Here is a 54,981-nt window from a genome sequence, read left to right on the forward strand (position 1 = left end):
TGCACGGCGTGGAACGACCACAAGAAGCGGTGTTCGAACCGGTGTTCCCAATAATTACAAAAGTCCCAGAGCAGGATAAGCGTCGCCAGCAGCAACCAGTCGGGCATCCACCGCAGGTCGATCAGGATCGGGCATTCGATGAAGCGCCAGAAGGCGTGAAAGGGCGGCACGATGAACGCGGCCGACACCGGCAGCGCCAGGACGAAGAGAGCGCCTGGCAGCCGCTCGCGCAAGCTGAGTTCCTCGCTCGGGAACAGCATCTCCACCAGCACGCACAGGCACAATGCGAGCAGGAATGGCACGGCCATCCACAGGCTCGCTGCAAGAATGAGTCCCAGGTCAATCCATGACAACGCCATGGTTCCGCCCTATCCGCCAGACATGTAGATGGCGTTAACCCGCCCGGAGCCCCGCGAAGCTGACTTTGCAGGGTCGATAGCCGGTTACCTGGAATTCGCGCGGTTTACCACGCCGCCCTCATGCCGCGCTTCCATGAACCACGTCCATGCCGCGCCGCCGGCGACGCGCGGGGCGGGTCAGGGGCAGCACTTCGGACGGGTCCTTTTCCAGCCGCTCGACCGCATTGTCGACCAGCATCTGCAAGCCCTCGTCGCTCAACAACCCGCCGCGGATCAAGCAGCGATCCTCGAGCACACGGCGGAACGCGGAATAGAGCGTCATGTCGGGCTGGCGCGGCGCACCCCAGAAACTGTCCAGGCTGGTGTGATGCACGATGCCAGGCACCTTGTAGACCGCGTGGCCCAGCACCACGACCGGCTTGGCGCTGTTAAGCGCCAGCGTGCCCACCGTGCTGTTCACCGTCACGACGCCCAGCGATGTCTGCACGACCTCGGCAATGTCCCAGTCAGAGAGATAATGAACCCGATCGCCGACGCCATAATGGGCCGCCAGCTTGCGCGTCAGCCGTTCCCAGCCGACCAGTCCCGGATCGAGCGGATGGCGCTTGACCAGCAACGCGACGCCCTGGGGCGCATGTTCGGCAAAGCTCTTGATGACGAAGCGCAGCGCCGCGCGCATGTCGCCGAAGGGCGAATGGACGCGAATCTGATAATCGGAATTGAGCTGCAGCGGCAGGGTGAAATAGGGCTGGCCCTTGACCGCCTCCCATGTCGCGGCCGACCGTTCCGCCTCGCGCTGCCCCATCAGCAGCTTCCAGCACCAGGCGACCGATTCCAGGATGAAACTATGCGGCCTGTGCGTGCGATAATAGGGAAAATAGGGCCGCATCAGCGCCGACGACAGGCCATTGCGCATCGTGTTGCGCGCCCGCGCCTGGAATGTCGAGGGCACCGGCGGCAACGGCTCGGTCCCTTCGGGCAGGCCAGCCGCCTGATCGATATACCATTGCGGATCGAGCGGCAGCGTCGAATTGCCGTTCACCCCGTCATCCTGCAATGTGAGGAAGTCGGGCCGGATATAGCCTTCCTCCATGCAATGGACACGCAATCCGCGCAGCCGCGCCATGCCATGGGCCGATGTATGATAGGGTCGGCAATCGCCGTAGAGGATAAGGTCGGTAACGCCGTGGTTGACGATAAAATCGTCGAAGAAGAGCGGCCAGTTGCGAAAGGTCCCGCGATAATCCGTCGCTTCGCCCGGCCAGTCGACCTTGTCGCCGCCATTGATGTTGATGCGCAGGGCGCGATGCCCCCGTGCCCGCAAGGCGTCGGCCAGCATCGCGAAATAGGGTCCGTGCGGTCCCTGCAGGAAGAGAAAGGTCTTAACCTGCGGATCAGCCATGAAAAAACTCTGCGGCCAAAGTCATAAATCTGCGCAACTTCCCCTGCATGGCCCGCACCCTGATAAGCCAAGTCACAGGCGGCGTCGACCCATTGGCTAAACGCTCCACCATCACTTCAGGCCCACAAGGCAATCGGGTCACCGGATCGAGATAGCGGGGATAGAGAATGAGTGCTGCAGCAACAAGCGCATCAATGGTGCGTTGTCGCCCACGACGGGGGCTCGGCGGCGCCACATCGTGCGTCAGGCCCCAACCGGCATAGAAGGGCATGCCGTGCACCGTCACGGCGCAGCCCCGGATCAGCGCCTCGAACCCGGTGAGCGAGGAGAGCACATGCACCGCGTCCACTGCCTGCACCAGCTCCATCAGCGATCCGCCGCTGTCGATCGCATCCGCATGGGCCAGGGCCGCCGCATCGGTCAGGTGGCCCTTGCGATGCCCGGCCTGCACGTCGGGATGGGGGCGATAGAGGATGAAGGCATCGGGTTCGGCGCGTCGCACGCGCTGGAGAAAATCGAGATTGCCGACCACCCCTGCGCCGCCCAGCCGCACCGACAGGTCGTCGTCCACCTGGCCCACCGCCAGCACGGTACGCCGCCCCTTCGGCAAGGCAGGCAGCCCGACGCCCTGCGCCCCATATTTGGTGACGCCCGACGCACAGATGCGCGCGCGCAGCCGCGCCGCCCGCTCGACCAGCGCGGGCGAAAAATCCTGCGTCGCGAGCAGCTTTTCCAGGTCATTGGGGCCGAGCGCATTATAATAAATGCCGCTGCGGTCGACCACGATGGAGCCAGGTGGATGGAGAGCCGCGCCCAAGCCACGCGAACGCAGGAAGCCATCCTCCACCCGCGCGACGGGAATGCCCTCCGCCTCTGCCTGTGCGACGATGGCGGCGGGCACGCGCGAAGGCCAGACCGCCAGCGCCCCGCCCTCGCGCTGCGCCTTGCGCAGGCCGCGCCGCGCCGACACAAAGGGCGGCGATCGCTCGCCGTCCCATAAAAAGGCCCGGATCGCCTCGCGCTTCCAGAAGGCCATGCCGCTTGCCGCCGACAAGCCGCGATTGCCGTCCAGATGCCGCCGCCAGTCGGCCAATTGCGCGATCGCCTGCGATACATTGATCGGCGCGCCAGAAAACGGGTCGCGATATTGCGCCGCGGTCAATCGGGCGCGCAGCAAAGCGTGCAATCGCGCTGGCTCCACCGCCACGCCATCCGCTCCGATCACCGGCACGCCCATCAGCCCGGCGATCAGCGACCAGTCATCCTCGGCACCGGCATGGATGGCCTGCGCGCCTTCGATCATGTGCCACGGGTCGCAGTCAGCGGGGAGCATGCGTCCCCCCACATGGGCCGCGCCCTGGCCGGGCAACAGGCCGATCTGATCCGAGTCCATTTCGACAAAAACGCGCGCGTCCAGCGGCGTTCCCACCCGCACCAGCCGCCGCACCGGATCAGGCCGCGCGCCCCAGAAGCAACCGCCCACGCGCGCGACGCGAAGCTGGTCCAGCGCCGCGTCGGTGACGCCATGCGCAGCGCGTCCGTCGACAGGCAGGGAGACGGCGGCGACAGCCGGGTCGACATTGGGAAAAGGCGGGGATCGCAGAAACGGGGTCATGCGCCATGACGGACCGGGATCGCGCATCCGTCCCGTTCCAGTCCCAAAGCGCGCCGCATCGTCATGCCTCACCCTTGGAGCAGGGGCGGTGCAAAGGTCAAGGAACAGAGGCCGTTACTTCCTCGATCAGGTCGGTCACTATGTCGAAATAGTCACGCCAGGTCGGCGCGCGCCACGCGCTGATGCGCGCCTGCTGCGCCGCGCGCTCGGGCGAATCTGCCTGCGCATAGGCGCAGATCGCCCGCATCCATCCCAGCCCGTCCAGCGGATCCAGATAGTCCGGCGCATCGCCACCCACTTCGCGATGGGCGATGATGTCGCTGCAAATCACCGGCACGCCCGCCGCCAGAGCCTCGACCACCGGCATGCCGAATCCTTCGGCAAAGGACGGCATCAGCATCGCGCGGGCATTGGCGACCAGCGCCTGCATCCGGTTGTCAGACACTTCGCCCGCCTCGATCACATGGCCGCGCAAAATGTCCGCACGCTCCAATATGTCGATGACATTCTCATTTTCCCAGCCGCGCCGTCCGATCAGCACCAGCACCGGGGCCGCATCGCCCATGTCCTCCACCAGCCGCCGCCAGATGGTGAGCAGCAGCAGATGGTTCTTTCGCGGCTCGATCGTCGAAATATAGACGAAATAGGGCCGCTTGGGCAGCGACTCGTCGCGCGCGCCGAATATGTCGGGGGCGTCGGCACCGAAATGCGCGACCCGCACAACCCGACCGTCCAGTCCGGCGCCCAGATGCGGCGCCAGCGCATCGATCGTCGCCTGGCTGTTGCCGATAATGCCGGTTGCATAGCGGTCAATCGTGCGCACGCGGCGGCGATGCTCGTCCGCACCCTGCGGCCGGGCATATTCGGGATGGCTCAACGGGATGACGTCATGCACCAGCGTCACCAACTTGGCGCCCTCCGCGCGCAGGATCGCGCCCACCTGGCCCGCGTCGTCCAGATGGTGCGGCGACACCTGCAAATAGATGCGCGGCCCCTTCGCCTTGGGCACCGGGCGCGGCCGGGTCGCGAACATATGGCGGATGACCGCCGCCTTGCCCTCGCCGCCCGCGTCGCTGCGCGTATTGCGCCACTTGGCTGCGGTAAAGGCCAGGAACTGGCGCACCGCCGCATTGCTCAACCGCCCATAATAGCCGCCAGCGGGATGCACCGCCGCGAAGGACAGGCGATGGGGCATTCGCTCCAGCAATTCGCGGGCATAGACATATTCGACCCGGTCGATCCCGGTCGGCGCGGGGTGGAAAGCGCGCGACAGCAGTCGCGACACGTCCAGCACCACTTCACTGTCGCCACGCGCGCCATCGAAGCGGGGACTGGCCCGCTTGGTGCGCAGCGCCAGCCGCGCGCCAGGGGCGTTGAAGGGACGCAGGGCCATCGGCTCAGCGTCCGCCGCTCAGATGTGACAGGCAGGCGGACTGCATCAGAACTGCGCGCGTATCTCTTGCGCCAGCGCTTCTAGCGCGTCGGGATCGGCCTTGCCGCCCGCGCCATGGGCGGCAAAGCCCTTGGGGTCGCCCTCCCATCTCGGCAGGATATGGACGTGCAGGTGGAAAATGGTCTGCCCGGCCGGCGCACCGTTGAACTGCGCGATCTGGATGCCGTCGGGGTTCAGCGCCTTGCGAATGGCGGTGGCGACCTTTTTCGTCGTCGCCATCACCTGGGCCAGCGCCTTGTCCTCCATTTCCAGCAGGTTACGCGCCTTCGACCATTTGGAAATCACCAGCGCATGGCCGCGCGTCTGCGGCATGATGTCCAGGAAGGACAGCGTGTCCGCATCCTCATACAGCGTGGTCGACGGTATCTTGCCCTGCAGGATCAGGGCAAAGATATTCGCGTCGTCATAGGTGCCGTCGAGGCTCATGGAGTGCCCTTAGCTGATATAATGGGCGCTCGTCTTAGCAGCGACTTCCTCCGCCGTCACGCCCGGCGCCAGTTCAATGAGCTTGAACGGGCTGTCATGGTCGGGCCGCTGGAACACCGCCAAGTCGGTGACGATCATGTCAACGACATTGGTGCCGGTCAGCGGCAGGGTGCAGGCCGGGATGAACTTGGGGTCGCCATTCTTGGACGTGTGCTCCATCACAACGATGATCTTCTTGACGCCCGCGACCAGATCCATCGCGCCGCCCATGCCCTTGATCATCTTGCCGGGGATCATCCAGTTGGCGATGTCGCCATTTTCCGCGACTTCCATCGCGCCCAGCACAGTGAGGTCGATATGCCCGCCCCGGATCATCGCAAAACTGTCGGCGCTGGAAAAATAGACCGACTGCGGCAGCTCGCTGATCGTCTGCTTGCCCGCGTTGATCAGGTCGGCGTCCTCCTCGCCCTCGAACGGAAACGGTCCGATGCCCAGCATCCCGTTTTCCGACTGGAGCGTCACTTCGACGCCATCGGGTATATGGTTCGCCACCAGCGTCGGGATGCCGATGCCCAGGTTTACATAGAAACCGTCCTTGAGTTCCTTCGCCGCGCGCGCGGCCATCTCGTCACGAGTCCAGGGCATCAGTTCAGCTTTCCTTCCTGAATGGTCGTTATGCTCGCAAACTGCTCACGCAGTTCTTCAACAACCCCGTCACTTATTGCCTGAAGCATGGTTACTTCGTCAGCATCGTAGGTGGTTGCATAGGCGCGGGCGGCGTGACGCATTGTATCTGCGATCAAATAACCGAATGCGACAGGATCGGCCAAAACATGTGCGTCGATCCATACGCTACTGCCCGCATTATTGGTGACCCATATTCGGGCGACTTCCGCTGATTGTGGCGTAAGATTATCGCCCTTATCCAGAGAAATAGCACCGGGATGCTCCGCCTTCTTTCGAAAGCCAATCACGGCCGACGTCCTTCGGGCGCCCACCTCTTGTCCATCGGAAATATGTCGTCGAACCCGCCCTTGAGGCCGCTGCCATAGACGGGGTTGGGCATCACGAACCAGCCATTGCCCCACATGCCGGCAATCGGCAGGGTCATGGTCGCGGCGCGGCGCGCGGGCACGGCTTGCCCCGCATTGAACAGGTCGGAGAAATCACCCAGCTGGTCGCCGCCCATGGCGATGACGCAATATTTGGAGGAAATCGTCGCACGGCGGCCATCCTTGCGTGAACCCATGGCGTCGTCGCCGCTGAGGTACAGCGTCTGGCCATGCACCGCCTCCCCCAGGCCCGCCGCCCGGATCGCGCGCGCGGTCGCGTCGGCATTGGCGGCCGACCGGTTGGTGTTGAAGATAACGGTCACGCCCATCTTGCGCAGCGCAGCCAGCACATGGTCCGCGCCCGGCACCGGCGCGACCGCGCCCTCGCCCGTCTTTTCCCAGGCATCCCAATCGGCCGCATTATACCCCTTGGCGCTGGTCGCATCATGATATTCATAACCGGTGTTGAGCATCACCGTTTCGTCGACGTCGAACACCGCCGCCAGTGGCTTGTCGCCGCAGGGCACGAATTTGGGCGCGTCCAGGCTCGCTCCTTGCGCCAGCACCACGCTATCGGCCGGGCGCACCTTCACCTTGGCCGCGACATAGCCCAGCAGCCCGTGCCAGGCCTGAACCGACAGCGCCGCGCCTTCACCCGACCCGTAGAGATATTGCATCCCCGCGGGCGGATTGGCGGGAGCAGCGGCAACGGGCGCGGGCGGCGCGCTCGTCACGCTCGCGCAGGCCGCCAGAGGCAAAGCGAGGAACGCCGCGCCAAGCCGCATCCTTGCGGGCATCACGCCGCCTCCCGCTCCCTCACAGTGCGGAACTCGATCTTCTTGTCATAGGGCGCGCCTACGATCATTCGCTTGACATAGATGCCGGGCAGATGGATCGCATCAGGGTCCAGGCTGCCGGTCGGCACCACTTCCTCGACCTCGGCGATGCAGACCTTCGCCGCCGTCGCCATCGGCTGATTGAAGTTGCGCGCGGTCTTGCGGAAGATGAGGTTGCCGCTCTCATCGGCCTTCCACCCCTTGATGATGGCGATGTCGGCGAAGATGCCGCGCTCCAATATATAATCCTGCCCGTCGAAGCTCTTGACTTCCTTGCCCTCGGCCACCTGCGTGCCCACGCCGGTCTTGGTGTAGAAGCCGGGAATCCCCGCCCCGCCCGCACGGCACCGCTCCGCCAGCGTCCCCTGCGGGCAGAACTCCACCTCCAGTTCGCCGGCCAGAAACTGCCGTTCGAATTCCTTGTTTTCCCCGACATAGGAGGAGATCATCTTCTTCACCTGCCGCGTGCGCAACAGCTTGCCCAGCCCCTCGCCGTCGATCCCGGCATTGTTGGACGCGATGGTCATATCCTTGACCCCGGCATCGCGGATGGCGTCGATCAGCCGCTCTGGAATGCCGCACAGGCCAAAGCCGCCCGCGCAAATCTGCATCCCGTCGAACAGCAGCCCGTCCAGCGCAGCCGCAGCATCGGGGTAGAGCTTCTTCACCATGGGCGCTTCTCCTTGAATATGAACATGGGTCTAGGCGGTCGAAAGGATCAATACCAATGATTTGTTTTTTCGGATAAGCCAAAATAATGGCTATCAATCGTATCGCCTTCTATCACCTCGAAACGCTGCTGTGGATCGCGCGGCTGGGCACATTCGCCGCGGCGGCGGCGCGCCTCAACACGACGCAACCCGCCATTTCCGCGCGTGTGCGCGAATTGGAAAGCCATCTTGGCACCGCCCTTTTCCGCCGCGAAGGGCGCGCCATGGCGTTGACCCCCGCGGGCCGCGAACTGGTGCGCGAAAGCGAACCCCTCTGGGCGCGTTTCCAGACAGTGCTGACCGGATGCAGCGACATTGGCGGCGCGCGCGGGGTCGTGCGCGTGGGATCGGGGGAGATTGCGGCGGCGATCTGTCTGCCCGACTTCGTCACCGCGCTGGGCCGCGACCTGCCCAATGTCACGCTGGCAATCGACATCGCACTGACCGTGGACCTGATCCAGCAGCTGGCGTCGGGGCAGGCCGACATGATCTTCGGCGCAGGGCCGGTTGCGCACCCGATGCTGCGCTCGACACCGATCGGCGGCGTCGATCTTCTCTGGCTTGCCAGCCCCGCCATCGCCAGCGCGCCGCCGCCGCGCCCGCCGGTCTGGTCGCTGTCCAGCGCCTCGCCGCTCTATCACCTCGTCAAGGACGCGCTGGCCGACTCCCCGCTGGCCACCAGCCCCGTCAACCTGTGCAACAATGTGCGCACGATGATCGATATCGTCACGCGCGGCGGCGGCGTCGGGGCCTTTCCCGGAGCGATGGTGCGCCACCATCTGGAAAGCGGCCAACTCGTCAGACTGCCCGACATGCCGCCCTTGCCGCAGATCGCCTTTCACGTCGCCGTGCGCGCGGCCGAAAGTGATCCGCTGGTCCTCGCCATTTTCGGCCGGGCCAGCGGATTGCGGCTCTAGATCAGACCGGCGAGCGGGCTCGACGGGTCGGCATATAGGCGCTTGCCCATGCGCCCGGCGCGATAGGCCATGCGGCCCGCCTCGACGCCCGCCTTCATCGCGGCGGCCATCAGCACCGGGTCCTTCGCTTCGGCGATGGCGGTGTTCATGAGGACGCCGGTGCAGCCCAGTTCCATCGCCTGCGCGGCTTCGGACGCGGTGCCCACGCCCGCATCGACCAGCACGGGCAGCGTCGTGCCCTCCACGATCAAACGGATCGTCACCCGGTTCTGGATGCCAAGGCCGCTGCCGATCGGCGCGCCCAGCGGCATGATCGCGACGGCGCCTGCATCCTCCAGCCGCTTGGCCGCGATCGGATCGTCGACGCAATAGACCATCGGCTTGAAGCCTTCTTTGGCCAGCACTTCGGTCGCGCGCAGCGTCTCGACCATGTCGGGATAAAGGGTGCGCGCCTCGCCCAGCACCTCCAGCTTGACCAGATCCCATCCCCCCGCCTCGCGCGCCAGGCGCAGCGTGCGGATCGCCTCCTCGCCTGTGAAGCATCCCGCCGTATTGGGCAGGTAGGTGATTTTTTTGGGGTCGATATAGTCGGTCAGCATCGGCGCCTTGGGGTCGCTCACATTCACCCGCCGCACCGCCACCGTGACGATTTCCGCGCCCGACGCCGCGACTGCGGCCGCATTCTGTTCGAAGCTCTTATATTTGCCCGTCCCCACGATCAGGCGCGACGTGAACGCCTTGCCCGCGACCGACCAGCCATCATCGCCCGCGCCATCGCCGCCGCCGACGAAATGGACGATCTCCAGCTCATCACCGTCCTCGACCCGGACATCCGCCAGCGTCGATCGCGGCACCACCTCCAGATTGCGCTCCACCGCGACCTTTTCGGGCGTGAAGCCCAGTTCGCTCGCCAGTTCAGCGAGGGTCAGCCCCTCGCGAACGCGGCGATGTTCGCCGTTGATGCGGATGGAAATGGTGCCGTCTATGCTCACTATGCTGTCCCGATTGGCAAAGTGTCTCGACGCGGCGAGACAGGAAAGGCTATGGATTGCCTCGCATATAGGGGCGGCCCTGCCTCCGCCGCAACATCTGAAAAAGGGGACCGGACGTGGCCGACGCGCGCAAAATCTATGTGCTCAATGGGCCCAATCTTAACATGCTCGGCACGCGCGAGCCGGAGATTTACGGCTATGACACGCTCGACGACATCGCCCAGCGCATGGAGGACGCGGCCAATCGCGCCCATGTGGAAATCGACTTCCGCCAGTCCAATCACGAAGGCCATCTGGTCGACTGGTTGCAGGAAGCCCATGCGGAAGGCGCGCATGCCGTCATCATCAATCCCGGTGCCTACACCCACACGTCCATCGCGCTGCATGACGCGATAAAAGGCATCAGCGTGCCGGTAATCGAAATTCACCTGTCCAACCCGCATGCGCGTGAGCCTTTCCGCCACACAAGCTATGTCGGCATGGCGGCGAAGGGCACGATCGCGGGCTTTGGCCCCATGTCCTACATGCTGGCGCTGGAAGCCGCGCTGGAATTATGATCCGACGCACGAAAGTTGCGCTTTGGCGTAAATACGCATAGGCGCTGGCGCCAGAAACAATATTCACCGGCCAGGGACTTCACATGACCGATAATCAGGAAAAGGGCGCAATGCAGGTCGATGTTCAGCTCGTGCGGGACCTTGCCGCCCTGCTCGACGACACCAACCTCACCGAGATCGAGGTGGAGGATGGCGACCGCAAGATTCGCGTCGCGCGCAAGGCCGGCGGCGCGGCTGCCGCTGTCTATGCGCCCGCGCCTGCCGCCCCGGCGGCCGCTGCGCCTGCCCCCGCCGCCGCGCCGGCTGCGCCCGCCGTTGCGCCCGAAGGCGCGCTGCCGCCCGGCACCCTGGTCAAATCGCCGATCGTGGGCACCGCCTATCTGTCCGCCGAACCGGGCGCCGCGCCCTTCGCACGCGTGGGATCGCAAGTGCAGGCCGGCGACACCGTCCTGATCGTCGAAGCGATGAAGGTCATGAACGCCATCGCCGCGCCGGTGTCCGGCACGGTCAAGACGGTGCTGGTCGATAATGGCCAGCCGGTCGAATATGACCAGCCGCTGATCGTGATCGAATAAGGCGCGCGACGATCATGGGCATTGAAAAGCTGCTGATCGCCAATCGCGGCGAGATCGCGCTCCGCATCCACCGCGCCTGCCATGAAATGGGCATCAAGACGGTCGCAGTTCATTCGACCGCCGACGCCGACGCCATGCATGTGCGCCTTGCCGACGAAGCCATCTGCATCGGCCCGCCGGCGGCCAAGGACAGCTATCTGAACGTCGCGGCGATCATTTCGGCGGCGGAAATCTCTGGCGCGGACGCGATCCATCCGGGCTATGGCTTCCTGTCCGAAAACGCCAAGTTCGCCGAGATCGTCGAAGCGCATGGGCTGGCCTTCGTCGGGCCGAAGCCTGAACATATCCGCACCATGGGCGACAAGATCGAAGCCAAGCGCACCGCCGGCGCGCTGGGCCTGCCGCTTGTCCCCGGTTCCGACGGCGCGGTCAGCGATGTCGAGGAAGCGCGCGCCATTGCCGAGGCGGCGGGCTATCCCGTCATCATCAAGGCGGCTTCGGGCGGCGGCGGCCGCGGCATGAAGGTGTGCACCTCGCCCGACAGCCTCGAAACGCTGATGCAGCAGGCGGGCAGCGAGGCGAAGGCCGCGTTCGGCGACGCCACCGTCTATATCGAAAAATATCTCGGCAATCCGCGCCATATCGAAATCCAGGTGTTCGGCGACGGCAATGGCAACGCCATCCATCTGGGCGAGCGCGATTGTTCGCTCCAGCGTCGCCACCAGAAGGTTCTGGAGGAAGCGCCCTCCCCCGTGCTGAGCCAGGCCGAGCGCGAACGCATCGGCAGTGTGTGCGCGAAAGCGATGGCCGATATGGGCTATCGTGGCGCGGGGACGATCGAGTTCCTGTGGGAAAATGGCGAATTCTACTTCATCGAGATGAACACCCGGCTTCAGGTCGAACATCCGGTGACGGAGATGATCACCGGCCTTGACCTGGTGCGCGAACAGATCCGCGTCGCGGAGGGCAAGCCGCTGTCGGTGGCCCAGGACGACATACGCTTCACCGGCCATGCCATCGAATGCCGCATCAATGCCGAAGACCCGCGCACCTTCGCGCCCTCGCCCGGCACCGTCACCAGCTATCACGTTCCCGGCGGCATGCATGTCCGCGTCGATAGCGGCCTGTATCAGGGCTATAAGGTCCCGCCTTATTACGACTCCATGATCGGCAAGCTGATCGTCTATGGCCGCACCCGCGAAGGCGCGATCATGCGCCTGCGCCGCGCGCTGGAGGAATATGTGATCGAAGGGATGAAGACCACCATCCCGCTGCATCAGGCGTTGCTGACCGATCCCGATTTCCTCAACGGCGACTATACGATCAAGTGGCTGGAAGAGTGGTTGGCGCGGGAAGACAAGGCATGAAGGCCACCATCTGGCACAATCCCAAATGCGGCACGTCGCGCAAGACGCTCGCCATATTGGAAGAGACGCCGGGGGTCGATGTCGAGGTGATCGAGTATCTCAAGACGCCCTATAGCCGCGACAAAATCGCGCAGCTGATCGCCGACGCCGGCATGACCCCGGCCGACGCGATCCGCACCATGGGCACTGATGCGGAAGAACGCGGTCTCCCCGCGATGGCCCCCGACGCGATCCTGGATGCAATGGCGGCCAATTCTGCCTATGTGAATCGTCCCTTCGTCGAAACCGACAAGGGCGTGCGCTTCTGCCGGCCGCAGGACAAGGTGCGCGAGATACTCTAGGCGGCACGCGGGCAAAGGCACGGCATCATGGCGCAGGACGGTCCGAAAATCGACGATGATGCGCCGGTGCCGGGCGTTGCCCCCTATGACGGACCGGCGGGCGGCTGGGGCGCGCTGCGCGGCGTGGCCGTCGCGATCAAGGACCAGATGGGGGCCAGCGCCGACACCCGCGCCTTGCTCCAGATGAACCAGCCCGACGGTTTCGACTGTCCCGGCTGCGCCTGGCCCGACCCGCGCCACACATCCTCCTTCGAATTTTGCGAAAATGGCGCGAAGGCCGTCACCTGGGAAGCGACACCCAAGCGCGTCGACCCCGACTTTTTCGCCAGCCACAGCGTATCGGACCTGTGGGACTGGAGCGATCACCGGCTGGAAGATGCCGGCCGTCTTACCCAGCCGCTGCGCTATGATCCGGCAACCGATCATTATACGCCGATCGGCTGGGACGAAGCGATGGCGCGGATCGGCGCCGGTCTCAACGCGCTCGACCATGCCGACAGGGCCGAATTCTACTGTTCGGGCCGCGCCTCGAACGAAGCGGCCTTTCTCTACCAGCTGTTCGCCCGCGCCTTTGGCACCAACAATTTCCCCGATTGCTCCAACATGTGTCATGAGGCGACGAGCGTCGGCCTCGCCAAATCGATCGGCCTTGGCAAGGGGTCGGTAACGCTGGAGGATTTCGACCATGCCGATGCGATCTTCTGCATCGGCCATAATCCGGGCACCAACCATCCGCGCATGCTTTCGACACTGGCGGCGGCGGCCAAGCGCGGCGCGCCGATCATCGTCGCCAATCCGATGCGTGAACGGGGCCTGGAACGCTTCAAGTCGCCCCAGCACCCCACCGAAATGCTGGCCCCCGGCGCGACGCGGCTGGCGTCGGCCTATCATCAGGTGAGGGTCGGCGGCGACCTGCCGATGGTGCAGGGAATCATGAAGGCCCTGTTCGCCGCCGATGCCGCCGACCTGGCGGCCGATGGCGCGGGCCTGATCGACCGCACCTTCATCGCCGAGCATACCGTCGGTTATGAAGCCCTGCGCGCCGAGGTGGAGGCGCAGGACTGGGCCGCGCTCGAACAGGGCAGCGGCCTCACCCGCGCGGCGATGGAAAGCATGGCGCAGGTCTATGCCAAGGCCCGCAATGTCATCATCTGCTATGGCATGGGCATCACCCAGCATCGCCACGGCACGCAAAATGTGCAGCAGATCGCCAATCTGTTGCTGCTGCGCGGCAATTTCGGCCGTCCGGGGGCGGGCATCTGCCCCTTGCGCGGTCACAGCAATGTGCAGGGCGACCGCACCGTCGGCATCACCGAAGCACCCGGCGAAGACATGCTGGCCCGGCTGGACGCCCGCTTCGGCATCACCAGCCCGCGCAAACATGGCCATAACGCGGTCGATGCTCTGGCGGCGATGGCATCGGGCGAGGCGCGCGCGCTCATCGCGCTGGGCGGCAATCTCGCCGTCGCCATGCCCGACCCGCAGGCCTGTTTCGCCGCCTTCCGCAAACTCGACTTGGCCGTCCACATCCTCACCAAATTCAACCGCTCCTGCCTGCTCCCTGCGCGCGAAACCATCATCCTGCCCTGCCTTGGCCGCACCGAACTCGACATGCAGGCGGGCGGCCCGCAATGGGTTACGGTGGAAGACAGCATGTCGATGGTCCACGCCTCGCGCGGGCGGCTCAAGCCAGCCTCGGACGATCTGAAATCGGAACCCGCCATCGTCGCCGCCATGGCGAAGGCGACGCTGCCCGCCAGCCCGATCGACTGGGACGGCTTGGTCGCCGATTATGACCGCATCCGCGACGGGATCGCCGCGGTCTATCCCGACTTCCATGATTTCAACCAGCGCGTCCGCGTGCCCGGCGGCTTCCGCCTGACAGTCGGCCCATCCCAGCGCCACTGGCCCACGCCCGATGGCAAGGCGCATTTACTGACCGCTGGGGACGCGCCCGCGCAGGACGACCGGCTGATGCTCGCGACCATCCGCAGCCACGATCAATATAACACAACCATCTATGGCCTGAACGATCGCTATCGCGGCATCACCGGCCGCCGGGACATCCTGTTCATGAACGCCGCCGACATGGATCGGTTGGGCATCGCCCATGGCGACCGCGTCGATGTGGTGGCCGCGCCCGATCGCATCCTGGCGGGCCAGACGGCGATTCGTCATGACATCGCCGCCGGATCCGTCGCGGCCTATTATCCCGAAGCCAATGGCCTGCTGCCGCTCGATGCGCATGACCGGCAAAGCGGCACGCCCGCCTACAAGACGATACCTGTCGATATCCGTCCGGCTGCGTAACGATCATGGCAATTTGCGGCTTGCTTTGACGCACGGAGGCCCTAGCTTCCGCGCCATGGCAAAGGGCAGCACGCAAAAAGCAGCATCGGCGACGGTCGCGGTCTACAGCCTGAAGGGCGGGGTCGGAAAAACGACGGTTTCCGTCAACCTCGCCTGGGCGTCGGCCTCTATTTCCAAACGGCGTACCCTGCTCTGGGATCTCGATCCGCAGGCTGCGTCCAGCTGGCTCCTGTCGACCGACCAGACCAGCCGCGACGCGGCGCAGGCGATCTTCAGCAAGGATGTCGAGGTCAAAAAGCTGATCCAGCCGTCCACTGTTCCGGGGCTGGACCTGATCGCCGCCGACACCTCGCTGCGCGGCCTCGATCACCTGTTCCGCGAAATGGACAAGAAGAAGCGGCTCGCCAAGCTGATCGAAAGCCTGGGTCGCGACTATGACCGCATCATTCTCGATTGCCCGCCCGGCCTTACCGAAACCAGCGAACAGGTGCTGCGCGCCGCCGACCTCATCGTCATTCCGGTCATCCCCTCGCCCCTGTCGCAGCGGGCAATGGGCGAAGTCGCGCGCTATCTCGTCCAGCGCGGCGGCGCCCATGCGCCGATCCTTCCGGTCTATTCGATGGTCGATCGCCGCCGCAGCCTGCATCGCGCCGCGCTGGAAAGCCAGACCGGCTGGCCCGCCATTCCCATGGCCAGCACGATCGAGCAGATGACCGTGCGCCGCAAGCCGCTGGGCGCCTTCGCGCCGGCGTCGCCCTCGGCGCAGGCCTTCGCGTCGCTCTGGACGCAGGTCGAACGGCAACTGAGCGGGCGCTAAGGCGCGACCTGCGCGTCAGGCGGCGATGTCGTAGGGCCGGATTTCACCGGTCAGATACAGGTTGCGCGCCTTCGACCGGCTGAGCTTCCCCGATGACGTGCGCGGCAACGTGCGCGGCGGCACCAGTTCGACCACGCAGTTCATGCCCGTGATCGCCCGCACCCGCTCGCGGATCTGGTCGCGCAGCCGCGATCGTTCCTCATTGTCCGACGTGCGGCAATGAACCAGCACAGCGGGCGCTTCCTCGCCGCCGGGCGTCGTGATCGCGAAGGCGGCGATGTCGCCCTGCTTGAAGCCGGGCAGTTGCTCGACCGCCCATTCGATATCCTGCGGCCAGTGATTCTTGCCGTTGATGATGATCATGTCCTTGGCGCGGCCGACGATATAGAGATAGCCGTCGCTCAGATATCCCATGTCGCCGGTGTCGAGCCAGCCGTCGGCCATGCAGGCGTCGGTTGCCTCCTGATCGCGGAAATAGCCGACCATCAGGCTGGGGCCAGTGGTCCACACCTTGCCGATCTGCCGCTCGTTCATCAGGCCGCCATCCTCGTCGCGGATTTCCACGACCATGTCCTTGGCCGGCTTGCCGCAATTGACGATGGAGCGGAAACGCTGCGGCCGGCCTTCGGGCGCGGCGCCGCCCGACAGGTCGGTTTCCTCGACCAGTTCGACGATGATCCCCTCGCCCGGCGGCATGATGGTGACGGCCAGCGTCGCTTCAGCGAGGCCATAGCTCGGCAGGAACGCCTTGGGGCTGAACCCCGCGTCGGCAAAGGCGTCGACAAAGCTCTGCATCACGTCGGGGCGGATCATGTCCGCGCCATTGCCCGCCAGCCGCCAGCGCGACAGGTCGAACCGGTCGGCCGCCTTGGTCTGGCTCGACATGCGGCGCGCGCAAATGTCGTAGCCAAAGGTCGGCGAATAGCTGATCGAGGTGCCCTCGTTCCGGCTGATGAGGTCGAGCCACGCCAGCGGGCGACGGGCGAAATCCTCGGTCTTCATGTAATCGGTCGACACCTGGTTGGCGACGACTGACAGGAAGCAGCCGACCAAGCCCATGTCATGATACCAGGGCAGCCAGCTGATGCATCGGTCGCTGTCCTGCACCTCCATGCCGTGGCTGTGGGCCGACAGATTGGACAGCAGCGCATGATGCGTCACCGCAACGCCATGCGGGAAACGGGTCGACCCGCTCGAATATTGCAGATAGGCGATCTCTTCGGGCTGCGCCTGCGGCAAGTCGCACGGCACCGCCTCGCGCGCGATGAAATCCTCGAAAGCGATGCTCTCAACCGCCTTTTGCCGGCCCGATTCGCCCGCCATTTCCTCCAGTTCCTTGGGGAACAGGAACAGCATCGGGTCGCAGCTTGTCAGCTGGACATTGAGCTGGTCGATATAGCTTTCCTTGCCGCCAAAGCTGGTCGGCAGAGGCAGCGGCACCGGCCAGGCGCCGGCATAGACGATGCCGAAAAAGAGCATCGCGAAATCCGCCCCGGTTTCCGCCACCAACGCCACCCGGTCCTGCGGCTTGACGCCATGGGCGATCAGCCGGTGGGCGCAGGCGATGGCGTCGGCGCGCAACGCGCTGAACGGATAGGGGCGCGCCAGATTGCCGCGCGCGTCATGGAAATTCAGGCCCCGCTTGCCCTGCGCGGCATAGTCCAGCGCTTCGCCCAGCGTCCCGAAATCGGAGAAGCGGCGCGGCAGATCATCAGTCGTCGGCGTCGGTGCCATCATCTCTTGCGAACCCGTCATATTGGTTTCACCCAATGTCATAAAAATCGTCAAAGGGCCGCCGCTAGCAGCTTTGGCGGCCCCGTGCACCGGATAGTTGCATTCCAGCCTGGCTTTCTAGCCCATAAGGCGCGGTAAAATTCCGGCCCGACTGTGGCATAAACATGGCGCATCGGCCATGCTGGCGCGGTATGACCGGCAAACGCCCCCCTCCGCCGCTCGATGAGGATGCGCTGCGCGAACTGGCGCTACGCCATGTGGCGCGCTTCGCCACCAGCCGGGGCAAGCTGCTCGCCTATCTCAACCGCAAGCTGCGCGAACGCGGCTGGGCGGGCGAGCGCCCCGCCGACCCGCAGGCGCTGGTCGATCGCTTCGCCGACCTCAACTATATCGACGACGCAGCCTATGCCCTGATGAAAAGCGCGTCGCTCGTCCGGCGCGGCTATGGCGCGCGCCGCGTGGGCGAGGCGCTGCGCGCCGCCGGCATAGCGGAGGAAGACCGGGAGCAGGCCGACGCGCAGACCGCCCGAGACGCCTGGGCGGCGGCCGATCGCTTCGCCCGCCGCAAGCGCATCGGCCCCTATGCGACCGCCCCGCTCGATCCCAAACAGCGCGAAAAGGCGATCGCCGCCTTTCTGCGCGCGGGCCACGCCTATGCGCTGGCCCGCCGCTGGGTCGATGCCGCTCCCGGTGAAGTGATGGAAGAGGAAGAATAGGCTTCCTCCCGGCGTTTCGACACAGGGCCGGAAACCCGCCTTGCCTCTCTCGCCACAGCCCCTTTCAATGTAGGATTTTCTCTGATCTACCCTGATCGATGAAGCCCTGCCCGCCTCATATAACCACGCCCGCGCCCACGCAGCCCCGTGTCGCTTCCCTGTCGCGTCGTGGTCGCTTCGCAGGCGCGTTGTGGTCGCTTCAACCCCGAAAAGCCCGACAACCGTGTGAACTTCGCTACGCCCGTCACCATCCGGGCTCAGACGTCGCCCTTGCGCATCTTCGCCCGCCGCGCGAAGATGTTGAGCACCTCGACCAGCGTCGAAAAGGCCATGGCCGCGTAGATATAGCCCTTGGGCACATGCACGCCAAAGCCGTCGGCGATCAGCACCGCGCCGATCATCAGCAGGAAGCCGAGCGCCAACATGACGACGGTCGGGTTGCGCGCGATGAAATTGGCCAGCGGATCGGCCGCGATCAGCATAACCGTCACCGCCACGATCACGGCGATATACATGACTGCCAGATTGTCGGTCATGCCCACCGCCGTCAGGATCGAATCCAGCGAAAAGATCATGTCGAGCAGGATGATCTGCACGATGGCGCTGCCGAAACTCATCGTGACCGCGCTCTTCTTGTCCAGCACATCGTCGCCGCCATGCGGGTCGACATTGTGATGGATTTCCTTGGTCGCCTTCCAGATCAGGAACAGGCCGCCGGCAATCAGGATCATGTCCCGCCAGGAAAATTGCGTCTCGAATGTCGGCGCGCCATGGCTGTCGAGCGGCCCGCGCCAGCCAAGATCGAATACGGGCTGCGTCAGGCCGACAATCCACGCGATCATCGACAGCAACACCAGTCGCATCGCCAGCGCCAGCCCGATGCCGATGCGCCGCGCCTTGGGCCGCTGCGCCTCTGGCAGCTTGTTGGTCAGAATGGAAATGAAGACGAGATTGTCGATCCCCAGCACCACCTCCATCACCACCAGCGCGATCAACGCGGCCAGGGCAGTGGGATCGGTAAAGGCGGTGACGAGACTGTCCATGATGCTCCCCTGATTGTCCGACAACGCCAATGTTTCGGATCGGCAACGTATCGAAACGGCGATGACGCCTTATCGTTCCTCTGTTGCTGCTTGATGCCGGAACGCCGAGTTTATAAGGCTGGTACATCATTATCCGGGGGGATTTTTCCGATGCGTTTCATGTTCACGCTGGCGGGCCTTGGCCTTGCCCTGTCCATATCTGCGCCGGGAAAAGCCGAGGTCTTCGAGATGGACGGCTATTTTCCCGCGCCCTTCCGCGAAGTCAGCCTGGCGCGCAGCATCGGCATCGACCGGATCGGCGGGCGTGACGGCATGGCCCTGTCGCTGGCCCTAGAACGGTTGTTGAGCCGGCGCGGCCCGGACGGCCGCCCCCATTTCGACCTCATTGCCCTGTCGCGCAACGGGCCGGACGCCGAAGTCATCGTCAGCGGCATGGCAGACGCCACTATCCGCAAGAGTGACGTCAAGCGCACGGTCGAGGAATGTGCGGACAAGCAGGCCAGCATCTGCCCGAAGAAGGAAAAGGTCGACATCACCTGCACGCAGGAAGTCGTCAGCTTCTCCTCCACCCTGCGGGTCGCGCGCCCGGACGATGGCCGCATCCTCTATACCCAGACCCGGCCGCAATCCGACACGATCGTTACCTGCCCCAAGGACAAGAGCCCGCGCCATCCCAAGGACAGCATCGACCGGATGGTGCGCACGGCGGCGGATCGTTTCGTGGACGATATCGTACCGCGCCACGAACGCTACCGCATCCGCCTGCGGGAAGGGCGCGACGGCATGGACAAGGCGATGGGCCAGGCGTTCAGGGACAGCATTCGCCTGTCGCAGCGCGATCCGGCCGCCGCCTGCGCGCAATGGGATGGGATGAACCGCGATCGCCCCGGCCATCCCTCGCTGCTCTTCAACCTTGGCCTGTGCGCGGAACGGGACAGCGACTATGCGCAGGCCGAGCGCCTTTATGCTCAGGCGGGCAAGGCACAGGAGGATATCGACCGAGTGCGCGATCTGACCATCGGACGCGAAGACGCGCAGGCGCGCGCGGCCGATCAGTAAGGCGCGTGCTGGACTTGAACGCGGCGCTACCGTAGCGACGGCCTGTCCGCATCGACCTTGCGGACATCGACCGATAGTCTTTCACCCCTTTGCCAGAGGCGGGCCAATGACCAGAACCACCCTCACGCGTTTTCTGATCGAACAACAGCGCAACGCCAATGCCCTGCCCGCCGAATTGCGGCTGCTGATCGAAACGGTCGCCCGCGCCTGCAAGACGATCAGCCACGCCGTCAGCAAAGGCGCGCTGGGCGAAGTGTTGGGCAGCCTGGACAGCGAAAATGTGCAGGGCGAAGTGCAGAAGAAGCTGGACGTCATCGCCAACGAACTGCTGCTCGACGCCAATGAATGGGGCGGGCACTTGGCGGCGATGGCGTCAGAAGAGATGGAAACCATCTATCCTATCCCCAACCGCTATCCCAAGGGCGAATATCTGATGCTGTTCGATCCCATTGACGGGTCCAGCAATATCGATGTCGACCTGTCGGTCGGCACGATCTTCTCGGTCCTCAAGGCCCCCGAAGCCTGCGCCGGGCGCGATGTGACGGAGGAGGATTTTCTCCAGAACGGCCGGCATCAGGTCGCTGCCGGCTACGCCATCTATGGCCCGCAGACGTTGCTGGTGCTCAGCGTCGGCACCGGCGTCTATGAATTCACGCTGGACCGGGAAGTGGGCAGCTGGGTCATGACCGACCCCGACATGAAGATGCCCCAGGGCAAATGCGAATTTGCGATCAACATGTCCAACCGCCGCCAATGGTCGCCGGGCGTCGAACGTTATATCGACGAACGGGTGATGGGCGCCAAGGGACCCTGCGGCAAGGATTACAATATGCGCTGGACCGCCTCCATGGTGGCTGACGTGCACCGCATCCTCAAGCGCGGCGGCATCTTCATGTATCCCTATGATCAGCGCACACCCGGCAAGGCCAAGCTGCGTCTGATGTATGAAGCCAATCCCATGGCCTATCTGATCGAACAGGCCGGCGGCGCGGCGAGCGACGGCTTCATGCCGATCATGGACGTCGCCGCGCGAGGGCTGCACCAGCGCGTGGGCGTGGTGCTGGGCGACACGGCCGAGGTCGAGGCCGTGGTCGCTTATGGTCGTGAAACCGAAGCCTTGGTGAACTGACAGGAAAATGATGGGGGAGAGCGCTGATCGAAAAGCGCTCGATCCCCCAGCCATGCCGCGCCTGCCGGTCTTACCGGCGGCTCCTCTCCAGAAACTGTTTTAGTGACGCGGCATGTGCGGGATTCGCTTACTCCAGCGCGATGACAAAAAAAAGGCTGATCCGAAGATCAGCCGATAAGTTTTTAGGAGAGGATGCCTGAAAGGCACAGTCCTTGTGACCCTGCGGAGGATTCTTCGCAACTGCGAAGAGCGATGGGCCGGTTGCAAAGCATGCAATCATGCGCTGGCGTGAAAGCAATTGGCAGGGCTTTTGAGGATATAGGGACGCCGATGCACGGACCAGTTCCCATAGCGGCGACAGACCATCCCCAGCGCTACCGGCGCGACATCGACGGCCTGCGCGCGCTCGCCATCCTCCCGGTGCTGCTGTTTCACGCCCATGTGCCCGGATTTTCCGGCGGCTATGTGGGCGTGGACATCTTCTTCGTCATATCAGGCTATCTCATCACCGGCATTCTCGCCCGCGACATTGATCGCGGGCAGTTTTCGCTGATCCGCTTCTATGAACGTCGCTTCCGCCGGATCATCCCCGCACTGGCGCTCATGCTAGTCGTGACGCTGGCTGTCTCCGCCTGGCTCTACTTTCCCGGCGATCTGGAGGGGGTGCCCCGGTCCGCGCTCGCCGCAACGTTGTTCGCCTCCAATCTATGGTTCTTCACCGACACCGGCTATTTCGCCGGCGGTGCGGACGCAAAGCCGCTGCTCCACACCTGGTCGCTTGCCGTGGAGGAACAATATTATATCGGCTTCCCGCTGCTGCTGATGCTGCTGGCCCGCTATGCGCCGCGCTGGCGCACCGCCGCGCTGGCGACGTTTGCCGCCCTATCGCTGGCGCTCGCCATCCTGATGCAGCGGGATACGAGCGGTTTTACCTTCTACCTGCTGCCGACCCGCGCCTGGGAATTATTTGCCGGGGTCTTGCTGGCGATCGGCGCGGTCCCATCCATTCGCGGCCGTTTGGTTGCCGAAGCGCTGGTATGGAGCGGTCTGTTGGCGATCGCCCTGCCCGTCACGCTGTATGACCGCACCACCATCTTTCCGGGGCTCACCGCCCTGCCCCCCGTGCTTGGCGCGGCGGTTCTGCTTCATGGCGCGCCCGGCACAAGCGTCGGGCGGCTTCTTTCCCAACCGCCGCTCGTTGGCATCGGCCTTCTCTCCTATTCGCTCTATCTCTGGCACTGGCCGCTGATCGTCTTTGTCGAATATGCGACCGACGCGCCGCTGGCGGGAGGACTGCGATTAGGCGTAATCGCTGCCGCCCTGGCCCTTGCCTACCTATCCTGGCGCTATGTCGAGCGGCCGTTCCGTGATCGCTCGCGCATTTCGGACAAGGGAATATTTCGCTTCACCACAGTCGCCATCCTGCTGCTGTGCCTGGCATCGGGCGGACTGATGGCGATGGGCGGATGGCCGTCGCGCTTCTCCGCGCCGGTGCTGGCACAAATCGCGGGACGCAATGATTTCAGCCCGGCGCGCAAACGGTGCCATGACACCTATATGCGCGGCGCACCGCCTTGCATATCAGGGGCGCGGGTCCACCCCGACGCCATGCTCTGGGGCGACAGTCATGGGGTGGAGCTGGCCTATGCCCTGTCGCTGGCGGCCAGGGCGCAGGGCCGCGCGCTGGTCCAGCGCACCACCTCAAGCTGCCCGCCGGTTCTGGGCTATGATGGCAGAGACCCGCGCTGCGCCGCCGCCAACCGCGCTGCCTTCGCCGCGTTGCGCGCCGATCCGGAAATACGCCGCATCTATCTGATCGCCTTCTGGGCCAATGGCGACTTCGACGCGCCCGACTTCGTAGCCAAGCTTGACCTGACAATCGCCATGATCCGGCGCGAAGGTCGGCAGGTCGTGCTGATCGGCCCAGTGCCGCCCCAGCCCTTCGACGTGCCCCGCCACCTTGCCCATCTCGCGCGCGCCGGGCGGCTGGATGAGGCGCGCGGGGTCAGCCGCGCGTGGGTGGAGGCACGCACACCCCATCTGCGTGCCCTCTTCAGCCGCTGGCAGCAACGTGGCGTGATGCTCATCAGTCCGCTTCAGGCGCTCTGCGCATCAGGCGCCTGCGCCATCGCGGCGGACGGCAAGCCGCTCTATTTCGATTCGCATCATCTGAGCGTCGCCGGCGCGCTGCGCGTGGTCCGCGACGGGGCTATTCCGCCGCCAGCGCATAGCCAGCGCGCGGCAATTCCACCGCCAGCGCCTCGGCCAGGTCGGTGACCAGAGCCTGCATCTGCGCCACGCCTGGCCCAGGGCCGTCCAGCCCCGCATCGAGATAAAGCTGGCGGTCTATCTCCACCTGCAAGCCATGCAGCCCCCGATCAGGACGGCCGTGCCGCTCCAGCAGATAATCGCCGGCATAAGGGTGGTTCTGCGCAACGCCCACGCCATGGCTTTGCGCAATCTCGGCGGCGAGCGCCATCAATTGGCTGGACGCGCTGCGACCAAAGCGGTCCCCCAGCACGATGCCCGGCGGCGTCTGCCCCGCGCCCGGTGGCGGCAGCGGCGGCATGGAATGAAGGTCGATCAGGATGGCATGGCCATACGCATCCCGTGTCGCCGTCATCAGGCGCGCAAGCGCGGCATGGTAGGGCCGATGGACCGTCTCGATCCGCCGCTGCGCCTCCAGCCAGGGCATGGGCCGCAGCCACAATTCGCTGGCGCCGGGCATCCGGCGGGGCAAAAGGCCAAGGCCACCGCGCAGTTTCGCGCTGCTGTGCCAGCCCGCATCGTGTGGGGGATCGGCGATCATCGCGGGGTCCACCTCTCGCTCGTGACGGTTGAGGTCGATCATCGCGCGCGGCGCCCGCGCAACCAGCACGGAAAAGCCCCTCGCGATCAAAGGCCGTGCAAGCAGATCAACCCAGCGATCCTCCAGCCGTCGCAGCATGGCGGGCCGCACGCGGGCGGCGGCCAACAGGGAATCAGGGTAATCACGGCCCGAATGGGGCACAGAAAGGATGACGGGACGGTCTGGCAGGTCCGGACCGAAAAGGTCGAAGGCGGTGTTACGCACAGACGGAACTGGCAGCACGTCTTCGTTCAAGGCGGCTCCTTTCACCCGATCCGCGAAATTGGTTACCTGGCTGGATAATCTTTACACCTTGTCGCATATAAGCGGGCTTCGCGCCACCCTGTCGGCGGCGTGCACGCTGGCAATGCGCCGGACGGACCGATGTTGGGGGCAATGATTCGCATTCTACTGGCTGAAGATGATGAGAGCATGCGCGTCTATCTTGCCCGTGCTCTGGAACGATCGGGATATGAGGTCGTCGCCGTCGCGACCGGCACGCAAGCCGTGCCCTATATCGATTCCGACCGGTTCGATCTGCTGCTGACGGATATCGTCATGCCTGAAATGGACGGCATCGAACTGGCACAGCATGCAGCACAGGTCGCGCCGGACATGCGCATCATGTTCATCACCGGCTTTGCCGCCGTCACGCTCAAGGCCGGCAAGGCGGTGCCGCAGGCCAAGGTATTGTCCAAGCCGTTCCACCTGCGCGACCTGGTGCTGGAGGTCGAGCGCATGTTTGGTAGCGAGAGCCTTTCGGGCCAGAGTTGACCCGCATCAATCGGGCACGACTTCCTGCATGTCGGGCGTTGGGTCGAGCGGGATGCCGGCCATAGCCGCGGTGAAGCGCTCGCGATCCAGCCCCTTTTCCCACACCGACACCACCACCGTCGCCACCGCATTGCCGACGAAGTTGGTAAGGCTGCGGCACTCGCTCATGAACCGGTCGACGCCCAGGATCAGGGTCATGCCCGCGACCGGGACCGACGGCACGATCGACAGCGTTGCCGCCAGCGTGATGAACCCCGCGCCCGTCACCCCGGCCGCCCCCTTGGACGAAATCATCGCGACCAGCAACAGCAGGATCTGCTCTTCCAGACTGATATGCACATTACAGGCCTGGGCGATGAACAGGGCGGCCAGCGTCATGTAGATATTGGTGCCATCCAGATTGAAGCTGTAGCCGGTCGGCACCACCAGTCCGACGACCGACTTGCGGCATCCCGCCCGCTCCATCTTCTCGATCAGGCTGGGCAATGCGGCCTCGGACGAGGATGTGCCGAGCACCAGCAGCAGTTCCGCCTTCAGATAGCGGATCAGGTGCAGGATATTGAACCCCACCGCCCAGCAGACCGCACCCAGCACCACCAGCACGAACAGCAGGGACGTTAGATAGAATGTCGCGACCAGCCCCGCGAGGTTGGCAAGCGTGCCCACGCCATATTCGCCGATGGTGAAAGCCATCGCCCCGAACGCGCCGATCGGCGCGGCCTTCATCAGGAAGCCGACCAGCTTGAAGACCGCGTGGCTCGCCGATTCCAGCACCGTCATCAGCGGCGCGGCCTTGTCGCCGATCATGGTCAGCGCAATGCCGAACAGGATCGCGACGAACAGCACTTGCAATATGTTGCCGTCCGCCACGGCCGACACCATGGTCGCCGGGATGATGCTCATCAGGAAACCGGTCAGCGTGCGCTCGTGCGCCTGGTGCGCGTAATCGGCGACTTTTCCGGCATCGAGCGTCGCGGGGTCGATGTTGAGCCCGGCGCCGGGTTGCACCACATTGGCGACGATCAGCCCGACGATCAGCGCCAGCGTCGAAAAGGTCAGGAAGTAGCCAAATGCCTTGGCCGCCACGCGGCCGATCGCGCCCAGTTCCTTCATGCCGGCAATGCCAGTCACGATCGTGAGGAAAATCACCGGCGCGATGATCATTTTCACCAGCTTGATGAAGGCTTCGCCCAGCGGCTTGAGCTGCACGCCCGCATCGGGCCAGAAATGCCCGATCAGCACGCCCAGCGCGATGGCGACCAAAACCTGGACGTAGAGCTGACGGTAGAATGGCAGACGCGGCGCCGTCTGAATCGGCGAAGATGGCGATGGCATCATGATGAAGTGGCGTCCCCCTGTTTGCGTTGCAGCATATGGGACCCCCCTTCGCTGTCCAGAAGAATGTGCGCCTTGCCTAAATAACCGCTTGCGCGGCCCGACGCCCCCGGCTATTGGCCCCCTCCACGGCGGGCGTGTAGCTCAGTGGTAGAGCACTGTGTTGACATCGCAGGGGTCGCAAGTTCAATCCTTGCCACGCCCACCATGAAAAGCCTCGCGGCCATCGGTCGCGAGGCTTTTTTTATTCAGTCGCGACTGAAGCCGTATTCAGGGCACCTGCTTCTTCATCGCGTCGAGCATGAAGCGCCAGACATTGGCGGCATCCTGCGCATAGGCGCGTTCATCGCTGTCCGGACTGATATAGCGGGTGACGCCCGCCCCTGCTTCCTTCATATAGTCGCTAGGTTCATGGATGGCGTCGAGCACCGCGCGAACCTGCGGCAGGCAAGCCTGCCAATCCGCGTCATCCTGTGTTTGACCCTGCATCTGGCACAAAGCGCGGGCAGCGCGTTCGATCGGCGTCATGTCTGGCTCCTGCTGGCACTGAGGTTCTTTCGCATCTGACGCGGCGGACATGGGGAAGGCAAGCGAAAAGCCGTGCATTGGCGTTTCGCTTGGTCATCCGCCTCGCTTAAGAGCAAGCCTGATAGACGAAGAGGACGAGCATGGTGGAATGCGAGATGATCGCGGGCAGGCGCGTCCTGTTCGTCATGGCGGTGGACGCTGAATATGGCCCCCATCTCAAAGCGCGTTTCACGCCGCTGCTGACCGGCGTCGGCCCGATCGAGGCGGGGATTGCAATGGGGGCGACGCTTCATTCTCTGGAGGCGCGGGAGTCTCTGCCCGACCTTGTCGTATCGCTGGGGTCAGCGGGATCGCGCCGCTGCCCACTGGGAGAGATTTTCCAGATCACCAGCGTCTCCTGGCGCGACATGGATGCCACCCGCCTTGGCTTTCCCAAGGGCGTGACGCCGATGGTCGATCATCCGGTGGATATTCCGCTCGTGACGCCATTGCCGTTGCCGCTGGCGCGCCTGTCCACCGGGGCCAATGTCGTGGGAGGCGAGGATTATGCCGGCATCGACGCCGACATGGTGGACATGGAAAGCTTCGCCATCGCCCGGGCCTGCGCGCGCTATGACGTTCCGCTGATGGGACTGCGCGGCGTGTCGGATGGGCCAGGCGACCTCAATCACATCAACAACTGGATGGAATTGCTCGGCCTGATCGACGAACGGCTGGCACAGGCGGTGGATTTGCTGCCCGGGGTGCTGGCCTGCACGGACGGCTGATTGGGGGGGCGCTGGCTTTCGTGCGCGCTAGTCGCCGTCGAAAGCGATCAGGGCCTGTGTCGCAACGCCGTCATCCTCCAGCAGCGCCTTGCCGCCAAGATCGGGCAGATCGACGGCGAATAGCGCCATGAGGACGGCAGCCCCCTGTTCGCGCAGCAGTTGCGCCGCTGCGAGAGCGGTGCCACCGGTGGCGATAAGGTCATCGACCAGCACGACCCGCGCGCCCGCCGGCACCTGCCCCTCATGCAGTTCCAGCCGGTCGGTGCCATATTCCAGCACATAGTCGATGCCGACCGTCTTGCCGGGCAATTTACCGGCCTTGCGCACGGGTACGAAGCCCTTGCCCAAGGCAGCAGCGAGCGCCGCGCCCAGGATGAAACCCCTAGCCTCGATTCCGACGATCAGATCCGGGTCCAGCGGCCGGGCAACCGCGACCAGCCGCTGCACCAGCTCGCCAAAGCCCGGACCGTCCGCCAGCAACGTGGTGACATCGCGAAACTGGATGCCCGGCTTGGGAAAGTCCGGGATGGTGCGAATGAGGGCGGTCAGGCTGTCGATGCTCATGGGGCCTCCATAGGCAAAGGGCGCGGCTCCCTCAAGGAACCGCGCCCTGCTTTTGTTGGCGCACTGACAATAGAAGTCACGCCGCCGTTTTCTTGCCCGCCCAGATATTCTGATAGGCCATATAGGCAAGGCCTGTGGCGATCAGCAGGAAGACGATCGTCGCAAGTCCGGCGCGACGGCGATTTTCCAGCTTGGGTTCCGCGGTCCAGGTCAGGAACGCCGCAACGTCCTTGGCCATCTGGTCGACCGTCGGCTTGGTGCCGTCCCCATAAGTGACCTGTCCATCAGCGGTCAGGGGCGGCGCCATCGCCAGGTTAAGATTGGCGAAATAAGGGTTGTAGTGCAGCCCCTCCGGCGTCTTGGCGTCCGGGAATTCCCTAAGCAACTCGGCCGGTTGCGGCTGATAGCCGGTGATCAGCGAATAGACATAGGCGCTGCCATGATGGCGGGCTTTGGTCATCAGCGATAAATCCGGCGGGATCGCATTGTTGTTCGCCGCCGCCGCCGCGACATTGTTGGCGAAGGGCTTGGGGAAGTGATCGGCAGGAACCGGATCGCGACCCGTCATTTCGCCCGTCTTGGGATCGACGTCGGGCGTCTTGATCGCCCACTGCTTGGCGATCGCCTTCACTTCCGCCTCATTATAGCCCAGCGCTTCCAGATCGCGGAAGGCCACGAACTTGAGGCTGTGGCAGGCCGAGCAGACTTCTTTGAACACCTGAAAGCCGCGTTGCAGCTGCTGGCGATCATAACGGCCGAAGGGGCCATCGAACGAGAAGGACACATGCTTGGGCGCCTTGTGGAATTCATGCTCCACGGTCGGCTGCGGCGGGTCCGACACATAGGCGGCCGCGCCGAAAAGGAAGGAGATCAGCAGCCAACCCGCGAAGAAGAGGCCGACGAAAAATGCGCCGATGCGAACCATGATATCGTCTCCCCTTAACCGGCGGTCGAAGGCTGCGGATCGGCGCCCATGCCGGGCAGCGCGTCCTCTTCGCCTTTTATATTGTAGCGATTAAGCACCGATTCGGTGATCGAGCCGGGCAGCGGCAGCGGCTTTTCGAAGCGCGCAATCAGCGGCAGCACGATCAGGAAGTGGGCGAAATAATAGGCCGCCGCGACCTGGCTGATCATCACATAGGGCTCTTCCGCCGGCGCACCGCCGCAATAGCCCAGGATCAGCACGTCGGCCACCAGGATCCAGAAGAACTTCTTGAACGTCGGGCGGTAATTGCCCGAGCGCACCGGCGAATTGTCGAGCCAGGGCAGGAAGAAGAGCAGCAGGATCGATGCGAACATCGCCAGCACACCCAGCAGCTTGGCAGGCACGAAGAAGAAGTCGACGGTGAAGGCGCGCAGGATCGCGTAGAAGGGCCAGAAATACCATTCGGGCACGATATGTGCGGGCGTCGAAAGCGGGTTAGCCTCGATATAATTGTCCGGGTGGCCCAGATAATTGGGCGCGTAGAACAGCATGATCGAAAAGAGGATCAGGAACACGCCGGCCCCGAACCCATCCTTCGCCGTATAATAGGGGTGGAAGGGCACGGTATCCTGCGGCCCCTTCACCTCGACGCCGGTCGGATTGCTCGATCCTGGAATATGCAGCGCCCAGATGTGCAGGATGATGACCCCTGCGATCACGAAGGGCAGCAGGAAGTGCAGCGAGAAGAAGCGGTTGAGCGACGCGTTGCCCGGCGCGAAACCGCCCAGCAGCCAGGTCTGGATCGGTTCGCCCACGACCGGGATCGCGCCGAACAGGCCGGTGATGACCTTCGCGCCCCAATAGCTCATTTGCCCCCAAGGCAGCACATAGCCCATGAAGGCGGTCGCCATCATGAGGAGGAAGATGACGAGGCCCAGCAGCCACACCATCTCGCGCGGCGCCTTGTAGGAGCCGTAGAACAGGCCGCGGAAGATATGGAGATAGACGACGATGAAGAAGAAGCTGGCGCCGTTGGCGTGCGCGTAGCGCATCAGCCAGCCCGAATTGACGTCGCGCATCGTCTGTTCGACAGTGGCGAAGGCGACCAGGTCGTTGGCGCCATAATGCATCGCCATGATGACGCCGGTGACGATCTGAATCATCAGCGCCAGGCCGGCCAGGACGCCGAAATTCCAGAAATAGTTGAGGTTGCGCGGCACTGGATAGCCAGCGCCCACCGCATTGTAGACGAGCCGCGGCAACGGCAGTTTCTCGTCCATCCACTGCATCACAGGATGCTTGGGAGTATAATGTTCAGCCCATGGAAAGCTCATGACGGTCCCCCCTCAACCCACAAGAATGGCAGTGTCGGAAGTGAACTTGAATTCAGGCACTTCCAGATTCTTGGGGGCAGGCCCCTTACGGATACGGGCGGCGGTGTCGTAGGATGACCCGTGGCAGGGGCAGAAATAGCCGCCATATTCGCCGCGATTCTCACCCTCGCCCGCGCCCAGCGGCACGCAGCCCAGATGGGTGCAGACGCCCATCGTGATGAGCCACTGCTTCTTGCCATCGACGGTGCGTTCTTCCAGCGTCTGCGGATCGCGCAGCGTGGCGACGTCCACCTTGTCAGCCTCGGCGATTTCCTTGGGCGTCAGATGCCGCACGAACAGCGGCTGCGACCGGAAGGTGGTCTTGATCGCCTGTCCCGGCTGGATCGCCGACAGATCGACCTCGGTCGATGCAAGCGCCAGCACGTCGGCACTGGGGTTCATCTGGTCGATGAGCGGCACGACCACCGCCACGGCGCCCATGCCTGCGAAGCTGACCGCAGCGATATTGATGAAATCGCGGCGGCGCACCTCTTCTCCACCGGATAGAGTTTGTCCGTCAGAATGATCAACGCTCGCCATGCACCTCTACCCTTGCAAGACTTCCCTGTCACACCGCATGCCGTTACCGACGCTGATTATCAAGGGATTTGGGTTGTCAGCCATGGCCGCCCCCACCTTCCCCCCGGTGTGGTTCGCGGGCCTGATAACCGGGAAGCGCGCGCTTTGCCAACCGCTATCTTACTTAGTCTGTTACAAAAGCTTGCGCTGCTCTATGCCGCTGGCCATGCGTATCGCCCTTTACCAACCCGAGATTGCAGGCAATGTCGGCGCGATCCTGCGCCTTGCCGCCTGTCTCGCCGTGCCTGTGGACATCATCATGCCGACCGGATTCGCCTTTTCCGACGCGCGCCTGAAACGGGCCGCGATGGACTATGGCGCGGCGGCTGACGTCACGCGCCACGCCAATTTCGAGACGTTCGACGCCGTTCGCCGCGCGGAGGGGCGACGGCTGCTGCTGATGAGCGCCCATGCCTCCCAGCGTTTGCCGGACGTGCGGTTCAAATCCGATGACGTGCTGCTGATGGGATCGGAAAGCGCGGGCGTCCCCGACGATGTGCGCGATCTGGCCGATATTCGCGTGCGCATCCCCATGGCGCCGGGCTTCCGGTCCTTGAACATCGCCGTGTCGACCGGCATCGCCGTGGCCGAAGCATTACGCCAGACCGAGGGGTTTCCCGCATGACCAATCCCGTTCCCATCGCCCCCCTCGCGCTCGACGATCGCCAGCAGGCGGCGCGCGGCTGGTTCGAATCGCTGCGCGACCGCATCTGCGCCGAATTTGAAGCGATCGAACGCGAAGCCGACAGCGACGCCGCCTTTGCCTTCACGCCTTGGGACCGCGAGGCTGAAGGCCAGGCGGCGGGCGATGGCGGGGGCGGCGTGCGCGGGGTGATGAAGGGAAAGGTGTTCGAAAAGGTGGGCGTCAACGTGTCCACCGTGGGCGGTGAATTCGCCCCCGGCTTTGCCCAGACCATCCATGGCGCGAACGAAAACCCCGCCTTTTTCGCCACCGGCATCAGCCTGGTGGCGCATATGGCCAACCCGCATGTCCCGGCCGTGCACATGAACACGCGCTACCTTGTCACCACGAAAAGCTGGTTCGGCGGCGGCGCGGACCTCAACCCGCCGCTGCCACGCGAAGCGGATACGGCCCATTTCCACGCCGTGCTGAAAGACGCGTGCGACGCGCATGATCCTGACCATTATCCCCGGTTCAAGGCATGGGCGGACGACTATTTCTTCATCCCCCACCGGGGCGTGCATCGCGGCGTGGGCGGTATTTTCTACGATCATCTCGAATGCGTTGACGACGCAGCTTTCGACGCGAATTTCGCCTTCACCCGCGCGGTCGGTGACGCCTTCCTGGCCGCCTTCCCGCCGATCGTGCGGCGGCGGATGGGAGAGCCATGGAGCGATGCGGACTATCGAACCATGCTGGAATGGCGCGGCCGCTATGCCGAATTCAACCTGGTCCACGACCGGGGAACCTTGTTCGGGCTCAAGACCGGCGGCAATATCGACGCGATCCTGATGAGCCTGCCGCCGATGGCAAGTTGGAGCTGAACGGCATGCCGCTGATGCGGGTCGAACCGGGCATGGTGGCGACGATCGTCACCCATCTGGAGATGCGCGCGCGGCCCCGGCCAGCGCCGATCCCGCCCGCGCCGCTGCGGCTCGTCCGCTGGAAGACGCCGAATGCGCAGGCCTATCGCACCCTGTTTCGCCGCGTCGGGGCGCCATGGCTGTGGTTTTCACGGCTGGTGATGGCGGACGCGCAATTGCTGGCGATCATCCATGATTCCGCCGTGGAGATTTATGCGGTGACGGACCCGCTAGGGACGGAGATCGGCCTGCTGGAACTCGATTTCCGGTCGATGCCCGATTGCGAGCTGAGCTTCCTTGGTCTCGTCCCCGAACGGACCGGCAAGGGACTGGGCCGCTGGCTGATAGCGCATGCGACGTCGCTCGCCTGGCGCAAGGGGGTCGAACGTTTCTGGGTCCACAGCTGCACGCTCGACAGTCCGGGAGCGCTAGGCTTCTACGTGCGCTCAGGCTTTACCCCCTTCGCGCGCGAGATCGAGACGTTCGCCGACCCGCGCCTGGCGGGCATTTTGCCACGCGACGCCGCCCCGCATGTGCCGGTGCTGGATCAGGCCGCCGACGCCTGACGATAGATGCGCGCCAGCATCACTAGCAGATAGACCTGCACCACGGCCGACACCGCCGCCGCAGCAATGCCGCCCGCCAGCCGCGCCCCCTCCGGCCCGGCCAGCAGGCTGCCAAGCAAGCCGAAGATCACCTGCGCCGCCGTCCCCACCAGCGTCGAGAGCAGCATCACGATCACCAGGAAGCCGAACAGCCGCCAGAAATGGCCGCGCGTCAGCGCCCAGGCGCGGCGCAGCGATTCGACCACGCCGCCGCGCGTGTCGATGACGACCGCATTGAGCAGCACCAGCCGGATGCTGGCAAAGAAGACGATGATCACCGCCGCCAGCCCGAGCAACAATCCCATCACATGCGCCGCCTGTTGCGAGGCCATGGCGAAAATCACACTGACCAGCGCGATCACGACAATGAAAGCGACAATGGCAACGACCACCAGCACCGCCGTGCCCAGCAGCACCGGCAGGCGCGAAAAGCTGAGCCTCAACGCTTCGCCCACGCTGATGCCGGGGCGAAGCGCCAGCGCGAAAAGGGCAAGCGATCCGAACCAGATGATGACGATGCCCAGCAGCATCGACAGGGCAAAGCCGGGCGGCATCACCGGAATGGCGTCCGCCTTGGGCTGCGCGAACCATTCCTGCAATTGCGGCGGCGTCATTTCCTGCACGATCAGGCCCGGCAGCGCCACGAACAGCAGGGCGACCGGAAACAGCAAGGTCGCTTCGCGCCGGATGAAGGCGACGGCTTCCTCCCAAGCCTTGCCGATGGAGATTGTCGCCATATCTAATCTGCCTGCCTCAAAAGGGGGAAATGCGGGTGGGAGACTTGATCGCTCGCCCGGCCCAAGTCAAGGAAACGCCATGGATCACTCCCTCCCCTTTCCCGACCACATCGAATGGCGCGTCGACGCGGCGCCGGTCGATTATCCAGAGGCGCTGGCCGACATGGAAGCGCGCGCTGCCGCGATCCATGCCGGGAACGCGCGTGAGCGGGTGTGGCTGCTGGAGCATCCGCCGCTCTATACGGCGGGAACCAGCGCCGACCCGGCCGAACTGATCGACCCGCGCTTTCCCGTGCACGATGCCGGCCGCGGCGGGCGCTACACCTATCATGGGCCCGGGCAGCGGATCGGTTATCTCAACATCGACCTGAGCGCGCGGGGCAAGGATGTGCGCAATTTCGTCCATCATCTCGAAGGCTGGATGATCGCGGCGCTCGGCGAGCTTGGCATTGCGGCGCGGCGAGCGGAGGGGCGCATCGGCATCTGGACCGACGACCGCGACGGACGGGAAGCAAAGATCGGCGCGCTCGGCATCCGGGTCCGGCGCTGGGTGACGCTGCATGGCTTTTCCATCAACGTCGATCCTGATCTGTCGCATTTTGCCGGCATCGTGCCCTGCGGCATCAGCGATTATCCCGTGACCAGCGTCGCCGCGCTAGGTGGCAACGCGTCCATGGCTGCTCTCGATGGTGCGCTCAAGAGCCATTTCCCGGCCTTTCTCAGCCGCTTGTCGCGCTGCGGCTCAGGGCTTGAGCAATGCGAGGCCGCCCGCTAGGGTCCTTCGCTTTCACCGGCGGGGATGCCGGGTATCGACGCGATGTTCAAGGAGACCCGGATGCGCGTGAATGCATGGATCGTCTGCACCGCCGCTCTGTTGTCGCTGACCGCCTGCGGCGGCGGAGACAAGGGCGGCAGCAATGTGCAGATGAAGGATATGGAAGTGGTGGACGGCACCGCGACTGACGCGATGACCGATCTGGACGGCGTGCAGAGCGAAGGCACCGCCATCGCTGCCCCCGGCAATGATGGCGCGGCCAATCAGAGCGCTTCCGCGAGCGACACGCCGGCCTCCGCGCCTGCTGAAGATGCCGAAGTGGTCGCGGATCAGTAATTCAGCCGCTGATCCGGGCTATATGCGCGAATGGTTATGAGTGTCAGGATGCGCCGTGCCGCATCCTTCTGGAGAGACAAGACGATGAGCTTCCGTTCCGCCCTGCGCACCAGCCTGTGCAGCCTGTCGATCGCCCTGATGCCGCTGGCGGCACAGCCGGCCGCCGCCCAATTCTACTGGTCGCCGCCCGACATGAGCGCGCCGGCCTTCACCGACAGCAATGCCGCCATCGCGCTTGGCTTGCCGGGCGCCACGGCCGACGAGATCAAAGCCGGGCTGGCGTGGAACCTGCGCGCCGCGCTCAACGTCGCCGCGCTGCAATGCCAGTTCGAACCCACGCTGCTGACGGTCGACAATTACAACGCCATGATCGCCCATCATGACGCGGAACTGGACGCGGCGCAGGCGACGCTGCTCGCCTATTTCCAGCGCACTGCCGGCAAGGGCCGCGCCGGCCAGTCGGCGGCTGACATGTATAATACCCGCATCTATTCGGGCTATTCGACGGTGCAGGCGCAAAAGGGCTTTTGCCAGGAAGCCGGCGTCGTCGGCCGCCAGGCGATCTTCGCCGATCGCGGCGCGCTCGCCGACGTGGCACGCACGGGCCTCGCCTCGATCAAGAAGTCGCTCATTCAGGCGGGCGAACAATATTATGGCATGCCCGGCGACGATTATGCCGTGGCCCTGCCCTCCTTCGACCCCAAATGCTGGAAAAAGGGTGTGCTGGAGCCGGTCTGCCACCAGGCCTATAATGAGAAGGTCGGGGCCACGCCGTAAGAGCAGGCGAGGGGGGCTTGCTGAGATTTGAACCACATCTTGTCATTGTCATCCCGGCCTTAAGCCGGGGTCCCGCTTCGTCCGTCCAAGAAAGCGGGATGCCGGGCAAAGCCCGGCATGACGACGTTTTCTCATCGGTAGCCGGGGCGAAACAGGGTGAGCGTGCAGAACAAGGTCGTATTTCGACCACTTGTTGCCTTACTCGGTTAAAAATCGCGGCATCTGACACCGGACGTAAGTTAATTATCTTATCGACGATTATCTCATAGTCGAAGGCGCTCAAGTGCCCGTAGCTTCCCTTGCGAGCCGTCTGCCGTCCAACAAACTCAACTTCGTAGAGGCCTTCGTCGCTAGCTGAAGAAGTTAAGGCCTTCCCCGACAACCAGATGCGGTCGCCAGCAGTTTGATAGGAGCAGGAACCAGCAGGCGATGGACAAAAGCGGGAATTCTCGAACTCCCTTCTCCATAAGCCTTTCCACTGACGGGCTGGAGTCATTTCGAAGCATTCATCTGTGCTCGACGGCATCGCTTCGATACCACCATATTTAATTTTGTTAAGGCATCCCTCGGTGATGCCCGGCATCCCTTCTCGAAACTCTTGAATAGCGTTATCCGAAAGCCGCTGTGGTTGCTGCTCACACCCTTGCGTCACCAACAGTATCAAAGGAGCGAAGTTCATAAAGCGGCATTGCATGTTGCGATGATGGCTAGATCGACCCCGCTCTGCAACGTCTGACTTGAGTGATGCTGATCCAGTATCAGTCCGTCCGCAAACCACCCATCCCCGTCATTCCCGCAACCGGGAGGGTGCCAGCAGGCCCAAGCAGGAGACCATCTACCGGCCTCACCCCCAACGCAACGCAACGCTGAGAGTTTAGCCCCCGCCTGCATGGCGAAGGCGGATCGCAGTGGTCTACGACCAGCCCCGCATCCTATCGCAGCCCCAGATATTTATGCGCCTGCACCGTCAACCGCCATTGCGGGCGGTCCATGACCAGGGCGATGGCGGCGCGGGCGTTGTCGGGGGCGTGGGCGTCGTCGAGGGGCTGGATCAGATGATGAGCGAACGCCCATCGGGCCATCGCATCGACGTCCGCCAGGCTATGGCCACCGCCCGGCTGTGGCCAGACGAGCTTTAGTTCATGCCCAGATCGCTGCACCACGTCGCTGCCGGCCTTGGGACTGACGCAGATCCAGTCGATGCCGGGATGGGCGGCCAAGGTGCCGTTGCTTTCGATCGCGATGGTGAAGCCCCGATCATGCAGCGCATCGACCAGGGCGTCGTCCACCTGCAACATCGGCTCCCCGCCGGTCAGCACGATATAGCGGCCTTCCGCCCCTTCCCCCCAGAAGCCGAGCGCGGCGTCGGCCAGAGCCTCGGCATCGGCGAACTTGCCGCCGCCAAGGCCATCGGTGCCGACAAAGTCCGTATCGCAAAAGCGGCAGACGGCGCTGGCGCGATCCTGTTCGCGCCCGCTCCACAAATTGCAGCCGGCAAAGCGCAGGAACACCGCACGCCGCCCCGCCTGCACCCCTTCGCCCTGGAGCGTCAGGAACATCTCCTTGACCGCATAGCTCATCGTTTAGGCCTTGGGCGGCTGCACGGCATAGATGGTGGGATCGGGCAGGCCCGCTTCCTGATAGCCCTTGGAGCGCAACCGGCAGCTGTCGCACAGGCCGCAATGCTTGCCATCGGGCGTGGGATCGTAGCAGGACCAGCTGATCCCGGCGTCCAGGCCCAGTCGATCGGCCTCGCGCGCGATATCCGCCTTGGTCATATATTGCAGCGGGGTGTTGATGCGGATCGGATGCCCCTCCACCCCCGCCTTGGTGGCTAGCGTCGCCATCTTCTGGAAAGCGTCGATAAATTCGGGCCGGCAATCGGGATAGCCCGAGTAATCGAGCGCATTGACGCCGATGAAGATGTCGCTCGCCCCCGCGACCTCCGCCAGCCCCAGTGTCAGCGACAGGAAGATCGTGTTGCGCGCTGGCACATAGGTGACGGGGATGTCGCTGCCCACCCCACTCTTGGGCACGGCTATGTCGGCCGTCAGCGCCGATCCGCCAAAGGCGGTGAGGTCGAGCGGCAGGACGATGTGACGGATCGCGTTGAGCGCCTGCGCCACGCGCGCGGCGGCGCGCAATTCGACGCGATGGCGCTGGTTATAGTCGATCGACAGCGCGAAGAGGCGATAGCCCGCTTCGCGCGCCAGCGCGCCCGCCACCATCGAATCGAGACCGCCCGACAGCAGGACGACGGCAAATTTTTCTTGTCTGGCAACCATCGCGCCCCGCTACGCCTCCCGACGCAGCAGCGCAAGCGGTCGCGCCTGCCGAGCCGATGCGCGGGTCAACGCTTGCAGGGGCCAAGGCGACGCGCTTCGGCGTCGAAGGCGAAGGGCGCGCCATCGGCGACCCCCTGCGACCGGATCTGCACCAGGCGATCGGTTTCGACGCGCAGGTCGGTGCGGCCATTGCCCGCCGCAGCGCAATCATAGGTGATCGAAACGGCCTTCGCGCCGTCATCGACCGTGAACGCCGGACAGAGGCGCGGGCCATGCTGCAACTGGAGCAATTGGCGCAGGTCGCTGACGCAGATGCGGCGCGTATGGGCGTCCTCGCCGCGTTCGCGCACTTCCCACTGGCCGGTATCGAGCGCGCGCAAAGCCTGGGCCGACGGTGCGTCCCGCCCGCTTTTCTCCACGCCGTGCGCCGCACTTGCCGCGCCGATCAGCGCGATCGCGACGCCCAATATGCGCGCTGCTGCCATGGTCGATCCGCCTTTTCATTCGTCGCAAGAAGATGATGCTGAACCATTGCCGGACAATTGCGGCAATTTCATAGCGCAAACGGAACGGCTGGCCTCAATTCGCGGCAGAGGCCGATGCCGGCGAATCCGTGTCGAAGCTGTCGAGCGCCAGGGGGAAGATGCGCGAGCAAAAGGCACAATCGACGCCGATCACACCATCATCGCCCGCCATTTCCGCGCGTTCGTCGGCGGGGAAGCGGCCGATCACGTCGCGGATATGCGCAAGATCACACCGGCACCCCTTGGCGAGCGGCGCGCCTTCGCTCACGCGCACTTCCTCTTCCTCATGGAACAGGCGCCACAGGATATCGGTCAGCGGCAAGGCCGGGTCAGTCAGTTCGTCGGGCCGCAGCGTGTCGGCCAGCACCTGCACATGCTCCCATTCGGGATGATCATGGCGCACATGCAGCCTTTCGCGCCCAACTTCGCCCTCTGGCAGATGCTGGAGCAGCAGGCCAGCGGCAACGCAGCCCTCACCCGTATCATGGCGGGTCGCGATGCGGATCAGGCTGGGTATCTGTTCGGACTGGAAGAAATAATGCTCCGCCGCATCGGCTAGCGATTCGCCCTCCAGCGGCACGATGCCCTGATAGCGCTCGCCGGTTTCGGCAAGGTCGAAGGTGATGGCAAGGAAACCCTTGCCAAACAGTCCGAACAGCGACGGGTCCGGCCCCAGTTCGGCCAGCCGTTCCGCATCGAACTTGGCATAACCGCGCAGATCGCCATTCTTGTAATCGGCCACCAGCAGGCTGATGACGCCATTGTCGGTCTGCGCCTGGAGCGTCAGCTGGCCCCCTTCCTCCTTGAGCGTGCTGCCGAGCAATGCGGCCAGCACAAGCGCGGAGGCGAGCGTGCGCTCGATCGCGGGCGGATAGGCATGGGCCGCGAGCACCGCGTCCAGCACGGGACCCAGGCGCACCAGGCGGCCGCGCGCATGGCGCTGCGTGATGGTGAAACCAACGGCTTGGTCGAGGGTGGCGGCAGGCGTCAACATGATACTCCGGCAGCCGGCGGAGATACGCCGGCCAAAGATTTCAGCATCCAGCGATGCGGGCAGGCTGCCTAGATAGGAAGCCTGCCCGAAATCTCAACCAAGCCGACCCAGCGCCCAGAGCAGCACCGATTTCTGGCCATGAATGCGGTTTTCCGCCTCGTCCCAGATCAGTGATTGCGGCCCGTCGATCACCGCCTCCACCACTTCCTCGCCACGGTGGGCAGGCAGGCAGTGGAGGAATTTCGCATCGGGCTTGGCCTGGCGCATCAGGTCGGGTGTGACCTGAAATGGCATCATCGCCGCCAGCTTTTCGTCGGCATGCGCCTGACCCATGGAAATCCAGGTATCGGTGACGATGATGTCCGCGCCGGCCACGGCTTCGGCCGCGTCCCGCGTCAGCATGATGGCCGATCCCGCCGCGCGCGCCGCTTCGGCAAAGCCGGGATCGGGGTCATAGCCATGGGGAATCCCCATGCGCACATCGAATTTCAGCAGCCCGGCCGCCTCGACAATGGAATGCAGCACATTGTTGCCATCGCCCAGCCACGCCCATTGGCTGCCGGGAAGCGCCAGGCCATGTTCCACCACGGTCAGCAGGTCCGCGACGATCTGGCAGGGGTGCGACAGGTCGGTGAGGCCGTTGATGACCGGGACCGTGGCATAATGCGCCATTTCCTCGACCTTGGCATGATCGTCGGTGCGGATCATGATGGCGTCGACCATGCGGGACAGCACGCGGGCTGTATCCGCAATGCTTTCGCCGCGGCCCAGCTGGCTGGTCGCGCCATCCAGGATCAGTGACGTGCCGCCCAATTGGCGGATCGCCATGTCGAAGCTGACGCGGGTGCGGGTGCTGTTCTTTTCAAAGATCATCGCCAGCGTATGGCCGGCAAGCGGCGCATCGGCATCCGCCGCGCCCTTGGGCTTGCCCGCCCGCGCGGCCTTGCGGTCGATGGCGTCGGCGATCATCGCGGCGATCGCGTCGCCGCCTGCATCCGAAAGATTGAGAAAATGCTTGGTCATGGGTTTCCCCTCTACTCCCCTCCCGTTCGGTTCGAGTAGCCTTCGAGCTTGTCAAGAAGGCGTATCGAGAACAGTTCTCGACAAGCTCGAACCGAACGGGGTTGGAGAAATTATGTCAGGCCGCCTTCGCCTCCTTGAAGCTCCGCGCGCCGGCGGAAATCTTCTCGATGGCTTCGGCGATGTGGCTTTCCTCGATCACGAGGGGCGGCAGGATGCGCAGCACATTCTGACCCGCCGACACGGCGAGCAGCCCGTGATGATCGCGCAGATGCCCGACAAAGGCACGCGCATCATAGGCGTCCTTCATCCTGACGCCCAGCATCAGGCCCATGCCGCGCACATCCGCAAACATATCATCATGATTGGGGATGAGCTGCTCCAGCGCCGCGCGCAGGCGCGCGCCCATGGTCTTCACATGGTCGAGGAAACCGTCGGCCAGCACTTCGTCCAGCACGGTAAGGCCCACCGCCATGGCGAGCGGATTGCCGCCATAGGTAGACCCGTGGGTGCCGAACACCATGCCCTTGGCTGCTTCTTCGGTCGCCATGCACGCGCCGAGCGGAAAGCCGCCGCCAATGCCCTTCGCCACGGCCATGATGTCGGGCGCGACGCCATATTGCTCATGCGCAAAGAAGGTGCCGGTGCGGGCATAGCCGCACTGAACTTCGTCGAGGATGAGCAGCAGCCCCCGTTCGTCGCACAGCTGGCGCAAGCCCTTGAGGAAGTCCTGCGTCGCGGGGGTCACGCCGCCTTCGCCCTGCACCGGCTCCAGCAGAAAGCCGGCGGTATTGTCGTCCACCGCGGCGGTCGCGGCCTCAAGGTCGTTGAAGGGCACGACCTGGAAACCGGGCAGCAGCGGTTCGAAGCCGTCGCGCATCTTGGGCTGGCTGGTGGCCGAAATCGTGCCCAGCGTCCGCCCGTGAAAGGCGTTGTCGAAACTGATGATCTTGTGCCGGTGCGCCTCGCCATTGGCAAAATGATAGCGGCGCGCGGTCTTGATGGCGCATTCGACCGCTTCCGCGCCCGAATTGGTGAAGAAGACGGTATCGGCGAATGTGTTATCGACCAGCTTCTGCGCGAACTCCTCCCCCAGCGGCATGCCATAGAGGTTGGATGTGTGCATCAGGGTCGCGGCCTGATCGGCGATCGTCTTGACCAGCCGGGGATGGCCATGACCCAAAAGATTGACGGCAATGCCGCTGGCGAAATCAAGATAACGCTCGCCGCGCTCGCCGATCAGATAGCAGCCCTCGCCTCGCACCGGACGCACATCGCACCGGGGGTAAACGGGCATGAGCGGCTTAATCGACATGGGCCTTACCTTTCTGGACTGATGTCTAAATCGTCAGATGCGCGGGGTTGCGCGAAACGCAAAAAGGCGGCCCCGCCGGACCGCCCTCGTGCGAGCAACGCCTATACAGACGCCAATGAAGGGGTGCAACCCCGCCTCCATGGCCAGTGGCGCGACGCTGGCCCTGACCCGCCTTGGCCTTGGCGCTGGCCTTAGCCGATCTGGTTCCAGGCCTCGGCGATTTCCGCAACGATGGCGCGCGCTTCGTCCACTGGCGCAGCCGAGCGCTCCTTCGCGCCAACCAGCAACAGGCGGCGTGCCTCGCGATAGATTTGCGCAAGGCCGGTGGCGACGTCGCCTCCCTTGTCGAAATCCAGGCTGGATTCCAGCGCAAACAGGATCGACATGGCGCGGGCCTGCTTGTCAGACACCTTCATCCGGTCGCCATTGCGTTCGGCAAGCGCCGCGGCGTCGAGCGCCAGCAGCAGTTCGTCGAACAGGATCTTGACCAGCCCGTGCGGGGTCGCCCCTTCAGTGCGGCTGCCCGAATGCACCGCTGCATAACGCCGCGCCGCCGAATTGCCTGCATAGCCCTGATTGTAGAACATCGTCGTCTTCCGTCCCGAATTAATTGTCGCTGTTGTTCCAGACCTTGATCTGCTGTTCGAGGTAGCTTTGCGTCGCCTTAAGCGCGCTGAGGCGTGTTTCCATCGCCGCGTAAACCTTGGTCAGATGCTCCTGATAATTGGTCATCTGATCATCGAGCTTGCTCAGCTGCTCGGTAAAGTCCTCGGCCAGCGCCCCATAGCGCTCCTGCGCCAGCTTGAGCGGGCCGTCATCTTTCTCGATGGAGTCGCGCACGCTGTCCATCAGGCTGGCGAGCCCCGGATTGGCGGCGGTCGACACCTTGGGGTTGACCATGTTGGTCACGCCTTCGGGATCCGCTTCCATGGCTTTTGCGAGCATGTCGGTGTCGAGGCTGAGCGTGCCGTCGCGATTGGTGGCGACGCCAATATCCGCCAGCGTCTTGTAAGTGCCGGTGCTGCCGAGCGGGGTCGAGGTGATGGCGGCAAGCTGGCGCTTCATGTCGCGCACGCCCGACACGCCGTTCAAGACCCCTGCGCTCGACGAATCCGCGCCCGTCGCGGTCGCGGTGTTGAGCGCGGTCATCAGCGTATTATAGGCGCTGACAAATTCCTTGAGCAGATCGGACAGGCCGGCCGTCGGCTGCGTCATCGACAGGGTGACGGTGGTGCCGGGCGACGCCTTGTTAAGGTCGATCCGCAGATAGTCGATCGCACCGTCGACGGTGTTGCTGGCATATTCATAGGCGACGCCGTCCAACGTGATCTTGGCGTTCTGCGGCGCCGACGTGCTGGACATGGTGGCGCTGTCCGCGCCGCTCCAGCCCAGGCCCGCGAGCACGCTGCCGCTATCATCGGCGCTGGTGCTGACGGAAAAATCATTGGCCGCGCCGGTTTCCCCCTTGAACACCAGCCGCGTGCCGTTGGTATCGGTCACGACGCGCGCGGTTACGCCGGTTCCCGCAGCGTTGATCGCTGAGGCGAGGCCGGCAAAGCTGTTGTTGCTGGAATCGATGGTGATGGTCGTCGCTTCGCCCGCCGCGTTGGTGATGGTGAAGCTACCGGTGCCGACCGCGCTGCTGCCGGTCGCGCCCGCGGTGGCGGTGGAGGACAGGACACGGGCTGTCGCCAACTGGTTGACGATGAGCTGCGCGGGAAGACCCGCCGGGCTTCCGCCGCTCAGCAGAGTGACCGACGCGATGCTGCTGTCGTTGGAGGCGGCGGTGCCGGTATAGGCCGCGCCCGAGAGGACTTCGGTGAGCGCGTCGGCGAAGGTGTCGAGCGAGCTCACTGCCGACGCCAGCGCGGAAATCCGTGAACTGTTAAGCGACTGACGGCTGGTGATCGCCGATTCCTTCGGGTCGCGCGTCGCGCTGACCAGGCTGGACACGAGCGAGGAGGTGTCGATCCCCGATCCCGCGCCGAGCGCTGTCAAGATGCTGCTGCCTACCGAAGTCATTGGGCCGTCCTTTCAAGAGGGTAGAACGGCGGTAGCGGGAAGACCTTTAGGAAAGATTTGCGGTAGGGCCGGATGGCCTTGCCCTGCCCGGTCTAATTGCCGGAAACCGCGACCTGCTCCACCGTCGCGCGCCGCAAATGCGCCTGCCCGGCATGGGCGTGCGCAGCGCGCGCGACTATGCGGCGCGCGACATCGGCGGCATGTTCCACAGCTTCCTTGCTGGCCGGCGGCAGGGGGACCAGCACCATGGGCTTGGGGATCATCGCCTGCACCGCATCCTGCGCCCGCGCAAGGTCGGTCGACCCGGCGTCGAGGTCGGCCAGTATTTCGGCGATGCGCGCATGGACCTCGACATATTCGGCAAGGCTGGCCAGTTCCTCCTGGCTGCTCCCGGCCACATCGGGCTGCGGCAGGGCGCTTCGCTTTTCCTGCGCCATCGCGTCGTTGGTCCGGCGAGCGGACACTGACTGGATGGCGGGCACGGGCGAAGATGCGCGGACGACCGCGCGATCGACCGGCGACAATTCAGTTCGCGATACAAAATCGTCCATGACGCACCATCCTTACGGGTCCCCGTGAACAGAGAACGGACCGGGGTCCTGATGCTTTAGGGCGTTCAGCGAAAAAATTCGTCGTTCGATAAAAAGGACTGCGAAGGCGACATTTGCAGCGCGTGTCAGAGCTTGCGCCCATCCGCATCGAAGCGCAGGTCGTCGGGCACGGTGATGAAGGGGCGGTCCATTTCGCCCGCCATCTTGTTTTCCACGCGGAACACGAAGGCGAGGACGGTCGCCACCGCCATATACAGCCCCTCATTCACGATCTGCCCCGCGCGGCTGGTAAAATAGATGGCGCGCGCCAGTTCGGGATATTGCAGCACAGTGACGCCATGCGTGTCGGCAAGGTCGCGGATCGAGGCGGCGATGGCGTCGCACCCCTTGGCGACGACCACGGGCGCGGCGTCCTGCCCCGGCTTGTAACGCAGCGCGACCGCGAAATGGGTGGGGTTGGTGATGATGACGCTCGCTTCGGCGACGGCCTTGCGGGTGGAGCCGCTCAGCACTTCGAACTGGCGGCGGCGGATATGCCCCTTGAGCTCGGGCGATCCTTCGCTTTCCTTATGCTCGTCCTTCACTTCCTGCTTGCTCATGCCCAGCCGCTTGGCGCGCTGCATGATCTGGGCCGGCACGTCGATGCCCGCGATCAGGAACAGACCGCCCGCCATGACCAAGCAGGTGAAGATGAAGATATTGCCGACATCGGCGATGGCCGGCGCGATGCCCGCCTTGCCCAGGCCCGTAATCTCGGCCAGCCGGTCCCAGATCAGCCAGACGCCGATGCTGCCGAGCAGGCCGACCTTGGCGATCGATTTCAACAGCTCGATCAGGCCCTGCATCCCGAAGATGCGCTTGAGGCCGGACAGAGGATTGAGCTTTTCCGGCTTGGGCGCGAAGGCGCCGGGGCGAAAGCCCAGCGATCCGAGCAGCGCGGGCGCGGCGATGGCGGCCAGGAAGGTGGCGAGCATGACGCCCGCCACCGGCAGCGCGATACTGGCGAGCAGGTCGAGTCCACGCTTGGCCGGGGAAAAGTCGACAATATCCTCGCGCCGGATGCGCAGCGCCTCCACCAGCATGTCGCGCAGCGCGTCGATCAGCGACGGGCCAATGACCGCCAGACAACCGATACCGGCCATGACGACCAGCGCCGTGCCCAGTTCGCGCGACTGAAGGATGTCGCCCTTCTTGGCGGCGTCCTGCAACTTCTTGGGTGTCGGCTTTTCGGTCTTTTCGCCGCCCTCGCTGCCGCCGGCCATGTCAGCGGCCCTCCGCGATGTGGCCGGCTTGCGTCAGCCCTGCCTTCAAGGCGGCGGTCATGCCTTCGGCCATGATCGGCGCGGCGATGGCGAGCAGGATCAGGCCCGCCATCATCGCCATCGGCATGCCGACCGCGAACAGGTTGAGCGAAGGCGCCGCGCGCGACAGCATGCCCATGACGATCTGCACCAGCACCAGCGCAAAACCGACAGGCAGCGCGACGGTCACCCCCATGCCCAGCAGCGACCCGCCAAATTCGATGAGCCGCCAGATGGTGTCATTGGCCAATATGCCGCTGCTGGGCGGAATGGCGACATAGCTTTGCACGACGAAGCTGGCGAGCAGCAGATGGCCGTCCATGCCCAGCAGCAGGAAGGTGGCGAGGATCGAGAGGAACTGGCCCAGCACCTGCGTCCCCTGCCCCGATGACGGATCGACCATGGCGGCGAAGTTGAGGCCCATGGCGTTGCCGATCGTTTCCCCCGCGACGAAAGCGGCGGCATAGCCGATCTGGACCGCGAACCCCATGGCGAGGCCGGCCAGCACCTCGCCCGCGACCATCAACACACCCTGGAAGCTGGCGACACCATCGGGCGGAAGCTGGATTGTGACGCTGTTGAGCGCGGCCAGGCCCAGCGCGAGCGCCAGGATCAGGCGCAGCTGAAGCGGGACGGCGGGCGCGCCGAACACGGGCGCGGCGATGAAGGCGGCGCCCGGCCGGATCATCGCGATCAGCCAGACCCATAGCTGGGTTTCGACGCCCGCGAAGCCCGGCGCGATCATCGCGCGCCCCTCATTGCAGCAGGTCCGGGATGCGTTCGAAAATTTCGCGCGTGAAGTCGGCGACCAGCACCATGATCGACCCGCCAAACAACACCAGCATCGCGCCGACGACGATCAGCTTTGGAATGAAACTCAGCGTCTGCTCGTTGATGGAGGTCGCCGCCTGGATCATGCCGATGACGAGGCCCGAAATCAGCGCCGGGATGAGGATGGGCGCGGCCGCGAGCGCCGTGATCCACAGCGCCTGCTGGGCAAGGCCCATGAAAAAATCGGCGTTTTCCATCGCCTATCGCTCTTCAACCATTCGGTGCGTTGCGCTCATGTCGCGAACGATCCGGCCAGCGACCCCATGGTCAGCGCCCAGCCGTCCACCAGCACGAACAACAGCAATTTGAACGGCATGGAAATGATCGTGGGCGACAACATCATCATGCCCAGCGCCATCAGCGTCGACGCCACCACCAGGTCGATGATGAGGAAGGGCAGGAAGATCATGAAACCGATCTGGAACGCGGTCTTCAATTCGCTGGTGACGAAGGCGGGCAGCAGGATGGAAAAGGGAATGTCGGCCGGCGTGCGGAAAGCGGGCGCCTGCGCTAGATTGGCAAACAGCTTGAGGTCGCTTTCGCGCGTCTGCTTGCTCATGAAGCCGTGCAGCACCTTGGCCGACCGGCCGACCGCCTCCTCGATGCTGATCTGCCCCTTGCCATAAGGATCGAAGGCCTGCGCGTTGATCGTGTCGATCGCGGGCCGCATCACGAACAGCGACAGGAACAAGGCGAGGCCGACCAGCACCTGGTTGGGCGGGGTCTGTTGCAGGCCCAGCGCTTGGCGCAGCAGCGACAGAACGATGATGATGCGGGTGAAGCTGGTCATCATGAGCACGAGCGACGGAAGCACCGTCAGCAGACTCATGAGGATCAGGATTTGCAGCGATAGCGAGAGCGACCGGCCATCGCCCGACACCTGCCCCAGTGCGCGGGTCAACGCGCCGCCATTGTCGACCGGGGGCGCGGCGGGCGCGGCTTGCGCCATGGCGGGAACGGCAAGCAAAAAAAGGAAAAACACCGTCATCCCCGCGAAGGCGGGGATCCATCTCCCCAGCCGCGGAACGAGGCGAAAGGTCGAGAAATGGGTTCCCGCTTTCGCGGGAATGACGATGCTATTGTCACCGTCCACGATAGGGGTCGCCTTCCGCGATCTTTTCGATGCGGCCGCGCGTCACCGCGACGAGGATCTTCTTGCCCTCAAATTCCACCACGGCGAGCTTGCCGAACGTGCCCATGGGCAGCGCTTCGAGCAGCTTGAGCGAGCGATCGCCCTGCCCCGCGCCGATCATGCCGGGCTGATATTTGCGCCACAGCCACAATGCGCCGAACGCCATGCCGCCCACCAGCGGCAGCAGGATCAGCAACTTGACGAAATACCAGACCATATCGAGCCGCCCGCTATCATGGTTAACCCCGCCAGTGCGATCCGCAGTTTCGCGCGCAAAGGCAAGGGCAAATTGGCCAGCGTGCGATCAGCCGCGCCGTTCGATCCCGGCAAGCCGGTTTTCGGTCGCCGCAATATCGACGATGCGGATGCCATAGCGCCCGTTCACCGTCACCACCTCGCCCTTGGCGATCAGCGCGCCGTTGACCATGATGTCGAGCAGGTCGTCGGCCTGGCGATCCAGTTCCACGATGGAGCCTTCAGCCAGGTCCATGACTTCGGCGAGGCGCAGCGATGTCGAGCCCACCTCCACCGACATGCGCACCGGAATGTCAGCCAGCAGCTTGAACTGGCGGTTATTGGTCATCTTGCTGACCGGGTCTTCGGGCCGCTCCATCCGGGGGGCTTCGCTCATGTCGCTCATTGGTCGGTTTCCTGTGCAAGCTTTTCGATCTGGAAGGCGGCGCGGCCATCCTGCTCACCGATCGTGCCATGGGCAACGATGCGGTTTCCAACGATCAGCGGCAGCGCGCGGCCGATCGTCACGGGGATTACGTCACCAACCTTGAGTTCCATCAGGTCGGCGAGCGAGAGATTGGGGCGGGCCAGCACCGTGCGGGCCGGCAGGCGGATGTCGCGCATGCGCCGCGCGATGCGTCCCTGCCACACCGGATCGGCCTGATCATCATCGGCGGGAACCTTGGCGCCGGTCAGCGCCTCGACCGCGCGCAGGGCGGACAGGGGGAACAGCAGGTCGATCGGCCATTCCTGATCGCGCGTCAGCGTGACGACGAAGCGTTGCAGCACCATCTGGTCGGCAGGTTGGGCGGCGGCGGCATAGCCCACGCCCGTTTCGCGCAGGATCAGCGACGCGTCGAGCGGCAGGACATCGGCCCAGCTTTCGACCATCCGCACCATCAATGTTTCGGAAATCCGCGCGATCAGGCGGTCTTCGGTCGGCGTGAATTCACCGCGCACGGGCAGCGGACGGTTGCCGATGCCGCCATAGAAGCAATCGACCAGCGTCGATATCATGCCTGCGTCCAGCCGCAGCAGCATCTGCCCCTTGAGCGGCAGGATGCGATAGAGCGAAATGCTGGTAAAGGCGGGGACTTGCGCGCTCCAGGCGGCGAAGTCCAATACGCGGGCGTCTTGCGCCTGCACATTGGGGCGCACGCCGGCAATCGGTTCGATCAGCGCGCGAATGCGCCGGCCGAGCTTGTCGCCCAGCCGGTCCAGCCCGGACAGCATCACGGGCGCCTGCAATTCCCCGCGCCCGAAGGCGAAGGATTGAACGTCGGTCGTCATCTTGGTCCCCTGCCCGCATCAGGTCAGGGGACATCCCGACCCTCTTCAGGCGCCCCTATTGAATAACGAAATTGGTAAAATAAACGTTATCAACGCCGCCATAGCCGGTTTTCTGCTTCAAAATATCGTTGATGATCGTCCTGATCTTGCCTTGCAGCATCTGCTTGCCCTTGGGGGTGTCCAGCACCTCCTGCGGCTGCTGGGCAAGCATCATCAGCACCTGGCTGCGGATCGCCATTTCATGCGTCTTGATCGCATCGATGACGCGCATGTCATAATAGGTCGACACCGCGACCGAAATCTGGGCGAAGGCGTCAGTATCGCTCATGTTGGAGGTGAAGGGCGCCTGCAACTGGAAATAGGTCGCCTGATAGGCGGCCGGATTGGCCGGGGTCGGCAGGTCGATGCCCTTGCCATGCGGCATGGCGTGGAGAGCGCCGGCTTCCCCATGCGGGGCGGCATGGGCCTTGGCAATGTCTTCCGCGCTTTCGCCGGCCAGCACGAGTACGGGCTTGTTGGGGTCCTCCTTGGGGCCTTCCTCCTTCGCGCCGAAGAAGCCGGCGGCATAAAGGCCACCCGCCGCGCCCGCGCCGCCGACGATGACGCCGACGACCAGCAGCAGGATCATCTTCATGCCCCCGCCCTTTTTCTTCTTGGCCTTCGGTTCGTCGCTCATGCTCTAGGTCCCCTGGGATGGGCGCGGATCACGCATAGCGCGCGCGCACTGTGTCGCGGGCGCTGTTGCCCGCCTCCTCAGAGTCCATAACGACCGGACCGTCCCCATTTTTATGCAGCTGCGCGATATTTTCGCGACCCTGCCGGCCCTGCATCTGCGATTGGCCCGATCCCTGCCCCTGGGCCTGCCAATGGCCGGCGGACGGCTGCTGCTGTGGATCGGATTGCGAACCATTCTGGTTCGCGGCGTTATCGGCACGAGCCGGTTCGGTGATATGCGCGGACCGCTCCACCCGCACGTCATGAATGCGCCCGGCGGCTAAGGCGGGGTCCCGTTTCAACTGGTCGCTATCCTGGCGCAACGCCAGTTCAGCCGCTTCGCTGGCGACGGTCAAGCTCACCGCCACGCCGTCCGCGCCCTGGCGAATGTCGACCTGAACGGGGCCAAGCCGGTCGGCGTTGATCTGGAACCGGCCCTGCGCGCCATTGGCCGACAGACCGGCAATGTCACGCGCCAGCCCGTCGATCCACTGGCCCGAAACGCCCATATCGACCATCTGCGCGCCAAGGCTGGCGGACAGGTCGCTGACGGGCATGGCGAGCGGCGCGATCTGAGCCGTCGCTTGCGGCGCGGGAGTCAGAAGCGGTGCGGTCGCGGCGCTCGCCGGCACAGACGCTGCCGCTGGCGCGGCGGATGGGGCATCGGTCATCGGCGCGGCCGCGCTGTCGCCCCGTGGCTCGGCAACCTGGGGGGCGCGGCCTATCATCTGGTCGCGCACCAGCTGGAGCAAGGAAACGGCCTCCGCCCGAACCCGCTGGACCATGGGCCGCGCGACGTCGGACACCATGTCCGGCGGCGTTACGACCGCATCATCCTGGGCAGGGGCGGACTGATCGGCCGCTGCCTGCGCCGCCATGGCCGGGGTCGTCGGGAAACCCGTCGCGACGGCACCGCGCCCGGCACTAGCCGGCTTTCCCGGTTCCGCTGGCACGGGTGGACTAACGATCTCACTCGGCGCAACGACCGGAGGCGGTTCCCGCGCTGCGGATAGGGTCGATGCCTCGGCCGGCGTTGCAGGGGCCGACACGGATGGTGCGGCACTCCGAGCTACAGCAGCCCCGGATCCAGCCGCATGAAGGGCCGGCGCTGGCGGGGCCTCGGCTGGCGGGATGTCTGAGGGCGGCGTCCTTGTCGCGACGGATAGCGCGGCCGGCCCATCGGCCGAAGCGGCCATCATGGCGGGCCGTGGCATGGCGGAACCGACGGCGGGAGCAGCGGACGTGTCCGGAATCGCGCGCTCGTCCGCACCCTCGCGCGCGACAGGCATCGGCGCCGCGGCCATGGCCGGGTCAAAAGCTGACGCGGCAGTGGCGTGCCCGACCGGCGCGCGCGTGGTCGGAGCGGCCGTCACAGGCTCGCTCCTATTCGGTGTTTGCGCGACGGCGGGATGTGGCTGATCGACCGGCAGCATCGGGTCTGTGACAAGGGCTTCGGCACCTGCGGACACAGAAGGCCGAATCTGAGGCGCTACGCCGGCCAACGGTGCTGGCTGGACCGCATGGGTGGCCTTGGCCGGTTGCGGGACCGGCGATGGCGGGTATGTCGCGTCGGCAGGGGCGACGCTGCGTGCGCCCGTATCGACAGGAGCGCTGATCGCGGCCGCCTGCGGTTCAGCCGAAGGGGTTGCCGTTGGTGGCGCTGGGACAGCCCTGTTTTCGACCGGCACCGTTGACGACGCGACAGGCGCATGATCGGACGGCACGGGATGATCGGCCATCGGCACGGCCGGGTCGATGGGCGCGGCAATGGGCTGCGGCGGGAGGCCGGCGCTCTTGGGTGACTTAGTCGTGGCGATGTTTGGGGCACCCGCATCGACCGGCGCGGCATCGGGCTGCGGCGGGGACGGATGCGCTGGCATGGCGGGCTGCGACCGGCTGGTGGCAGGCGCGACCGGCGCAGCGGCAACAGGCGAAGGCGCGCTGTCAGCGACGGGGGCCGGAGATACCGGTACGGGAATCGGCATCGCCAAGGCGGAAACCGAAATCGGGGCGTCTTCGGCCCGATCCGCGCGCGTCTTCGCTTTGGGAGCGTCCGGTTGCACCGCCTGTTCGTCTTCGCCGCCTTCCGCAGGAACCGCCGGCGTCTCCGCACGCTCCGCTTCGTTCGGCACGACGGGCTTCGCGACGCTGTCGTCCATCGGGGCCAGCATGGCAGCTTCGGGCGCGGCGGACGCGACCGCCATGGCTTGGCCCTCCCAGGTCAGGTTCGCAACCGGCGGCTCCGACCGTCCCATGTCGGTCGGTGCCGCGATCCCTGGAGCAGGCGATGGCCCATCCCCATGCGCGACGGGCTGCAACGGGTCAGCCCCGTCCTTCCCCGGCCCGGCGAGGGACGGACCCGGTCGGCCGAGCGCGACGGCTGGCGATTCGTCCTGACCTGCCATGGGGAGCCGCACAACCGCAGGCGATCCTTCCGGCACGTCGGTGGACGCATGGGGCCGTTTCAGCAGCTCTGGATCAGCGCCGTCCGCATCCGGGACGCGCGAGGGCTGAGCCGTTGCCGGGCCGGCTGTCGGCGCCGCCTCGATTGGCGCGGGCACTGCCCCCTGCCCTGGCATCGGCAAGAGCGCCGGTTGCGCCCCGGCGTCGCCTTCTACCAAGGGAGCAGGCATGGCGGGGCCCGCCGGCACCATCGCCTTATCGCCACCATGCGAATATTCTTGTCCGACGAGGGTTGCCGACGTCCGGGCGGCAAAGGCTGCGACATCGTCCGCCGCCGGAGGGCTGGCAGGCTTATCCGCCTGCGCTGCGCTCAGAAATTGCGCGAAGTCCACGCTGCCTTCGGCCGGCAGGGTCATGGCTTGCGCTCCGCCAGGCGCGACCGTGGGAAACAGCAGAGCCTTGAGGCTGGTCAACATGGTCATGGCTCACTGTCCCTCGTTGCGCTGCATCCGCCGATAGCGTGGCAAAGCGGCAAGCTTGTTCTCCTGCCACTCCTCCAGGGTCGCGCGGGCGCGGTCCTTGAGGCGGCTGGCAATTTCCTTCTCGCGGTTCGCTGCAAGAGTCATGCCTTCTTTCACTTCGACATTGCGGCGCGCGTCATAGAGCGCGCCATCAAGCTGGCGACTGGCCTGTTCCAAGCGCGTCGCAAGTTCCTGCATCGCGGCGAAGGATGCGCCATTGGCCATGCCCTGCGTCTCGAACAATTCGTCGCGCACGGCGCGCAGTCGCTCCAGATTATGGGCGATGCCATTGGCCTCGTCGCGGGCGCGCGCGGTTTCGGCGACCGCCATGGAATGCTGGACCGCGCGCACGCGCAACACGCGCTGGCGGCGATTGACCAGCCCCTTCACGCGCCAAAGCCGGCGATGAGCGCGGCGGCGCTGGTGTCGAGGTCGATGCGGCTTTTCTGATCCTGCCGGATGAAATCGAGGATTTCCTGCCGGCGCTTGACCGCTTCGTCGATCACCGGGTCATTGCCGGGGCGATAGGCGCCCATCAGGATAAGATCGCGATTTTCCTCATAGGCGGCCCACAGGCGGCGATAGCCGGCGGCGGCCTGGCGATGGTCGTCGGGGACGACGTCCGCCATGACGCGCGACAGGGACTTGCCGATGTCGATGGCGGGGAAGATCGCCTGTTCCGACAATTGGCGCGACAGCACGAAATGCCCGTCGACAATGGCGCGGGCGGCATCGACGATCGGATCGTCGGTGTCGTCGCCATCGGCCAGTACGGTGTAGAGCGCGGTGATCGACCCGCCGGTGCGCGCGTCGACGCCGGCGCGCTCGACAAGCCGGGGAATGAGCGCGAGCGCCGAGGGCGGATAGCCCTTCATCGCCGGCGGCTCACCCAGCGCCAGCCCGATTTCGCGCTGGGCATGGGCGCAGCGGGTCAGGCTGTCGATCAGCAGCAGCACCTTCTTGCCACGGGCGCGGAAATATTCGGCGATGGCGGTGGCGCGAGCAGCGGCGCGCAGGCGCAGCACCGGGGGATGATCGGCGGGCACGGCGACGACGATCGACTTGTGCATCGCGTTCTTGAGCTTGGTTTCCAGGAAGTCGCTGACTTCGCGCCCGCGTTCGCCGATCAGGCCCGTGACGACGATGTCGGCTTCCGCGCCGGCGATCATCTGGCCCATCAAAACCGACTTGCCGACGCCAGACCCTGCGATGATGGCGATGCGCTGGCCGCGCCCGGCGGTGAGCAAGGCGTTGACCGCGCGCACGCCCAGGTCAAAGGGTTCGGTGACGCGGCCGCGATCGAGGACATTGCCCTTGACGCCATTGAGCGGCCAGGTGCCGCCCGTGATGATCGGCCCCTTGCGGTCCAGCGGCTGGCCCATCGCGTCGATGACGCGGCCGATCAGTCCGTCGCCCACCTGCACCATATTCGCCTGGCTGTCCGGTTCGACGCGAATGCCGTTTTCCAGCGGCGCGTCGGCGTCGAGCGGCACCAGCAATGTGCGGTCGCCGCGAAAGCCGACGACTTCGGCGCGGCAGACCGACCCATCGCTCGCCAGCACCCGCGCGCCCGACCCGATCGGGCGGCGAAAGCCGGTGACTTCCAGCATGCCCGCATCATGGCTGACCAACCGGCCGACATGGCGCGGGGCGCGGTTCTGCACCTGCAAATGATCGAACAGATGTTCCGCCTGACGCAGCGCTGCCTGGATCATGATTTGCCTTCCATGTCATCCATCAGCGCGCGCAGGCGCGACAGGCGCACGTCCGGGCCATCCTCGACCCAGCCGTCCGCCGTTTCCAGCCGCACGCAACCGCGCTGCATGCTCTTGTCGGCGACCATCGGCACGCCGATCGTCTCGCCTTCCAGCAGCGAAACGTCGTCAGGATGCAGGTGCAGCGCGCTTTTGTCCTGATTGCTTTCGATGAAGGCTGCGACCGTGTCGCACCGGTCGACCAGCCGCTC

60 protein-coding genes and 1 tRNA gene (2 of these 61 running past the window's edge) are annotated in these 54,981 nt (G+C 64.8%); 20 read left to right on the forward strand and 41 right to left on the reverse strand.

Going from position 1 to position 54,981, the window contains the following annotated elements:
* The 9 genes from LL253_RS08670 to LL253_RS08710 form a co-directional block, all read right to left on the reverse strand.
* On the reverse strand, positions 1–308 hold the beginning of the coding sequence (locus LL253_RS08670; protein WP_228226931.1) for a sterol desaturase family protein. The gene continues 496 nt to the left of window position 1, outside the view; the window shows 308 of its 804 coding nt (coding positions 1–308); it begins with the start codon at positions 306–308; its stop codon lies beyond the left edge, outside the window.
* A 169-nt stretch (positions 309–477) separates the two neighbouring features.
* The gene (locus LL253_RS08675) at positions 478–1,761 is read right to left on the reverse strand and encodes a capsule biosynthesis protein (RefSeq protein ID WP_228226932.1); all 1,284 of its coding nucleotides are present in this window, start codon (positions 1,759–1,761) and stop codon (positions 478–480) included.
* Positions 1,754–3,376 (reverse strand): capsular polysaccharide export protein, LipB/KpsS family, encoded by a 1,623-nt coding sequence (locus tag LL253_RS08680; protein WP_228226933.1) that lies wholly within the window; start codon positions 3,374–3,376, stop codon positions 1,754–1,756. The genes LL253_RS08675 and LL253_RS08680 overlap by 8 nt, the downstream gene beginning before the upstream one ends.
* Before the next feature lie 97 nt (positions 3,377–3,473).
* On the reverse strand, positions 3,474–4,769 hold the full coding sequence (locus LL253_RS08685) for a glycosyltransferase family 4 protein (protein WP_228226934.1): 1,296 nt from the start codon (positions 4,767–4,769) through the stop codon (positions 3,474–3,476).
* A 45-nt stretch (positions 4,770–4,814) separates the two neighbouring features.
* Positions 4,815–5,255, reverse strand: coding sequence for an HIT family protein (locus LL253_RS08690; RefSeq protein WP_228226935.1), 441 nt, complete (start codon positions 5,253–5,255; stop codon positions 4,815–4,817).
* 9 nt (positions 5,256–5,264) lie between these two features.
* On the reverse strand, positions 5,265–5,900 hold the full coding sequence (locus LL253_RS08695) for a CoA transferase subunit B (protein WP_228221866.1): 636 nt from the start codon (positions 5,898–5,900) through the stop codon (positions 5,265–5,267).
* Entirely contained in the window at positions 5,900–6,229 is a 330-nt protein-coding gene (locus tag LL253_RS08700; RefSeq protein WP_228226936.1) for a DUF5076 domain-containing protein, read from the reverse strand. Before LL253_RS08700 ends, LL253_RS08695 begins: the two co-directional genes overlap by 1 nt.
* Positions 6,226–7,104: an HAD family acid phosphatase gene (locus LL253_RS08705; RefSeq protein ID WP_228226937.1), complete on the reverse strand. Its 879-nt coding sequence runs from the start codon at positions 7,102–7,104 to the stop codon at positions 6,226–6,228. The genes LL253_RS08700 and LL253_RS08705 overlap by 4 nt, the downstream gene beginning before the upstream one ends.
* Positions 7,104–7,814 carry a CoA transferase subunit A gene (locus LL253_RS08710; RefSeq protein WP_228226938.1) on the reverse strand — a complete coding sequence of 237 codons (711 nt, stop codon included), beginning with the start codon at positions 7,812–7,814 and terminating at the stop codon, positions 7,104–7,106. Before LL253_RS08710 ends, LL253_RS08705 begins: the two co-directional genes overlap by 1 nt.
* A gap of 86 nt (positions 7,815–7,900) precedes the next feature.
* Between LL253_RS08710 and LL253_RS08715 the strand changes: the two genes are divergently transcribed.
* Positions 7,901–8,770, forward strand: a complete 870-nt coding sequence (locus LL253_RS08715; RefSeq protein ID WP_228226939.1) for a LysR family transcriptional regulator — start codon at positions 7,901–7,903, stop codon at positions 8,768–8,770.
* On the opposite strand, the gene thiS is transcribed toward LL253_RS08715, so the two are convergent.
* Entirely contained in the window at positions 8,767–9,762 is a 996-nt protein-coding gene (thiS, locus tag LL253_RS08720) for a sulfur carrier protein ThiS (RefSeq protein WP_009820880.1), read from the reverse strand. The genes LL253_RS08715 and thiS overlap by 4 nt on opposite strands.
* A 116-nt stretch (positions 9,763–9,878) precedes the next feature.
* On the opposite strand from thiS, the gene aroQ reads away from it, so the two are divergent.
* From aroQ to LL253_RS08755, 6 genes are all read left to right on the forward strand, one after another.
* Positions 9,879–10,319, forward strand: a complete 441-nt coding sequence (aroQ, locus tag LL253_RS08730; protein ID WP_228226940.1) for a type II 3-dehydroquinate dehydratase — start codon at positions 9,879–9,881, stop codon at positions 10,317–10,319.
* A gap of 83 nt (positions 10,320–10,402) precedes the next feature.
* Positions 10,403–10,894 carry an acetyl-CoA carboxylase biotin carboxyl carrier protein gene (gene accB / locus LL253_RS08735; protein ID WP_009820878.1) on the forward strand — a complete coding sequence of 164 codons (492 nt, stop codon included), beginning with the start codon at positions 10,403–10,405 and terminating at the stop codon, positions 10,892–10,894.
* A gap of 14 nt (positions 10,895–10,908) precedes the next feature.
* On the forward strand, positions 10,909–12,261 hold the full coding sequence (gene accC / locus LL253_RS08740; protein ID WP_228226941.1) for an acetyl-CoA carboxylase biotin carboxylase subunit: 1,353 nt from the start codon (positions 10,909–10,911) through the stop codon (positions 12,259–12,261).
* Positions 12,258–12,602 (forward strand): arsenate reductase family protein, encoded by a 345-nt coding sequence (locus LL253_RS08745; protein ID WP_228221722.1) that lies wholly within the window; start codon positions 12,258–12,260, stop codon positions 12,600–12,602. The genes accC and LL253_RS08745 overlap by 4 nt, the downstream gene beginning before the upstream one ends.
* Before the next feature lie 27 nt (positions 12,603–12,629).
* Positions 12,630–14,912, forward strand: a complete 2,283-nt coding sequence (locus LL253_RS08750) for an FdhF/YdeP family oxidoreductase (RefSeq protein ID WP_228226942.1) — start codon at positions 12,630–12,632, stop codon at positions 14,910–14,912.
* A 55-nt stretch (positions 14,913–14,967) separates the two neighbouring features.
* A complete protein-coding gene (locus tag LL253_RS08755; protein WP_009820874.1) occupies positions 14,968–15,729 on the forward strand; it encodes a ParA family protein in 762 nt (253 codons plus the stop codon).
* 15 nt (positions 15,730–15,744) lie between these two features.
* On the opposite strand, the gene LL253_RS08760 is transcribed toward LL253_RS08755, so the two are convergent.
* Positions 15,745–17,505 (reverse strand): fatty acyl-AMP ligase, encoded by a 1,761-nt coding sequence (locus tag LL253_RS08760; RefSeq protein ID WP_009820873.1) that lies wholly within the window; start codon positions 17,503–17,505, stop codon positions 15,745–15,747.
* Between the two features lie 149 nt (positions 17,506–17,654).
* On the opposite strand from LL253_RS08760, the gene LL253_RS08765 reads away from it, so the two are divergent.
* Positions 17,655–18,179 (forward strand): regulatory protein RecX, encoded by a 525-nt coding sequence (locus LL253_RS08765; RefSeq protein ID WP_228226943.1) that lies wholly within the window; start codon positions 17,655–17,657, stop codon positions 18,177–18,179.
* Between the two features lie 257 nt (positions 18,180–18,436).
* Here the strand turns inward: LL253_RS08765 and LL253_RS08770 are convergent, their stop codons facing one another.
* Positions 18,437–19,222 carry a TerC family protein gene (locus LL253_RS08770; protein ID WP_228226944.1) on the reverse strand — a complete coding sequence of 262 codons (786 nt, stop codon included), beginning with the start codon at positions 19,220–19,222 and terminating at the stop codon, positions 18,437–18,439.
* Between the two features lie 150 nt (positions 19,223–19,372).
* On the opposite strand from LL253_RS08770, the gene LL253_RS08775 reads away from it, so the two are divergent.
* From LL253_RS08775 to LL253_RS08785, 3 genes are all read left to right on the forward strand, one after another.
* Positions 19,373–20,281 carry a tetratricopeptide repeat protein gene (locus LL253_RS08775; protein WP_228226945.1) on the forward strand — a complete coding sequence of 303 codons (909 nt, stop codon included), beginning with the start codon at positions 19,373–19,375 and terminating at the stop codon, positions 20,279–20,281.
* A 106-nt stretch (positions 20,282–20,387) separates the two neighbouring features.
* Positions 20,388–21,410 (forward strand): class 1 fructose-bisphosphatase, encoded by a 1,023-nt coding sequence (locus tag LL253_RS08780; RefSeq protein WP_228226946.1) that lies wholly within the window; start codon positions 20,388–20,390, stop codon positions 21,408–21,410.
* A 330-nt stretch (positions 21,411–21,740) separates the two neighbouring features.
* The gene (locus LL253_RS08785; RefSeq protein ID WP_228226947.1) at positions 21,741–23,687 is read left to right on the forward strand and encodes an acyltransferase family protein; all 1,947 of its coding nucleotides are present in this window, start codon (positions 21,741–21,743) and stop codon (positions 23,685–23,687) included.
* On the opposite strand, the gene LL253_RS08790 is transcribed toward LL253_RS08785, so the two are convergent.
* The gene (locus LL253_RS08790) at positions 23,620–24,513 is read right to left on the reverse strand and encodes an N-formylglutamate amidohydrolase (protein WP_228226948.1); all 894 of its coding nucleotides are present in this window, start codon (positions 24,511–24,513) and stop codon (positions 23,620–23,622) included. The two genes, LL253_RS08785 and LL253_RS08790, sit on opposite strands and share 68 nt — an antisense overlap.
* Before the next feature lie 141 nt (positions 24,514–24,654).
* On the opposite strand from LL253_RS08790, the gene cpdR reads away from it, so the two are divergent.
* Positions 24,655–25,032, forward strand: a complete 378-nt coding sequence (gene cpdR / locus LL253_RS08795; protein WP_009820866.1) for a cell cycle two-component system response regulator CpdR — start codon at positions 24,655–24,657, stop codon at positions 25,030–25,032.
* Between the two features lie 6 nt (positions 25,033–25,038).
* Here the strand turns inward: cpdR and LL253_RS08800 are convergent, their stop codons facing one another.
* Complete coding sequence (locus tag LL253_RS08800; RefSeq protein ID WP_228221728.1) at positions 25,039–26,370, reverse strand: dicarboxylate/amino acid:cation symporter; 1,332 nt, start codon at positions 26,368–26,370, stop codon at positions 25,039–25,041.
* A 130-nt stretch (positions 26,371–26,500) separates the two neighbouring features.
* Here LL253_RS08800 and LL253_RS08805 point away from each other — a divergent pair.
* Positions 26,501–26,575, forward strand: a tRNA-Val gene (locus LL253_RS08805).
* A 62-nt stretch (positions 26,576–26,637) separates the two neighbouring features.
* Here LL253_RS08805 and LL253_RS08810 read toward each other — a convergent pair.
* Positions 26,638–26,895: a hypothetical protein gene (locus LL253_RS08810; RefSeq protein WP_037542493.1), complete on the reverse strand. Its 258-nt coding sequence runs from the start codon at positions 26,893–26,895 to the stop codon at positions 26,638–26,640.
* Positions 26,896–27,035: 140 nt separating this feature from the next.
* On the opposite strand from LL253_RS08810, the gene LL253_RS08815 reads away from it, so the two are divergent.
* On the forward strand, positions 27,036–27,662 hold the full coding sequence (locus LL253_RS08815; RefSeq protein WP_228226949.1) for a 5'-methylthioadenosine/S-adenosylhomocysteine nucleosidase: 627 nt from the start codon (positions 27,036–27,038) through the stop codon (positions 27,660–27,662).
* 27 nt (positions 27,663–27,689) lie between these two features.
* On the opposite strand, the gene LL253_RS08820 is transcribed toward LL253_RS08815, so the two are convergent.
* The 4 genes from LL253_RS08820 to petA form a co-directional block, all read right to left on the reverse strand.
* Positions 27,690–28,226: an adenine phosphoribosyltransferase gene (locus LL253_RS08820; protein ID WP_228226950.1), complete on the reverse strand. Its 537-nt coding sequence runs from the start codon at positions 28,224–28,226 to the stop codon at positions 27,690–27,692.
* Between the two features lie 76 nt (positions 28,227–28,302).
* Complete coding sequence (locus tag LL253_RS08825) at positions 28,303–29,151, reverse strand: cytochrome c1 (RefSeq protein WP_228226951.1); 849 nt, start codon at positions 29,149–29,151, stop codon at positions 28,303–28,305.
* A 14-nt stretch (positions 29,152–29,165) separates the two neighbouring features.
* Positions 29,166–30,485 (reverse strand): cytochrome b, encoded by a 1,320-nt coding sequence (locus LL253_RS08830; protein WP_228221733.1) that lies wholly within the window; start codon positions 30,483–30,485, stop codon positions 29,166–29,168.
* Between the two features lie 12 nt (positions 30,486–30,497).
* A complete protein-coding gene (gene petA / locus LL253_RS08835) occupies positions 30,498–31,064 on the reverse strand; it encodes a ubiquinol-cytochrome c reductase iron-sulfur subunit (RefSeq protein ID WP_021228750.1) in 567 nt (188 codons plus the stop codon).
* Positions 31,065–31,257: 193 nt separating this feature from the next.
* Here petA and LL253_RS08840 point away from each other — a divergent pair, with 193 nt between their 5' ends.
* Genes LL253_RS08840 through LL253_RS08850 form a run of 3 tightly spaced genes read left to right on the forward strand, consistent with a single transcriptional unit; the run spans position 31,258 to position 33,214 of the window.
* A complete protein-coding gene (locus tag LL253_RS08840) occupies positions 31,258–31,728 on the forward strand; it encodes a tRNA (cytidine(34)-2'-O)-methyltransferase (protein WP_228221734.1) in 471 nt (156 codons plus the stop codon).
* Complete coding sequence (gene hemF, locus LL253_RS08845; RefSeq protein WP_228226952.1) at positions 31,725–32,609, forward strand: oxygen-dependent coproporphyrinogen oxidase; 885 nt, start codon at positions 31,725–31,727, stop codon at positions 32,607–32,609. The genes LL253_RS08840 and hemF overlap by 4 nt, the downstream gene beginning before the upstream one ends.
* A gap of 5 nt (positions 32,610–32,614) precedes the next feature.
* Positions 32,615–33,214, forward strand: a complete 600-nt coding sequence (locus tag LL253_RS08850) for a GNAT family N-acetyltransferase (protein ID WP_228226953.1) — start codon at positions 32,615–32,617, stop codon at positions 33,212–33,214.
* Here LL253_RS08850 and LL253_RS08855 read toward each other — a convergent pair.
* Positions 33,196–33,990, reverse strand: coding sequence for a hypothetical protein (locus LL253_RS08855; RefSeq protein WP_228226954.1), 795 nt, complete (start codon positions 33,988–33,990; stop codon positions 33,196–33,198). The genes LL253_RS08850 and LL253_RS08855 overlap by 19 nt on opposite strands.
* A gap of 79 nt (positions 33,991–34,069) precedes the next feature.
* Between LL253_RS08855 and lipB the strand changes: the two genes are divergently transcribed.
* The 3 genes from lipB to LL253_RS08870 all read left to right on the forward strand — a co-directional run bounded on the left by lipB (position 34,070) and on the right by LL253_RS08870 (position 35,878).
* Entirely contained in the window at positions 34,070–34,765 is a 696-nt protein-coding gene (gene lipB, locus LL253_RS08860) for a lipoyl(octanoyl) transferase LipB (RefSeq protein WP_228226955.1), read from the forward strand.
* A gap of 60 nt (positions 34,766–34,825) precedes the next feature.
* Positions 34,826–35,101, forward strand: a complete 276-nt coding sequence (locus tag LL253_RS08865) for a hypothetical protein (protein WP_228226956.1) — start codon at positions 34,826–34,828, stop codon at positions 35,099–35,101.
* Between the two features lie 84 nt (positions 35,102–35,185).
* Positions 35,186–35,878 carry a hypothetical protein gene (locus tag LL253_RS08870; protein WP_228226957.1) on the forward strand — a complete coding sequence of 231 codons (693 nt, stop codon included), beginning with the start codon at positions 35,186–35,188 and terminating at the stop codon, positions 35,876–35,878.
* A 932-nt stretch (positions 35,879–36,810) separates the two neighbouring features.
* Here the strand turns inward: LL253_RS08870 and queE are convergent.
* From queE to LL253_RS08975, 21 genes are all read right to left on the reverse strand, one after another.
* A complete protein-coding gene (queE, locus tag LL253_RS08875) occupies positions 36,811–37,458 on the reverse strand; it encodes a 7-carboxy-7-deazaguanine synthase (RefSeq protein ID WP_228226958.1) in 648 nt (215 codons plus the stop codon).
* Between the two features lie 3 nt (positions 37,459–37,461).
* A complete protein-coding gene (queC, locus tag LL253_RS08880; RefSeq protein ID WP_009820849.1) occupies positions 37,462–38,163 on the reverse strand; it encodes a 7-cyano-7-deazaguanine synthase QueC in 702 nt (233 codons plus the stop codon).
* 65 nt (positions 38,164–38,228) lie between these two features.
* On the reverse strand, positions 38,229–38,648 hold the full coding sequence (locus tag LL253_RS08885) for a DUF3617 domain-containing protein (RefSeq protein ID WP_009820847.1): 420 nt from the start codon (positions 38,646–38,648) through the stop codon (positions 38,229–38,231).
* A 94-nt stretch (positions 38,649–38,742) separates the two neighbouring features.
* Positions 38,743–39,681, reverse strand: a complete 939-nt coding sequence (hslO, locus tag LL253_RS08890) for an Hsp33 family molecular chaperone HslO (RefSeq protein WP_228226959.1) — start codon at positions 39,679–39,681, stop codon at positions 38,743–38,745.
* A 93-nt stretch (positions 39,682–39,774) separates the two neighbouring features.
* Entirely contained in the window at positions 39,775–40,704 is a 930-nt protein-coding gene (gene argF, locus LL253_RS08895; RefSeq protein WP_009820845.1) for an ornithine carbamoyltransferase, read from the reverse strand.
* A gap of 115 nt (positions 40,705–40,819) precedes the next feature.
* On the reverse strand, positions 40,820–42,016 hold the full coding sequence (locus tag LL253_RS08900; protein WP_228226960.1) for an aspartate aminotransferase family protein: 1,197 nt from the start codon (positions 42,014–42,016) through the stop codon (positions 40,820–40,822).
* 191 nt (positions 42,017–42,207) lie between these two features.
* The gene (locus LL253_RS08905; protein ID WP_009820843.1) at positions 42,208–42,603 is read right to left on the reverse strand and encodes a flagellar export chaperone FliS; all 396 of its coding nucleotides are present in this window, start codon (positions 42,601–42,603) and stop codon (positions 42,208–42,210) included.
* A gap of 19 nt (positions 42,604–42,622) precedes the next feature.
* Entirely contained in the window at positions 42,623–44,038 is a 1,416-nt protein-coding gene (fliD, locus tag LL253_RS08910; protein ID WP_228226961.1) for a flagellar filament capping protein FliD, read from the reverse strand.
* A 92-nt stretch (positions 44,039–44,130) separates the two neighbouring features.
* Complete coding sequence (locus LL253_RS08915; protein WP_228226962.1) at positions 44,131–44,589, reverse strand: hypothetical protein; 459 nt, start codon at positions 44,587–44,589, stop codon at positions 44,131–44,133.
* Between the two features lie 125 nt (positions 44,590–44,714).
* Positions 44,715–45,851, reverse strand: coding sequence for a flagellar type III secretion system protein FlhB (gene flhB / locus LL253_RS08920; protein ID WP_228226963.1), 1,137 nt, complete (start codon positions 45,849–45,851; stop codon positions 44,715–44,717).
* Between the two features lies 1 nt (position 45,852).
* Positions 45,853–46,635, reverse strand: a complete 783-nt coding sequence (fliR, locus tag LL253_RS08925; protein WP_228226964.1) for a flagellar biosynthetic protein FliR — start codon at positions 46,633–46,635, stop codon at positions 45,853–45,855.
* Positions 46,636–46,645: 10 nt separating this feature from the next.
* Positions 46,646–46,918, reverse strand: coding sequence for a flagellar biosynthesis protein FliQ (gene fliQ / locus LL253_RS08930; protein ID WP_228226965.1), 273 nt, complete (start codon positions 46,916–46,918; stop codon positions 46,646–46,648).
* Positions 46,919–46,953: 35 nt separating this feature from the next.
* On the reverse strand, positions 46,954–47,709 hold the full coding sequence (gene fliP, locus LL253_RS08935) for a flagellar type III secretion system pore protein FliP (protein WP_323133408.1): 756 nt from the start codon (positions 47,707–47,709) through the stop codon (positions 46,954–46,956).
* Positions 47,710–47,803: 94 nt separating this feature from the next.
* Positions 47,804–48,070 carry a FliO/MopB family protein gene (locus tag LL253_RS08940; protein WP_021228772.1) on the reverse strand — a complete coding sequence of 89 codons (267 nt, stop codon included), beginning with the start codon at positions 48,068–48,070 and terminating at the stop codon, positions 47,804–47,806.
* An 87-nt stretch (positions 48,071–48,157) separates the two neighbouring features.
* On the reverse strand, positions 48,158–48,493 hold the full coding sequence (gene fliN / locus LL253_RS08945) for a flagellar motor switch protein FliN (protein WP_009820835.1): 336 nt from the start codon (positions 48,491–48,493) through the stop codon (positions 48,158–48,160).
* A complete protein-coding gene (locus LL253_RS08950) occupies positions 48,490–49,377 on the reverse strand; it encodes a flagellar motor switch protein FliM (RefSeq protein ID WP_228221752.1) in 888 nt (295 codons plus the stop codon). The genes fliN and LL253_RS08950 overlap by 4 nt, the downstream gene beginning before the upstream one ends.
* A 55-nt stretch (positions 49,378–49,432) precedes the next feature.
* Entirely contained in the window at positions 49,433–50,053 is a 621-nt protein-coding gene (locus LL253_RS08955) for a flagellar basal body-associated FliL family protein (protein ID WP_009820833.1), read from the reverse strand.
* A gap of 28 nt (positions 50,054–50,081) precedes the next feature.
* Positions 50,082–52,976, reverse strand: coding sequence for a hypothetical protein (locus LL253_RS08960; RefSeq protein WP_228226966.1), 2,895 nt, complete (start codon positions 52,974–52,976; stop codon positions 50,082–50,084).
* A gap of 3 nt (positions 52,977–52,979) precedes the next feature.
* Positions 52,980–53,405: a hypothetical protein gene (locus tag LL253_RS08965; RefSeq protein ID WP_228226967.1), complete on the reverse strand. Its 426-nt coding sequence runs from the start codon at positions 53,403–53,405 to the stop codon at positions 52,980–52,982.
* The gene (locus LL253_RS08970; protein WP_009820830.1) at positions 53,402–54,730 is read right to left on the reverse strand and encodes a FliI/YscN family ATPase; all 1,329 of its coding nucleotides are present in this window, start codon (positions 54,728–54,730) and stop codon (positions 53,402–53,404) included. The genes LL253_RS08965 and LL253_RS08970 overlap by 4 nt, the downstream gene beginning before the upstream one ends.
* Positions 54,727–54,981: the 3' end of a FliH/SctL family protein gene (locus LL253_RS08975; protein WP_228226968.1), read on the reverse strand. 384 nt of this gene lie beyond the right edge of the window; the window shows 255 of its 639 coding nt (coding positions 385–639); its start codon lies beyond the right edge, outside the window; its stop codon occupies positions 54,727–54,729. The genes LL253_RS08970 and LL253_RS08975 overlap by 4 nt, the downstream gene beginning before the upstream one ends.

Origin of the sequence: Sphingobium soli (assembly GCF_020782245.1) — a bacterium.
GTDB classification, from domain to species: Bacteria; Pseudomonadota; Alphaproteobacteria; order Sphingomonadales; family Sphingomonadaceae; genus Sphingobium; species Sphingobium soli.

Excerpts from the sequence above, each read along its gene's own strand:
- LL253_RS08675 (WP_228226932.1), bottom strand. The coding sequence starts at position 1,761 with ATGGCTGATCCGCAGGTTAAGACCTTTCTCTTCCTGCAGGGACCGCAC.
- LL253_RS08680 (WP_228226933.1), bottom strand. The coding sequence starts at position 3,376 with ATGACCCCGTTTCTGCGATCCCCGCCTTTTCCCAATGTCGACCCGGCT.
- LL253_RS08685 (WP_228226934.1), bottom strand. The coding sequence starts at position 4,769 with ATGGCCCTGCGTCCCTTCAACGCCCCTGGCGCGCGGCTGGCGCTGCGC.
- LL253_RS08690 (WP_228226935.1), bottom strand. The coding sequence starts at position 5,255 with ATGAGCCTCGACGGCACCTATGACGACGCGAATATCTTTGCCCTGATC.
- LL253_RS08695 (WP_228221866.1), bottom strand. The coding sequence starts at position 5,900 with ATGCCCTGGACTCGTGACGAGATGGCCGCGCGCGCGGCGAAGGAACTC.
- LL253_RS08705 (WP_228226937.1), bottom strand. The coding sequence starts at position 7,104 with ATGCCCGCAAGGATGCGGCTTGGCGCGGCGTTCCTCGCTTTGCCTCTG.
- LL253_RS08710 (WP_228226938.1), bottom strand. The coding sequence starts at position 7,814 with ATGGTGAAGAAGCTCTACCCCGATGCTGCGGCTGCGCTGGACGGGCTG.
- LL253_RS08715 (WP_228226939.1), top strand. The coding sequence starts at position 7,901 with ATGGCTATCAATCGTATCGCCTTCTATCACCTCGAAACGCTGCTGTGG.
- accB (WP_009820878.1), top strand. The coding sequence starts at position 10,403 with ATGACCGATAATCAGGAAAAGGGCGCAATGCAGGTCGATGTTCAGCTC.
- accC (WP_228226941.1), top strand. The coding sequence starts at position 10,909 with ATGGGCATTGAAAAGCTGCTGATCGCCAATCGCGGCGAGATCGCGCTC.
- LL253_RS08745 (WP_228221722.1), top strand. The coding sequence starts at position 12,258 with ATGAAGGCCACCATCTGGCACAATCCCAAATGCGGCACGTCGCGCAAG.
- LL253_RS08750 (WP_228226942.1), top strand. The coding sequence starts at position 12,630 with ATGGCGCAGGACGGTCCGAAAATCGACGATGATGCGCCGGTGCCGGGC.
- LL253_RS08755 (WP_009820874.1), top strand. The coding sequence starts at position 14,968 with ATGGCAAAGGGCAGCACGCAAAAAGCAGCATCGGCGACGGTCGCGGTC.
- LL253_RS08760 (WP_009820873.1), bottom strand. The coding sequence starts at position 17,505 with ATGACATTGGGTGAAACCAATATGACGGGTTCGCAAGAGATGATGGCA.
- LL253_RS08765 (WP_228226943.1), top strand. The coding sequence starts at position 17,655 with ATGACCGGCAAACGCCCCCCTCCGCCGCTCGATGAGGATGCGCTGCGC.
- LL253_RS08770 (WP_228226944.1), bottom strand. The coding sequence starts at position 19,222 with ATGGACAGTCTCGTCACCGCCTTTACCGATCCCACTGCCCTGGCCGCG.
- LL253_RS08775 (WP_228226945.1), top strand. The coding sequence starts at position 19,373 with ATGCGTTTCATGTTCACGCTGGCGGGCCTTGGCCTTGCCCTGTCCATA.
- LL253_RS08780 (WP_228226946.1), top strand. The coding sequence starts at position 20,388 with ATGACCAGAACCACCCTCACGCGTTTTCTGATCGAACAACAGCGCAAC.
- LL253_RS08785 (WP_228226947.1), top strand. The coding sequence starts at position 21,741 with ATGCACGGACCAGTTCCCATAGCGGCGACAGACCATCCCCAGCGCTAC.
- cpdR (WP_009820866.1), top strand. The coding sequence starts at position 24,655 with ATGATTCGCATTCTACTGGCTGAAGATGATGAGAGCATGCGCGTCTAT.
- LL253_RS08800 (WP_228221728.1), bottom strand. The coding sequence starts at position 26,370 with ATGATGCCATCGCCATCTTCGCCGATTCAGACGGCGCCGCGTCTGCCA.
- LL253_RS08810 (WP_037542493.1), bottom strand. The coding sequence starts at position 26,895 with ATGACGCCGATCGAACGCGCTGCCCGCGCTTTGTGCCAGATGCAGGGT.
- LL253_RS08815 (WP_228226949.1), top strand. The coding sequence starts at position 27,036 with ATGGTGGAATGCGAGATGATCGCGGGCAGGCGCGTCCTGTTCGTCATG.
- LL253_RS08820 (WP_228226950.1), bottom strand. The coding sequence starts at position 28,226 with ATGAGCATCGACAGCCTGACCGCCCTCATTCGCACCATCCCGGACTTT.
- LL253_RS08825 (WP_228226951.1), bottom strand. The coding sequence starts at position 29,151 with ATGGTTCGCATCGGCGCATTTTTCGTCGGCCTCTTCTTCGCGGGTTGG.
- LL253_RS08830 (WP_228221733.1), bottom strand. The coding sequence starts at position 30,485 with ATGAGCTTTCCATGGGCTGAACATTATACTCCCAAGCATCCTGTGATG.
- petA (WP_021228750.1), bottom strand. The coding sequence starts at position 31,064 with ATGGCGAGCGTTGATCATTCTGACGGACAAACTCTATCCGGTGGAGAA.
- LL253_RS08840 (WP_228221734.1), top strand. The coding sequence starts at position 31,258 with ATGCCGCTGGCCATGCGTATCGCCCTTTACCAACCCGAGATTGCAGGC.
- hemF (WP_228226952.1), top strand. The coding sequence starts at position 31,725 with ATGACCAATCCCGTTCCCATCGCCCCCCTCGCGCTCGACGATCGCCAG.
- LL253_RS08850 (WP_228226953.1), top strand. The coding sequence starts at position 32,615 with ATGCCGCTGATGCGGGTCGAACCGGGCATGGTGGCGACGATCGTCACC.
- LL253_RS08855 (WP_228226954.1), bottom strand. The coding sequence starts at position 33,990 with ATGGCGACAATCTCCATCGGCAAGGCTTGGGAGGAAGCCGTCGCCTTC.
- lipB (WP_228226955.1), top strand. The coding sequence starts at position 34,070 with ATGGATCACTCCCTCCCCTTTCCCGACCACATCGAATGGCGCGTCGAC.
- LL253_RS08865 (WP_228226956.1), top strand. The coding sequence starts at position 34,826 with ATGCGCGTGAATGCATGGATCGTCTGCACCGCCGCTCTGTTGTCGCTG.
- LL253_RS08870 (WP_228226957.1), top strand. The coding sequence starts at position 35,186 with ATGAGCTTCCGTTCCGCCCTGCGCACCAGCCTGTGCAGCCTGTCGATC.
- queE (WP_228226958.1), bottom strand. The coding sequence starts at position 37,458 with ATGAGCTATGCGGTCAAGGAGATGTTCCTGACGCTCCAGGGCGAAGGG.
- queC (WP_009820849.1), bottom strand. The coding sequence starts at position 38,163 with ATGGTTGCCAGACAAGAAAAATTTGCCGTCGTCCTGCTGTCGGGCGGT.
- LL253_RS08885 (WP_009820847.1), bottom strand. The coding sequence starts at position 38,648 with ATGGCAGCAGCGCGCATATTGGGCGTCGCGATCGCGCTGATCGGCGCG.
- hslO (WP_228226959.1), bottom strand. The coding sequence starts at position 39,681 with ATGTTGACGCCTGCCGCCACCCTCGACCAAGCCGTTGGTTTCACCATC.
- argF (WP_009820845.1), bottom strand. The coding sequence starts at position 40,704 with ATGACCAAGCATTTTCTCAATCTTTCGGATGCAGGCGGCGACGCGATC.
- LL253_RS08900 (WP_228226960.1), bottom strand. The coding sequence starts at position 42,016 with ATGTCGATTAAGCCGCTCATGCCCGTTTACCCCCGGTGCGATGTGCGT.
- LL253_RS08905 (WP_009820843.1), bottom strand. The coding sequence starts at position 42,603 with ATGTTCTACAATCAGGGCTATGCAGGCAATTCGGCGGCGCGGCGTTAT.
- fliD (WP_228226961.1), bottom strand. The coding sequence starts at position 44,038 with ATGACTTCGGTAGGCAGCAGCATCTTGACAGCGCTCGGCGCGGGATCG.
- LL253_RS08915 (WP_228226962.1), bottom strand. The coding sequence starts at position 44,589 with ATGGACGATTTTGTATCGCGAACTGAATTGTCGCCGGTCGATCGCGCG.
- flhB (WP_228226963.1), bottom strand. The coding sequence starts at position 45,851 with ATGGCCGGCGGCAGCGAGGGCGGCGAAAAGACCGAAAAGCCGACACCC.
- fliR (WP_228226964.1), bottom strand. The coding sequence starts at position 46,635 with ATGATCGCGCCGGGCTTCGCGGGCGTCGAAACCCAGCTATGGGTCTGG.
- fliQ (WP_228226965.1), bottom strand. The coding sequence starts at position 46,918 with ATGGAAAACGCCGATTTTTTCATGGGCCTTGCCCAGCAGGCGCTGTGG.
- fliP (WP_323133408.1), bottom strand. The coding sequence starts at position 47,709 with ATGACGGTGTTTTTCCTTTTTTTGCTTGCCGTTCCCGCCATGGCGCAA.
- LL253_RS08940 (WP_021228772.1), bottom strand. The coding sequence starts at position 48,070 with ATGGTCTGGTATTTCGTCAAGTTGCTGATCCTGCTGCCGCTGGTGGGC.
- fliN (WP_009820835.1), bottom strand. The coding sequence starts at position 48,493 with ATGAGCGACATGAGCGAAGCCCCCCGGATGGAGCGGCCCGAAGACCCG.
- LL253_RS08950 (WP_228221752.1), bottom strand. The coding sequence starts at position 49,377 with ATGACGACCGACGTTCAATCCTTCGCCTTCGGGCGCGGGGAATTGCAG.
- LL253_RS08955 (WP_009820833.1), bottom strand. The coding sequence starts at position 50,053 with ATGAGCGACGAACCGAAGGCCAAGAAGAAAAAGGGCGGGGGCATGAAG.
- LL253_RS08960 (WP_228226966.1), bottom strand. The coding sequence starts at position 52,976 with ATGACCATGTTGACCAGCCTCAAGGCTCTGCTGTTTCCCACGGTCGCG.
- LL253_RS08970 (WP_009820830.1), bottom strand. The coding sequence starts at position 54,730 with ATGATCCAGGCAGCGCTGCGTCAGGCGGAACATCTGTTCGATCATTTG.